Origin of the sequence: Amycolatopsis pigmentata, from assembly GCF_042684065.1 — a bacterium.
Taxonomy (GTDB): Bacteria; Actinomycetota; Actinomycetes; order Mycobacteriales; family Pseudonocardiaceae; genus Amycolatopsis_E; species Amycolatopsis_E pigmentata.
In genome coordinates this window covers 114,151-162,603 of record NZ_JBHUKR010000013.1, presented here as the reverse complement: position 1 = coordinate 162,603, position 48,453 = coordinate 114,151, and the positions used below count along the sequence as shown (strand labels likewise).

Sequence of the window (48,453 nt, the reverse complement as noted above, 5' to 3'; positions counted from 1 at the left end):
TTTCTCCGCCCAGCCCGGCTGGGTCCTCAACGCCGACGAATACCCCACCCCCACCGAGTGAACCCGTCAACAATTTTCTACCCCCGACCTTCAGCGCCGAAGGGATAGTCATGTCCTCCAACATCGAATCCGCCGAACCGGGATCCGTGGCGAGCACGGAATCCGGTTCCGGCGCACCCACCCGAACGTACGAGCAGCGTCGTCGCCGGGCCATCGCCAGCGCCTGGGCCGGTTTCGGCGTCGACTCCTTTTCCATTTATGTGGTGTCGACCGCGCTGCTCCCGGCCATGGGGTACTTCCAGGCCAACCTCTCGCCCGACCAGTTGTCCATCTTCGTCGGCATGACCCTGGCGGCGACTCTGGTGGGCAGGCCGCTGGGTGCGCTGATCTTCGGTCACTTCGCCGACACCATCGGCAGGCGGCGGATCGGGTCCATCACCATCTACGGGTTCGGCGCGATTTCGTTGCTCATGGCATGTCTTCCCGGCGCGGAAGCCATCGGGGGCACGCTGGCCACCGCGCTCCTGATCGGCCTCCGGTTCGTGGAAGGCATCTTCCTCGGCGGTGAGTACACCGCGGCCACCCCGCTGGCACTGGAATACGCGCCGCCCGGCCGACGCGGCTTCATCGCGGGGTGCATCCAGTGTTCGGCCAGCGTGGGGCCGTTCGTGGTGGCGATCCTCGTGACGATCGTCCTGCTGTTCGCGCCGAACGCGGGCCTGCACTCGCCGTATGTCCAATGGGGATGGCGGATCCCGTTCGTCATCGGCGCCATTCTCGCCTTCATCGTCGCCTTCTACCTCCGTCGGCAGGTGGAGGACTCGGAGATCTTCAAGCAGACCGAGCCGGCCAAGGCGCCGCTGGCCAAGATGCTCAAGGGCAAGTCGGGCCGTGCCTTCATCCAGGCCTACCTGATCATGACCGGCGTGTTCATCGCGTCGAACATGAACATCAGCGTGCTGCCGCAGCTTCTGTTGAAGAACAAGGGTTTCACCGCGTCCGACCTGGCACACACCCAGCTGATCGTGGCGGCGCCCAGCGTCGCCGCCTACATCGTGTTCGCGTGGCTGGGTGACAAGATCGGCCGGAAACGGTCCCTCTACATCGCCGGTGCGCTCACCATCTTCGTCGCTCCGGTCACCCTGACGCTGGTCGCCAAGGGAGCCGTGCACGGCTGGGGCACCCTCACCCTCCTCGCCTGCATCACCGGTTTCTCCATCATCGGGCCGTTCGGTGTCGTCCCGGCGTACATCAACGAGCGGTTCACCACCGCGGTCCGGTCCTCGGGTTGGGGTGTCGCCTACAGCACCGCCGTGGTCGTCCCGTCGTTCTTCGCCTACTACCAGATCTGGTTGTCCCACCTCGTGCCCGCCGTCTACACGGCGGGTATCCTGGCCGCGCTGGGTGGTGTGATCATCCTGATCGCCACCCGGTCCGGTCCGGAGACGCGAGGCATCGACCTGCACGCTCTGGAAAAGCAGGCCGCGGCCATCTGAGTACCCTCCAGAACGACAAGCCTCGCCCGTGGAACTACGGTTTCCGCGGGCGGGGCTGTTTCATTCCGGAGCTGCCAGCTGATCGTGTCCTCACCGGCCTCTTCCGCCTGGTGGTGCGCGGCGAGGAGGTTGGCCCGTTCCGTTTCACACCAGGAGATCGCTTCCTCCACCGAGCGAAACGCACCGGCGCGGGCGGTGCCGGTGAGCGCGAGGCCGGCACGGCGGCGAGAGGGCACCAGCGCGGCACCGGCGGCGTCGGCCGTGGCCAGGTACCACTCCAGCATCCGGTGGACCGCCGCCGCGCGGACCGCTTCGCTTTCGTCGGCGGCGGCACGTTCGGCCGCGTACAACCGGATCAGGTCGTGCAGGTGAACCCAACAGAGACGATGTCGACGATGAGATCGAGTGCAATTTCGGCGCTGGTCCATCCGTGGGCTTCTTCCGGGAAACCACCCCATGGCCATCGCGTTTCGTCGTATTGTCCGGCAAGTGGGGATCGACGAGGAAACCAAGCGCTGGCTGGTGCGTCTTCGTACCCCGGACGGTCTCCTCGGCGCGGGCACCATGCTCGATTCCGAACACGTCCTCACCTGCGCGCACGTGCCCGGCGACGAAGCCGCGCTGGTGGAAATGATCGGGCTGCCCGGCGTTCCGGCCCGGAAGGCGGCCAGGCTGCCCGGATTCTGGGTGCCGGCGTTGGAGGACAGGCGGGGCGACGTGGCCGTGCTGAAGCTGGAGCGCCCCCAGGCCGAGGCACGGCCCGCGCCACTGCGCCGCATGCCGCTCAAGCGCGAGCAGAAGGTGTGGACCTTCGGCTTCTCGGATCTCGTCTCCGACGGCGCGTGGTGCCAGGCGGAACTTCTCGGCGCGGGTGGTCCCGGGGGCGAATGGGTGCAGTTGCATCACGTCAAGGGAGAGCCGATCGGCCCTGGTTTCAGCGGCGCGGCCGTCTTCGACGACGCCACGAACGAAATGGTGGGCATCCTGGTCAGCGCGCTGCTCGGCGTGACCGACCGCAGATCCTCGTGGATGATCCCGCTGGAGACCATCCTCGGCCACCTGCCCGGCCTCGCCCGGTGGGTCCGCGGCGAGCCCGCGGTGGACGAAAGTTTCACCCGGCGCGTCGATTCCGATCGCTGGAATCCGCGGCTCGGCCGGGAAATGACCGGCTGGCTCTCCCATGAACCGTCGGTGCGCGTGGTCACCACCGACGAGGCCGGTTCCCTGACCCTTCCGGTGGTTCTCGCCGACCGCGAGCGCCCGCGCACCACCGATTCCTTGCTGGCCGAGACCCCGCGCGACGCCGTCCCGCCGCCGGGCAGCATCGATCTCGCCATCGACGCGACCGGCAAGACGGCCGAACAGGTACGGACACGGATCAACGGCAGGCTGGGCGAGGAGTTCGCCGCTCCGACAACGCTGGTCGTGGACGCGATCGACGACGCCGCCGAACCCGGCGCGCTGGTCGGTGAAGTCGTCCTGCCCCTCATCCGCCGGGCGAACGAGTTACGGCTCCGGCTGTTCCTCGCCTTCCGCCGGAAATCCTCCCCGCACCTCGAGACCGTCCTGGGCGCGGTCCTGGACCGGCTGACCGCCCGGCTGGACGACCTCGCCACGCTCGAGGCGGGAAACATCGAGCAACAAAGCCATGTGGCGCAACGGTTCGTGGACATCAAGGAGGTGGAGGTCCGGGAGCCCCTGCTTCGCGGAACACTGCGGCTCCTGCGCGCGGCCGAATCCGACGGTGATTTCGAGTGGGTCGCCCGCCACGTCAACCAGTGCGAGCGCTCAGTGGCGGACGCGATCGCCGAAGCGACGGCCGTTCGCCGTGACTACGACGGGAAACTGGCCAGACGAGCCGAACTCCGCGCGCGCCTGAGCGCCTACGACCAGATGGCCCGCGACCTCGGCGTCGGGGAAAACGCGGAACTGGAAAGGCTTTTCGTCCTCGCGCGCCGCGCGCTCTGGGAAGGACCGTGCGACCTCGGCACCGCGGCGGCGCAAGTGCACGAGTTCGAGGCCGCGGTGCGGAGAAAGAGAAGAAAGTGACTGCGTGCCCCCGAGAAGACTGCGCCGGGACCATCGGTCCCACCGGGTTCTGCGATCGCTGCGGCCTTCGTCCCGGCGATCGTCCGGCCTCTGGTGGCGGCCGGGCCGTGGCCAGGCGCGGGCCGTCTCGTCCGGTCCCCGGGAGCATCACCAGCGCGACGACCGCGAGGCCACTGCCGACCACCGGCCACGGTTCGGGCTCGGAGGAGACCGCGCTCCCGGTGGTCCACCTGCCGCCGCCGGTGAGCCGGATCCAGGCCGAGGTGGACCTCCGGGAAGCGCACGCCCCCAAGCTCGCCAAGGGTGATCTCGTCGCCGGGCAGTACCGGGTCGAAGGCTGCATCACCCACGGCGGCTTCGGCTGGATCTACCTCGCCGTGGACCGCAACCTCGACAACCGCTACGTGGTGCTCAAGGGTTTGATCGACAGCGAGAACGAGGCCGCGGCCCGGCTCGCCGTCGCCGAAAGCCGGGTACTCGCGGCGTCCGAGCACCTGAACATCGTGCGGATCTACAACGTGGTCACCCATCCGGATCCGCACAAGGCCGATAGCCGGAACCGCTACATCGTGATGGATTTCGTCGGCGGGGTCTCGCTTTTCGAAATGATGACCGACCACGCCGGCGAACTGCGTGCCGAGCACGTGGCCAACTACGGCCGGGAGATCCTGGCCGCTCTCGGCTACCTGCACGATCAGGGCCTGCTCTACTGCGACATGTCACCCCAGAACGTGATCCAGGGGGAACATCGGGTCAAGGTGATCGACCTGGGCGCGATCCGGGAGATCGGTGACAAGGACAGCCCGATCGTGGGCACCCCGGACTACCGCGTCAGCGCGGCCGAGATCGCCGAGCACGGGCTGACCGTCCGGTCTGACATCTACTCGGTCGGCGCCACGCTGAAGGCCCTGCTCGAAGTCAGCGTGGACGGGATCAACCCGCCCCGGGAAATCAAGTCCGGCGTGCGCTCCCTGCGTCACGTGCTCGCCCGCGCGACGGCCGGATTCCACCAGCGCTACGCCAGTACCGCCGGCATGGCCGCGCAACTGGACGGAGTGCTGGCCGAACTCCACTCGCTCCGCGACGGCAGGCCGCGGCCCGCGGTGTCCAGTCTCTTCAGCGATACGGTGGCGTTGCTGGACGACGGACTCGGTCAGCCGCCGCCGCTGGACCGATGGCTGGAACTCGAACTCCCCGGTTTCACCGACGGACGCCCGTCCCCCGCCTCCGCCGTCTCGGCGCTTCCGGTACCCACGCCGGAGGAGAACGCGGAAGTGGAAACCCAGTTCCGCCTCGGCCGGGTAAGGCTGGCACGGGCCGACCCCGAGGGCGCGGAGGAATGCTTCCTCCTGGCCCGGGCCGGACTCGGGGACCGCGCGCACCAGAACTGGCGGATGATCTGGCACATGGCCCTGTTGATGTTGGCGAACGAGGATTTCGGTTCGGCCGGCGAGCTTTTCGGTGAGGTCTACTGGAATCTTCCCGGCGAACAGGCACCGAAGATCGCGCTGGGCTACTGCGCGGAATCCGGAACGGAGATCCAGACCGCCGAACAGTATTACCACGCGGTCTGGACCCGGGACCGTTCCCAGGTGAGTGCCGCTTTCGGGCTGGCAAGGATTCACCTGTCCCGTGGCAGCCGGGACAAGGCCGTGGACGTGCTCGGCGAAGTCCCCGAGGCGTCGAGGCATCACGACGCGGCGGCGATCGCCGCGATCCGGGTCCTGGCGGCGACGCTGCCCAACGGTGGCCCACCGGATCCGGAAGATCTCCAGGCCGCGAGGAAACGGCTGGAAGGACTGGATCTGGACAGCGAGGAAGCGCTCGACCGGCTGGCCACGATCGTGCGGGAGACGGAACTGGAACTCGCCGGGCCACGGCGGAAGAAGGAGGCCCGCATCGCGCTGGCGGGCGCCTACCGGAAGCTCGCGCGGCAGGCCCGCAACCGGAACGAGCACGGCGTCCTCGTCGACCGCGCCAACGAAGTCCGTCCCAGAACGAAATTCGAGCACGAATAGGCGGAAAAGCAGACCGGCATGGAATTCGATCTCCAGGTACACCAGAACAAGTTCCTCAGTGAGGGCGACACCACGATGACCGCCGTGGTGACGCTCGCGGCGAAGACCGGGCAGGCGCCGGAGGCGGAGGTCGAGGCCGCCGAGGTGTTGCTGGTCGACTGTTCCACGTCGATGCGATGGCCCGTGGCCAAGATCGTCGCCGCCCGCCAGGCGGCGGCCGCCGCGATCGACGTGCTGCGCGACGGGGTGTTCTTCGCGGTGGTGGCCGGAACCACGCGGGCCAGGCAGGTCTACCCCGAGCGGGGCATGGCGCGAGCCGACCGGTGGAGTAGGACCGAGGCGAAAACCCAGGTGTGGACGCTGGCCGCGGACGGCGGAACGGCGATCGGCACCTGGCTGACCATGGCGGGGAACCTCCTCGCCGAGCATCCCGGCGCGGTACGCCACGCCATCCTGCTCACCGACGGTCAGAACCAGGCGGAGTCCTCCGAGCAGCTCGGCCGTGTGCTGGACGCCTGCGAAGGCCGGTTCACCTGCGACGCGCGGGGCATCGGCGAAGACTGGGATCCGGCCGAACTGACCCGGATCGTCACGGTCCTGCGCGGCACCGCCGACTCGGTGGTCGACGAGAAGGACCTCGCCGAGGACTTCCGGCGCCTGACCGAGCACGCGATGCTCAAGACGGTGCCGGACGTCCGGTTACGGCTCGCGGCCATGCCGTTCAGCCGGCTCGACTTCGTCAAACAGGTCCATCCCATGGAGTACGACCTGACCGGACGGCTGCAGCGGACCGAGGCGAATCTGATGGAACTCTCGACGGGGGCGTGGTCGGAGGGCGAGGAGCGGGAATACCTGGTCGGCTTCGAGTTCTCGCCGGGTGAGGTCACCTACGGCCAGGACACGCAACTGGGCTGGCTGCAGGTGGCTTCCGGACCCGGCGATCCGGTGCCGGTCATCGGCAACCGGACGCGCGACCCCGTCGAGGCCACCCGGATCGACCCGAAGGTGCAGAAATACACCGTGCAGGGCGAACTCGCGCAGGCCATGGACGAGGGTTTCGCGGCATACCAGGCCAAAGACCTGGAAAAGGCACAGCGAGCCTGGGGACGCGCCGTCCGACTGACCGTCGAATCGCCCAACGACGAGATGCGCAAGCGGCTGGCACAGCTGGTCGACGTGATCGACGCGGCCAAGGGCGACGTGCGGCTGAAGGAAAACCTGACCCGCAGCCAGATCATGCACGCCGTGCTCGGCTCCCGGATCTCCACCTACGAGGCCGCGGTGGCCGGCGGCGGACCACGGGAACCCAGGGAGATCCCCTGCCCGCACTGCGGTTCCCGTCATCCGGCCGAAGAACGCCTGTGCCCCAAGACATTCAGGAAGATCCGATGACACAACGGGTTTCGCGGGCACGCGAGTTGCTGCTCTGGCTCACGGCCGGGCTCCTGACCGCCACCCTCGCCTTCGTCATCACCTCTTTCACGGTCTGGGACGGGGTGCAGGGCACCGCGGAGACGGTGCGCGACCGCACCGCACCGGCGATCCTGTCCACGATCGGCGCGAAAGTGGAGTTGCTGACGGCCAACGCGGCGGCCGTGCAGAGCTTCGGCTCCGGTGATGTCGTCCGCTCGGGGCCGGGCCGTGACTATCAGGACCAGATCGCGCTCGCGAGCCAGAACCTGGCCCAGTCGGCCGGGCTGAACGAAGCCGGGGACAAGGCGACCAGCGAGCTCCAGGTGATCGAGGCGCTCCTCACCCAGTACAGCGGTGAGATCGAGCAGGCGGACGCGCGATACCGGCAGCCCGGCGAAAGCACGCTCGGTCTCGCCGACCTGTGGGTGGCCTCGCGCATGGTGGACGACCAGCGCGAGGGTGTACGAGTGCTCCTGGACGGTCTGGTGAGCGACCAGGAACAGGCGCTGGCTCAGCAGGTTGCCCCGGCCTGGGCGAATCCGGTGCTGTGGCTGGTTCCGGCGGGGGTCCTGCTGGTGCTCCTCGTCTGGACACAGTGGACGTTCTCCCGGCGGTTCCGCCGCATCTTCAACCCGCAGCTGATCGCGGCGACCGCGCTGCTCGCCACCGCCATCGGCATCGGCGTCTGGTGGACGGCGGGCGTGAACGCGCATCTCCGGGAGACCCGCGTCGCGGTCCAAACGGTGGTCGACAGCCGGAACGACCAGGCGAGCCAGGCCGACGCGGCCCGCGTCGCGAAGTTGCGGCAGTTCCTCGACGACCGCTGTGGTCCGGGCCGGTGCGGAACGGCGGTCGCCGATCTCGCACCCGGTCCGGCCACGGTTCCCACCGCCCTGACCGACCACGACGTTTCCGCGCAGACGGAGGACGTCGGTCTCGCGACGGAGGGGGCTTCGAGCGGCGGATGGCTGCGGTGGGTGCTGCCGGGCACCGGCATCGTCATCGGCGTGCTCACCGGCTGGGGTTTGTGGCGGCGACTCGACGAATACAGGTACCAGGCATGAAGAAGGCATTGTTGTTCATCGTCGTGCTGCTCGCGGCCGGGCTGACCTCGTGCACGAGCGCGATGGCGCACACCGTGTCGATCCTCGCGATCTGGACGGCCGAGGAGGCGGCCCCGTTCAAGCACACCTTGGACGAACTGGGCGTCAAATACACCTACGTCGGCACCCGCGCGGCCTCCCAGGTGCTGGCCTCGGACATCCAGAAGGGCACCCCACCGGACATCGCGATCCTGCCCAGCCCGAACGATCTCGCGCGGTATCTCCCCAAGGAGCCGGCGAAGATCCGCTCCGGCGAACTCCATCCGGTCGGTGACGTGGCGGCCGCGGACCAGCAGCCGTGGCTGCTGTCGAATTCGGCGCACCGGTTGTCCACCGTCACCGTGCAGATGGGGGACAAGAGCTTCTTGTGGTACCGGCCACCAGCACCATCGGAGCCACCGGGTCTGACCTGGGAGAAGCTGACCGCGCTCAAGCCGGTCTGTCTCGGCCTGGAGTCGCTGTCCACGACGGGGTGGCCCGCCACCGACTGGATCGAGGACATCCTGCTGCACCAGTCCGGTTTCGACTTCTACCAGCAGTGGGCCCAGGGCAAGCTGCCCTGGACCGCGCAGCAGGTCCGGGACGCCTGGCAGACGTGGGGAGCGATGAACGACGACGGGGTCGCTCCGGTCCTGACGGACTTCCACAGTCCGATACCGACGGGTTCGGACTGCCGGGTGCTGCACCAGACGAGCGATCCGGCCAAAAATGACTTCGTCCGCACCGGCTTTCCCACCAAGCCGGGGGTGAAATCGGCGATGGAGGTCGCCGCGGACTCCGCGGGCCTGTTCACCGACAGTCCCGAAGCCGCGAAACTCGTCGGTGAACTGGCGGCCAAGAACGCCAAGGATGCCGCACCCCTGCTCTCCCCCACGTCGGGCACGCGCTGTTTCGACGCCTCGGACCTGATGCCCGCACCGATGACCGACGCGTTCTATCGCGCCGCGCTGGCCTATCAGATCGATCACGGCCGGCTCGGCGCGCTCCTGGACGATCTGGAGAAGACCAGGGTGGAAACGGCCCCGGGCAAGTGGTTCGGCAACGATGTCTGCCGGGAAGGACAGGAATGAGCGAGTTGGTGCGGTTCCCGCTGGAGGGTGACGGTTCCGTGCTGGTGGAGGTGGCGGAGCCACCCGGCGTGACCAGGGTCGCCCGGCCCGGTGACCTGCCGAAAACCGCGAAGGAGACCTTCGAGAAGGCCCTGCTCCAGGTTCGCGACGTGGCGAACGCGGCGTTCGGGCAGCTGCGGTCGATGAGCAGGCAACCGGACGAAATCGAGATCAAGTTCGGGGTCAAGCTGGACGCCCAGGCCGGTGCGGTGATCGCCAGGACGGGCGTCCAGGGGCATCTCGAAGTGAAGCTGAAGTGGCAGCGCAGCGCCGTTCCCGCTCCGGAAGGGGAAGAGACGGTATAGCGCTTCGGACGCGGCGGGCCGCCTTCCGGTTTCCTGGAAGGCGGTCTTTTTCGCGCTGCCCGAGGGGACTTGACACGGGGTGGACAATAAAAAATCGGCGTGTCCTCCAAAAGTTAATGGAGAACCCGCCGAACCTAATGTCAGTTTAGCCGCTGCGAGGGGCATGTGTCAACTCAGGGGTACGAAGAAGAATTGCGGTCCGAGCAAGGCCACGTGGCCGGGCTTTACGCACGGCTCGACGCCGAGCGCGTGCGGGCGAAGGGGGCCTACGACGAGGCGTCGCGGGGAAAGGGCAGGACACCCATGGAACGGGATGTCGCGATCCGGGCGCTGGCAAAGGAGATGAGGCGGCTGGACGTGGCGGACAACGGGCTGTGTTTCGGCCGGTTGGACTCGCGTTCGGGGGACCATTCCTACATCGGCCGTATCGGCCTTTTCGACGAAGAGAACTCTTACGAGCCGGTATTGCTCGATTGGCGTGCGCCTGCGTCACGCGCCTTCTACGTCGCCACGGCCGCGACGCCGGAGAACATGCGCCGGCGCCGTCAGTTCCACACCCGCGGACGTCGGGTCGTCGATTTCACCGACGACGTGTTCGGCCGTCCCGACGCGGGCCAGCGCGGAGATCGGGGAGACGCGGCCCTGCTCGCGGCCGTCAACGCGCCGCGCGGGGACGGGATGCGCGACATCGTGGCGACCATCCAGGCCGAGCAGGACGAGATCATCCGGATCGACCACCCGGGGGTGCTGGTGATCGAGGGTGGCCCGGGCACCGGGAAGACCGTGGTGGCGCTGCATCGGGTCGCCTACCTGCTCTACACCCACCGGGAGCGGATGGAACGCCACGGTGTGCTCGTGGTCGGGCCGAACCCGGCTTTCCTGCACCACATCGGGCGCGTCCTGCCGTCGTTGGGCGAATCGGACGTGGTGTTCATGACCATCGGTGACCTCGTGCCGGGTCTTCACGTCACCGCGGAGGACCCCCCGGAAGCCGCGCGGCTCAAGGGTTCGCTGAAGATCCTCGACGTACTCGCCGCGGCGATCGCCGACCGGCAGGCGCTTCCAGCGCATCCGGTTCCGATCGAACTGGGTGACGTCACGGTGCGGATCGACGCCGAGACCGCGGAGTGGGCGCGAGACGAAGCACGGGCGAGCGGACTGCCGCACAACGAGGCCCGCGCGGTGTTCACGGAGATCGTCACGTATGTGCTGACCGAACGGGCCATCGGCAGGATCGGCCGAGGCTGGCTGACCCGGTCGGATCGCGAAGCCTGGGAGCAGCTGCGGGCGGATCTGCGCGCCCAGCTCGCGGAGGACGAGAAGTTCGCCGCCGCCCTCGACGAACTTTGGCCGATACTGACGCCTCAGGCAGTGCTGGCTTCGCTGTACGCCTCCCCCGAACGGCTGCGAGCCGCGGGCGCCGGCCAAGCGCTGTTCCGTGCCGACGGTGAGGCATGGACGGTGTCGGACATGCCGCTGCTCGACGAACTGGTCGACCTGCTGGGCAGCGACAAGAGCGCGGAGAAGGCGGCAGACCGGGCCGCCGAACGCGAGCGGAAGGCCGAGGCCGAGTACGCCGCCGGCGTGCTCGACTTGATGAAGCTGGACCGCGAGGAGATGGACGAGGATATCCAGCTGGTCGCCGAGAACCTGGTCTACGCCGAGGACTTGGCGGACCGCTTCGGCGAACGCGACACCCGCGACCTGGCCGAACGCGCCGCCGCGGACCGGGACTGGACCTACCGGCACGTCGTGGTGGACGAGGCCCAGGAACTGTCCGAAATGGACTGGCGGGCACTGATGCGGCGCTGCCCCGGCCGGTCGTTCACGGTGGTCGGCGATCTCGCCCAGCGCCGCTCGGCGGCCGGAGCGACCTCCTGGGAGGAGATGCTGGAACCCTACGTGCCCGGCCGCTGGGTCTACCGGACGCTGTCGGTGAACTACCGCACCCCGGCGGAGATCATGGCCGTCGCCGCCGCGCTGCTCGCCGAGTTCGCGCCCGGCGTCCGGCCACCGGAGTCGGTCCGCGCAAGCGGCGTCCAGCCCTGGTCCAGGCGGGTCACCGAGGACGAAATGCCCGCCGCCATCGAGGAATTCGTCCGGGACGAAGCCGGTCGCGAGGGCACCAGCGTCGTGATCGGACCACCCGGCGTCCCCGGCGCGGTGCCGCCGTCGGAGACGAAAGGCCTGGAGTTCGACGCCGTCCTGGTCGTGCACCCGGAACGGATCCTCGCCGACGGCCCGCGCGGCGCGGCCGAACTCTATGTCGCCCTCACCCGCGCCACCCAGCGCCTCGGCGTCCTCCACCACGGCCCCTTGCCGCAGCCCTTGGCCGGACTCACCGAAACCCCGGTGCCCGCCGTGGTTCAGCGGTAGACGTTTCTCTTCGGCCCACGCAGGGTGCCGTGCACCCGCGGATGACTGACGATGACGAGGTGGTGGTAGCGACACCCGATCAGACGCGGTGAACGCGAGGCATTGGTTTGGGAAGGAAGGTGGAACTGCCAAGGGCGATGCTGCCGAGGGTGGTGCTGCCGATCGGCGGCCGGACGGAAGGCCGCGTCCGGCCGGAAGGCGCGTCCGGCCGGAGGCAGACGACGGGCTTACGACGGCGCGGTTGGTGCTGTGGTCGGCCAGAGCTATTGTCAATACCTGTGGATGAAGATCGTTAGGCGACGGTCGGTGGCAGGTCCACGCGTCCGTCGCTGAGGCGTTCAACCAGGTTCCCGTTGACGAAGGTCGCGTTGGCGCGGACGAGTGCGACCAGGTGAGGCGCGTTGACCGCCCGCCAGCGGGTCTGAGGGCTTCGATCAGCTTGAATGCCATCGCCAGTCCGGCCACGCGGGAGCCTGGTCCTTGGGTGACCTTGGTCCGATGGCGTACCGTCGCGAACGTCGACTCGATCGGGTTGGTGGTGCGCAGGTGGATCCAGTGCGGGGCCCGGGTAGTCGTAGAAGGCGAGGAGTTCGCCGGCATCGTCGGTGATCTTGGCGACGGCTTTGGGAATTCGCTCCATAGGCGGTGAAGTGTCGCGGGCAGACGCTTGTGGAACGCGGCGATCAACAACAAGCGCCCAGTGCGGGTTCACCGCCTCGGAGAATCGGGTCTGGCGGATCTGCTCGATGCAACAGAATTTTTATTGCACGCCAAGAAGAAGGGCTTCTCGTGTAAGACAGGGCCGGTCCATGCGATCAAGGACTGCTACTCCGACAAGATGTGCACCTTTGACAGGGCTCAGAAAGGTGGGTGTTCTCCGTCGTCGATAGGTTTGTCTTCTGGCGGGTTGTCGTCGGCGGAATTGGCGTGGGGGCGCCTGCTATCGGGCGGGTTGATGTCGGGGACATCGGAGCTGTCGTCGTGGAGGGGGTTGGTGCGGGGTAGGTGGAGGGGTTCGGGGTTGCTGGTGTAGTGGTCGTTGGTCGGCGTCGTTACCGTGAAGGTCCCGGTGTGTTTGTCGAGGTGGTAGGACCAGCCGGGAAGATCCTTGGTGTGGTGGTCTCGGGTACACAAGGCGGTGAGATTGTCGTCGGCGGTGTCTCCGTGGAGTGCGTACCAGTCGTCGACGTGATCGGTTTCGCAGTGCTGGGCCGGACGATGGCACGTGGGAAGGCGACACTCCCGGTCCCGGGCCGAGACCAGGCGTGAAAGCGCGGCTGGTGGGCGGTAGCGGTCGCGGCCGACGGAGAGGATTTGCCCGGTGTCGGGATCGGTGATGATACGCCGGAGTGTGGTGTTCCCGCCTGCGGCGATGCGGCGGGCCAGCCAGGCGGGGATCACTCCGCCTCCGGCCATTTCGGCGGGGTGGTTGTTCAAGCCCAGCCAGGTATAGAGGTCCATGTAGATGAACACTTCGGCGCGGGGCGGGGCCGTGCTGGCGCCGTGGTCGGCGAGCAGGAGTTCAGTGTGGAAATCGGCGCGATGCTGGTCCAGTGTTTTCGACCGGTCGCGCTTGCGGCGCCGCTTGGCCTCGGTATCAATCCTGGTGTAGGCCGCCACCCCCTCCTCGACGGGAAGATGGGACGACAGGTTCACCATGCCGTCCTCCATCGGGATCAACTCCACCCGCCGTTGCGCGCGACGCTGCGCGCAGCGTTCCGCGTGACCGTCAGGATCCACCCTGGCGACGGCGAGGTTGGTCGAGCGACGCAGCCCACTGGGGTCCTTCCCCGCGATCCGCGCAGCCATGATCGCATCCACCTCGCGGGCCTTCTCATCAGAGAGCACCACGGTCGGTTCATAGATGCGGGAGGCCTTCCAACTGTCGATCTCACCCCGCCGCATCGCCTCCAACGTCTGCGGCAACCGCGTCGTCAACGCGCGAGCCAACCCGATCTGATACTGCGCGGTGTGCTTACTCACCACCAGCCCAAGCGAAAGCTCCAGAGACACATGGGACGGCTGATCCGCGGTGCGATCGAACTCGGCCACCGCCTCGGCCTGCATCGCCTGTGCCTGATTGACAATCGCCTGCAACCGCTGAAGAGCCCGCAACAACCCACCACGCGACATCCCCGCCGTCGAGAACCTCCGCAGCGCGGCACGCACAGAGGCCTCCAGGTCGGCAAGGGTGTCGGTGTCGTCCCCGGTTTCCAGCCACGGCAAGGCTTTCCCCGGTGTGGACCGGGACTGTTCGGGAAGGTCGGGGTGGTGGTGCTGATCGGACATGACTCCAGAATATCGAACAGGCGGACGAGCAGTAAGGGATCAGATCACCACGATAGAGTGATGACTGCGAAGGTCGGCTCAAATGATCAGCGCACCGGGTCGGACTGCTGAGAGCTTGTCTCAGGCCGACTCCAGTACTGACGCAGGAGACCGCCGGCGTTCTCGTCACTGTCGGACCGCCGCTGAAGCCGACCCCGGCGCAACCCTTCCCGCACCTCCGACCGCAACCGGCGGGCGATCTGCTGCGGCGACCATCTCTTACCCCACACGTGCGGCAGCTTCCAGATCGTCACCGGATGCCCAGCATAATCCACAATGGACAGTCCACATCGATGCCCGGCCGAATCTCACGGTGCGCACAGGCCCGAAATACCGATCAGCCAGGTAACCGGAACGCGACAGGATCGGGCTTTCCCGAGCAAGTCCGGAAAGCTCGTCACCACAGGGTCTCACCGCGGGCGACCGAGGCCTGACCCGGAGCCGCGACGCAAGCGATCCCCGGGTAGTTCGCCTAGGCTGGAAACCGGCGGCACCTCCCGCGCTCCGCGGGAGGTGCTCTCCACCCGGACCAGGCACGTTAGCCCCCGGACCAGGCACGTGAGCACCCGGACCAGGCATGTAAGGGAGCAAGCAAGGCGATGAGCGGTGTTGCGTCCACCGGACGGGAAAACGAACGGCGCCGAGCACGCCCCGACGGGAATGGTTGGCGAAGTGTTCTCGGCCGATGACGAAATCGGCCGGGATCTCTCGCGGGTGGATTGGGGCGCGACCTCGCTCGGGCCGCCCGTCGCCTGGCCGCAAAGCCTGCGGACGGCGGTGAGCATCCTGCTGTCCTCACGGTTCCCGATGTGGATGGCATGGGGCCCCGGGCTCACGTTCTTCTGCAATGCCGCCTACCGGCGGGACACGCTGGGCCGCAAGTACCCGTGGGCGCTGGGCCGTCCGGCGAGTGAGGTGTGGGCGGAAATCTGGCAGGACATCGGCCCCCGGATCGACACGGTGCTGAGCACCGGAGAGGCGACCTGGGACGAAGGCCTCCTGCTGTTCCTGGAACGGGCCGGTTACCCCGAGGAGACCTACCACACGTTTTCCTACAGTCCGTTGCGAGGCGATGACGGTGCGGTGGCCGGCATGCTGTGCGTGGTCAGTGAGGACACCGAGCGTGTGATCGGTGAGCGCAGGATGGCGACGCTGCGGGACCTCGGCTCCGACCCCAGCGTGGTGCGCACGGAGCGGGAGGTGCTGGCCTTCGCCAGCAGGCAACTGGGCCGCAATCCCTATGACGTGCCGTTCGCGCTGACCTATCTGTTCTCCGGTGACGGCGAAGCGGTGCTGGCGGACGTGACCGGAATCCCCGCCGGGCACCCGGCCGCCCCGGAGAAACTCCCGGTCTCCGACGAGGCGGCGGTGTGGCCCGCGGGAGCGCTGGCGCGCGGCGAGACACGGATCGTGCCGCTCCTGGCCGGCCCGTTCGCCGGGCTGCCCTCCGGCGCCTGGCCGGAACCGCCCGCGGAGGCGCTGGTGGTGCCGCTGTTGCAGCAGGGCAGCGCGCCGTACGGATTCCTGGTGGCCGCGTTGAACCGCTACCGGCGCCTGGACGAGAACTACCGCGGGTTCGTCGAACTGGTCGCCGGGCACCTCGCCGCCGGAATCGGCAGCGCGCGCAGCTACCAGGCCCAGCAACGGCGCGCGGAGGAACTGGCCGAACTGGACCGCGCGAAGACCACGTTCTTCTCCAACATCAGCCACGAGTTCCGCACCCCGCTCACCCTGATCATGGGGCCGGTGGAGGAACTGCGCGCCACCCTCACCTCCGCCGACGCCCGTACCCGCGAGGAACTGGATGTCATCCGTAGCAACGGGTTACGGCTGGGCAAGCTGGTGAACACGTTGCTGGACTTCTCCCGCCTCGAGGCCGGCCGGATGCAAGCCCGGTACGAACCGATCGACCTGGCGGCGATGACCGCCGAACTGGCCAGTCTGTTCCGCTCCGCGATCGACAGGGCCGGTCTGGCCTTCGACGTGGAGTGTCACCCCCTGCCGGAGCCGGTGTACCTCGACCGCGGCATGTGGGAGAAGGTGATCCTCAATCTGCTCAGCAACGCGCTGAAGTTCACCTTCGACGGTTCCATCCGGGTGGCCGTGTACGCGGAGAGCGAGCACGCCGTGGTCACCGTCGCGGACACCGGCGTCGGTGTGCCCGAACGCGAGATGTCCCGGCTGTTCGAGCGGTTTTACCGCATCCACAACACCCGTGCCCGGTCCAACGAAGGCAGCGGCATCGGCCTCGCGCTGGTCAAGGAGCTCGTCGGCCTGCACGGCGGCACCATCTCCGCCGACAGCCGTGAGGGCGAGGGCACGACCTTCACCATCCGGCTGCCGTTCGGCCATGCCCATCTGCCGGACGACGCCCTCGTTCCCGGCGGTGTCCCGGCGGCGGGAACCGCCGCCGAACCCTTCATCTCCGAAGCCGTGCGATGGCTTCCCGTGACGCCGGGAAACGGGGATGGCGAGGTGACCGAGCGCGCGGAGGTTTCCGTCGCGGGCTGCGCCGCGCGGGTGCTCGTCGCCGACGACAACGCGGACATGCGCGGCTACCTGATCCGCCTGCTGCAAACCGCCGGGCACGAGGTCCATGCCGTCGCCGACGGGAAGGCCGCGCTGGAAGCGATCCGGGCACAACCGCCCGATCTGGTCGTCAGCGACGTGATGATGCCTCGCCTCGACGGACTGGAACTCGTGGCCGCGCTGCGTGGCGACGCGCGCACGGCGAGCATCCCGGTCCTGTTGCTGTCGGCCCGTGCCGACCAGGAAGCCTCCATCGAAGGGCTGGACGCCGGCGCGGACGACTACCTGGTCAAGCCGTTCTCCGCGCCCGAGTTGCTGGCCCGGGTCCGGGCGAACGTGGAACTGGCGAGGCTGCGCACGCACCACGCCCGCTGGCGCGCCGCGATGGTGGACTCCTTGCAGGAGGCGTTCTTCGTCTGTGACGACGAGGGCACGGTGATCGAGATGAACGCGGCCTTCTCCGACATGCTCGGCTATGGCACCGAAGGCCTGCCCTACCTGCCCGATCACCCGTGGTGGCCCGACGCCGACAGCGATCCGGAAGCCCGTCTGCTCGTCGAGGAGGCGTTCAGCGCCCTGGTCGGGCGTGGTCGCGGAAGCTACACCGTCCCGTTGATCCACCGGGACGGGCAGCGGCTCTGGGCGACCGCCACGTTCAACCAGGTCCAGGACCCGCACACCGGAAAACGCCTGGTAGTCGGCACCTTGCGTGACGTCACCGCCGAGCATTACGCCATCCAGCGCGAGTCGGCGATGGCGGCCCTGAGCCTGCACCTGTCCAAGGCCACCAGCCTGGACCAGGCGCTGACCGGGGCGCTGGCCGAACTCCAGTCCCTGTGGCGGGCGCATCGAGCGCTGGCCGTGGTGTTCGGCGCCGGCGCGCCGGCCGTGACCGCCGCCGGAAGCGGTGCGGCGTGGGAAGAGTTGAGCGATCAGGAACGAGGAGTGCTGATGGCGCTGCGCGCGGGCCCGTCCCTGGCCGCCGCCATGAGCGACGGCGGTACCGGCATCGGCATCCGGCTCGAACATCCGCTGGGTCCGATGGTCTTGTGGCTCGATCAGGGCGGTCACCGGCCCTTCACCGAGCAGGACGGCACACTGCTGTCCGTGCTGGCCGGTCACCTCACGCAGGGCCTGGCCCGCGCGCACCAGATCGATCAGCAGCGCGAGACCGCCATCGCCCTGCAGCGCGCCATCCTCGGCCCTTCGGACCTCCCGGCAGGCTTCGCCGTGCGCTACGAGCCGGCCGCCCGCCCCCTGGAAGTCGGCGGCGACTGGTACGACATCGTGCCGTTGCCCGAAGGCCGCACGGGCATCGTGGTCGGAGACTGTGTCGGCAGAGGTCTGAAGGCGGCCAGCGTCATGGGTCAGCTGCGCAGCGCCTGCCGGGCTCTGCTGCTGCAGGACGCCCGGCCCGACCAGGTGCTGATGGCCCTGGACCGGTTCGCCGACGGCATCACCGGCGCCATGTGCACGACGGTGTTCTGTGGCGTCCTCGACGCGGGCACCGGCAAACTGACCTACTCCAGCGCCGGTCACCCTTCGGGCATCCTCGTCGACACCGATGGGACCACGCGTTTCCTCGACGGCGGACGGTCGCTTCCGCTCGCGGTCCGCACGGGCCGGTCGCGCCCGTACGGCGAACACATACTGCCCCCTCGCTCCACGCTGCTGCTCTACACCGACGGCCTCGTGGAGCGCCGCCGGCGGCCGTTGACCGACGGCATCGAGGAGGCGGCCGCGGTCCTGCGGGACGGACGGCACAGCGGCGTGGAAGACCTGGCCACCCAGGTCATGAGCCGGCTCGCCCCGCCCGACGGTTACGAAGACGACGTGGCTCTCCTGCTGTACCGGTTCCCCGCCCCGCTGCGGATCGCCTTCGCGGCCGAACCCACCCAGCTCCCGCCCGTGCGGCAGACCCTGCGGGACTGGCTGGAAAAATGCGAGGTTCCGCCGGAGGTCATCCAGGACATCCTGGTCGCCTGTGGTGAAGCGTGCGCCAATTCCGTCGAGCACGGCCACCGGGACGCTCCGGGCGGCACGATTCGCCTGACCGCCGAAGTCCTGGCGGACCACCTGAGGCTGACCATCGCCGACACCGGCCGCTGGAAGATGCCCGACGATCGGTCCACCACGAACCGCGGCCGGGGACTGATGTTGATGCGCGCCCTGATGAACCACGTGACCGTGACGCCCACCGCCGGCGGCACCACCGTCGACATGCACACCAGGATCACCTCATGAAAGCTTCCCTCACCCTCACTTCGAGCAGAAAGCCCGACGGCACGGTTGTTCTGACCGCCGAAGGCGAAATCGACATGACCAACAGCGCCGACTTCGCCACCGCCATCGAGGAGGCGCTCCCCGATGCCACCGGCTCCCTCGTCGTCGATCTGACCGAGGTCGACTACCTCGACAGCGCGGGCCTCACCGTTCTGCTCAACACCGCCGACCGCGTCGAAATCATCGCCACGCCGCTACTCGCCCCGGTGCTGACCATCTGCGGGCTGACCGAGCTGACCAAGGTCCACGGCATCGAACAGGCCGAGCGCACGTCCTGACCCCGGCCGGACGGTGCGTGGTCACGACCCGATCGTGATCCGCTCACCCGGCCGCGCCAGCCGGATCGGACCGTCGAAGGCGCTCGCCGCGTCCTGATGCAGCGCCCGCGTCCAGGAGGGTTCGACGCAGGCGAAGTGCGTGAGCATCAACTCGCGGGCTCCCGCGCGCGCCGCCAGCCGTCCGGCGTCGCCGCCGGACAGGTGGCCGTGGCCGGTCTGGTCGGGCTCGGTGAGAGTGGCCTCGGCCAGCAGCAGATCCACGTCGGCGGCGAGTTTGACGGCCGCGTCGGTGACCCCGGTGTCGCCGGTGTAGGCCAGGGTCGCGGCGTCCGTCTCCACACGAATACCGCAGTTGGGCAGGACGTGCCGCAACTCGTGGAGCCCCACCGTGGTGTCGCCGACATCGAACCGGTCCCCCGGCCGGTACTCGCGCACCTCGAAAGCGCGCTCGAAGGCCTTGTCCAGCAAGGGCATCGAGGTGACCGGGAACAGCGCCGCCCACCGCGTGAACAACTCCCTCGCGCCTTCGGGCACGAACAGCGGCACCGGCCGCAACTCCGCCTGCCGTGCCGCCGGGCCACCCGGGAAGGCCAGCACCGTCGACAGCAGAGACTTGCCGACCGGCAGCAGGTCGTAGCAGTGATCGGCGTGCAGGTGACTGATGACGACGGCATCCAGCGCGGACGGCTCGACCACCGCGGACAACGCGGTGGCGACGCCGGGCCCGCAGTCCAGGAGCAGACGGGTGCGTCCGGTTTCGACGAGATAGCCGGAACTCGCTTGGCCGTCGGCCGGCATTCCGGACCGGCAACCGAGGACGGTGAGCTGCATAGAAGCCTTCCGATCGTGCGGTGGGACGGTGCGCGATCGAAGCCCGCGCCGGCTTCCTGGCAGCATGGCTGGTACAGACCAGAAACGCAGCACCTCGCGGCCAAGAGCGAACGACCGATCGAAGGCGCCTATCGCTGCCTCTCAGATGTCCAGCACCAGGCGGGGCGACCGGGCGCGCGAAACGCACACCATCATCGTCTTCCCGTCGGCACGCTCCTCTTCGGACAGTATCGAGTCGCGATGGTCGGGTTCACCTTCCAGCACCGCGGTTTCGCAGGTGCCGCAGGTGCCCTCCCGGCACGACGAGGGCATCGTCACGCCGGCCGCATCCAGAACGTCCAAAATAGACTCCTCGGCGCCGACCCGCACGGTCTTCCCCGACGCCGAGGCGATGACCTCGAACGCCTGCCCGGGGCCGTATTCGGCGTCCCGGGGATGGAACCGCTCGACCCGCAACCGACCGGGCGGGCACAGTTGTTCGGCCGCCGCCAGCAACGGCTCGGGGCCGCAGCAGTAAACGGGCGCGTCCGACGCCGCGAAGATCTCCGCCAACGGCAGCAAGCCGTGCTCGTCCTCCGGAAGCACCCGGACACGATCCCCGTGAACGGAAAGTTCGTCGAGGAAGGCCATGCGGTCGCGACGGCGGCCACCGTAGTACAGGGTCCAGTCCGCGCCTTCGGCCTCGGCGCGGCGCAGCATCGGCAGCAGCGGCGTGATGCCGATGCCACCGGCCACGAACACGTACGCCGTCGCCGGAACGAGCGGGAAGTTGTTCCGTGGCTCGCTCACGCGGAGCGACCCGCCCGCGGACACCGCGTCGTGCAGATGACGCGAACCGCCACGGCCAGGGTCCTCTCTCAGCACCGCGATGCGCCACCGATCGCGCTCACCGGGGTCCCCGCACAGCGAGTACTGCCGCACCATGCCGGGCCGCACCTCGACGTCCACGTGCGCGCCCGGTTGCCAGGGCGGCAGCCCGTCCCCGGCGAGCACGAACGACACGACGTCGCGCGCCTCGGTGGTCTTCGCCGCCACCCGTACCGTCCGCACAAGTCCTCCTGCCCTCTCGGCCGGTTTCCAGCGTCACGAACCCGGGCATCGCGCCGTGGGGCCGCGCCGGTATTCGATTCGGCCGATTGGATTTCACAATGACCCGCGCGAGGGCGGAGCACCGCCGGTGAGACTGGCCTCATGCTCACGCGCGAAATCGCCGAACGCACGCGCAGGTTCGTCGCCGGACAGATCTTTCCCATCGAACGAGAAATCGTCGCCGACGGCCGCCCGATGGACGACGCGCTCCGGATGGAGCTGCAGAAGGCGGCCAAGGAGGCGGGCGTGTTCGGCCCGCTCTCCCCCATCGAGTACGGCGGCCTGGGCCTGAGCACGCTGGACCAGGCCGAGGTCCTGGAGGCCGCGGGCACCAGCCTCATCGGCCCGCTGGCGCTCAACTGCTGGGCGCCCGACGACGGCAACATCCATCTCCTCGCGCACGTCGCGACACCGGAGCAGGCGCGGCGTTACCTCGCCCCGCTGGCCTCCGGTGAGGTGCGCTCGGCGATCGCGATGACCGAGCCCGCTCCCGGCGCGGGCTCGGACCCGACCATGCTGCGGACCGTGGCCGAGGAGGTCTCGGACGGCTGGATCATCAACGGCGCCAAGCATTTCACCACCGGCGCGGCCGGTGCGGCGTTCGTCATCTGCATCGCCCGCACCGACGACGGGCCCACGATGTTCCTCGTCGACGCGGACAACCCCGGGTTCAAGGTGGGGCGCCGGATGCCGACCCTCGACCGGGCCAGCGCGCCGGGCGGGCACTGCGAGGTCACCTTCGAAGACTGCTTCGTGCCGGACGAAGCCGTGCTCGGCGAAGTCGGCCAGGGCATGGAACACGCCCAGGCGCGGCTCGCGCCGTCACGGCTGACGTTCTGCATGAACTGGCTCGGCCTCGCCACCCGGGCCCAGGAACTGGCCGCCCGGCACATCTCGGAGCGGCACGCGTTCGGCTCCCGCGTCGCCGACCACGGCATGGCACAAGGACATCTGGCCGACAACGAGATCGACATCGAAGCCTCCCGTGCCCTGATCCGCCGCGCGGCCACGGTGATCGACGAGCAGGGGCCCGCGAGTTCGGCGAGCCGCCATCTGGCGTCGGTGGCGAAGACCTTCGTGTCCGAGGCGGTGTGGCGGGTGCTGGACCGCTCGGTGCAGTTGCACGGCGGACTGGGCGTCACCGAGGACCACCTGGTGGCCCGGTTCCTGGTCGAGGCCCGGGCTTTCCGTATCTACGAGGGCCCTTCCGAGGTGCTGCGGTGGTCCATCGCGCGCCGGGTCCTGCGCGCCTACCGTTAAAGGAGCAACTTCATGCCCGAGAGCATCCGCTTCGCCGCCGCCTACGCCGGACTGGCCGACGGCACGCCCGACTACGAAAAGCTCCGCGAGATCTCGGCCACGCTCGTGCCCTTCGGCAACCACGCCGGGATCGAGATCACCGAGATCGGCCCCGAGTACGCCGTCACCGAGATCCCGGACGAGCCCCACCTGACCAACCACCTCGGCACCGTGCACGCGGGCGCCCAGTTCCTCGCCGCGGACATCGCCGGGGCGGCCGCGTTCGTCGGTGCGGTGGCACCGAAGCTGTCGCGGGTCGAACTCCTGGTGCTGCGCACCGCCACGTCGGCCTTCCGCAAGCCGGCCACCGGTCGCATCCGCGCCACGGCGACCGTCGACGAGCGGGAGATGCGCCGGCTCCTCGCCTCCGAGGGCAAGCAGCGCTTCGACCTCGACGGCAAGGCGCTCCTGCACGACAGCGCCGGAGTCCTGGTCGCGAAGTTCACCTTCGAGTACGTCTGCACGTTGGACTGAGCCATGCCGGACTTCTCGGAACTCGAATCGTTGATCGTCACCACCGGTGACGGGACGTCGTTCGTCGTGCGCTTGCTGCCCGATGCCGATCCGAAGGCGCCGGTGGTCCTGCTGCTTCCGGCGATGGCGCTCAAGGCGAAGTTCTATTTCCCGCTCGCGCGGGCATTGCGCGCGGCCGGGCTTTCCGTGGCCACCTGTGACCTGCGGGGGCAGGGCGAGAGCAAACCCGCGCTCCGGGAAGGTCCGGACTTCGGTTACCGCGAACTGATCGAGGTGGATCTGCCCGCGGTGGTGCGCGCCCTGCGCGAGCGCTTCCCCGGGGCGGCGTTGCACCTGTTCGGGCACAGCCTCGGCGGTCAGGTCGCGCTGCTGTACTCGGCCGCGAACCCGGACGAGGTCGCGAGTGTGACCACCATCGGCACCGGCACGGTGTTCTGGCGGGCGTTCGGCCCGCGCCGCTGGATCGAGGCGCTGTGGAAGATCCAGTGGATCGGCCTCACCGCCAAGGTCAAGGGTTACTGGCCCGGCGGGGTGTTGATCCCGGGCGCGATGGCGGGCGGGGTCATGATCGACTGGGCCCGGCATTCCCGCACCAGCCGTTACTCACCACGCGGCAGCCAGCGGGACTACAACCGGCTTCTGCGGGAACTGCGGTTGCCGGTGCTGCTCATCTCGCTGGACGAGGACACCCTCGGCCCGAAGTCCAATGTGGACTTCCTGGCGAGGAGGCTGCCCTCGGCCCGCTTGAAATCCTGGCACATCCAGGAGGACTCCGGTGTGGCCCATCGTGATCACTTCGCGTGGGTACAGGACAGCGCGGTCATCGCCCCCGCGGTCGCGGCGTGGCTGACCGGTGGACAGTGGCCGGCTCGGACCACGCCGTGATTCACTGGTAACCGGAACATCCTGTCCGGAACCGGAGGCGAGTCAGGTGCGCACCGACGCGAGCCGGAACCGCGCACGCATCGTGGCCGCCGCGCGGGAGTTGTACGCGGAAAAGGGGCCCGAAGTCACCATGCGGGCCATCGCGCGGCGTGCCGGGCTCGGTATGGCCACTCTCTACCGGCACTTCCCGGCCAGGGAGGCGCTCGTCGTCGCGGCCTTCGAACACGAACTCGCGGACTGTGACCGGCTGAGCGAGGAGGCTCTCGCCGACCCCGATCCGTGGCGGGCACTGAGTGGCGTGGTGGAGCACGTCGTGCGCACCCAGGCCGGTAACCGGGCCATCACAGCGTTCGGTGCGGCGTTTCGGGACGCGGCGGACGAAGTGCGGGAACGGGCGATGGGCAACATCAGCGAACTGGTGCGCCGGGCACAGGAGCGCGGTGACCTGCGAGCCGACTTCTCGCTCAGCGACCTCGCCCTGCTCGTCCAGGCCAGCGACAGCCTCACGGCGACCTCCCCGGCCGCGGCGCGCCGTCTGGTCGCCTACCTCCTGCAGTCGTTCTCCGCCCGCACCGCGCCACTGCCCGCCCCCGAGCCGGTCTCCCTGCTGGGCGCCGACTTCGCCTGAACGCCGATTCGAGAACCTTTCGCGCGGACGTTTCTCGCTTCTCCCGGACCAGGCGAATTCCCTCTCTTGAGCCATTAGCGTTTCTCTCGGGACCGGGGTCCGAACTCGGACGGCGCCGGTCACCTGAATCGAAAGCGCAGGGAAACGGGAAATGAAGATGACTACTCTCGAGCAAGAAAACCTGGTCAAAGAACGCGCGGACGTCCTTGCGCGTGTCCGTGCGCGGCAGGCCGAAATGAGCGAGAACGGCGTACGCGTCGACGCCGGGGGAACGGATGTCGCGGAGAACATGCGGTTACTCGGTGAGGCGGGCGTGAACCGGCTCAGCGTGCCCGCCGAGTACGGCGGTTTGTGGGCCGGGGGAATGTGGAGCGGCTGGCGCGACACGACCGAGGTGCTGGTGGAGATCTCCGCCGCCGACAGTTCGACCGGCATGTGCTGGACCAACAACGGGATCCATCCCCGCCGCCTGTTCACCGCCGATCTGCCTCGCGAAACCAAGGAGCAACTGGCCGACGAGCTGATCAACGACGGCAGGCGGCTGGTCTCCTCCAATTCCGAGGCCGGCGCCAAGGGGCCGGTGACCGGCAGGCGGGTCCCGGGCGGAGTCGTGGTCAGCGGCACCAAGACGTTCAACACCAACAGCGGCGGCGGGGGCCGTGACCTCCTCATCGTCGGGTTCGCGCTGCTCGGGCCCGACGCGGACGCCGAGACCGCGACGAGGCACGAGGCACTGGTCCGGCTGGACGCGCCGGGTGTGCGGCAGGCGCACGACTGGGACAACATGGGACAGCGCGGCACCCACAGCCAGACCATCACCTACGAAGACGTGTTCGTCCCCGACGGGTGGCATTTCGCCTCCACACTGACGGACCCGAACATGTTCGGCGCGGGCATGCTGTTCCACGCGGCGCTGATGCAGGGCATCGGAGAGGGCGCTTTCGCGTCCGCGATCGGATACCTCCGGACCCTGAACCGGGGGAGCATGCCGAAGTTCCCCACCGCGCTGGAAGACCCCCTGATGCACCGCCAGCTCGGGGAGATGTCGAGCGAACTGGCCGCCGCCAGGGCCTACCTGCTGAGCGTGGCCGGATGGCTGGAGGAGCCAGGTGCCGACCCGCGGACGATCACGATTCACGGGTTCCGCTCGAAGGTCGCGAGCACCAGGGCGAGCCTGGAGGTCTCCGGGCGGATCCACGATCTGACCGGCGCCCGCAGCACCGCCAACCGATACCGGTTCGACCGGTTCTGGCGCAACGCCAGGACCTTCGCCACACACGACTCGATCGACGCGAAGAACGCGCTCGTCGGAGCGTACGAACTCTCGGGCGAGCTCCCGAACGTCCTGGACTACTTCAGGCTCTGAAGGTGGAGGAGGCGTCAGCCGTTGATCCGCTGGGCGGTGGCCCGGTCGGTCGAGTGCGACCGGCTGGGCCGCTGGACGAGCACCGCCACCACGCCCAGCAGCGCGCCCGCGGCCGCGACCACGAACGTCATCCTCGGCGAAGGCAGCAACCCCGCCAGCGCGACGCCGAACACCGCGCCGAACTGGCGGAACGTGTTCATCGTGCCCGACGCCGTGCCGCCCAGTTCCGGCGGTACCGCGCCCATCATCGCCTGGATCGCGACCACCCCGCCGGAGAGCGGAATCCCGGCGCCGAGCAGCACGAACGCAAAGCCGTAGCTCGCGTACCCGGCTCCGTTCTCCAGCAGTGTCAGGCCACCGAGGCCGGCCGTCACGCAGGACAGACCGAGCACCATGGTGGTCCGCGTGCCCAGCCGCGCGACCACCGCCGACGCGCGGATCGCCGCGATCCCGAGACAACCGAACAAGGCCAGGAACCTCAGGCCGGTGTCCATCGCCGAAAGCCCGAGCACGTTCTGCAGGTAGACCGTCACCAGATACAGCGCCGCGTAGAGCCCGAACAGGCCCAGGAAGTTGACCGCGCACGCCACCGTCACCGCCGGGATCCGCAGCAGAGACGGCGGTAGCATCGGCGTCGCGGTCCGCGGTTCCCACCACCCGAACAGCACCAGCGCGGCGACCCCGCCCACCGCCGAGGCCACGATCGTCACCGATCCCCAGCCGTACGCGCGCCCTTCGATGAGCACGAAGGTCACCGCCGCGCCACCGGCCACGAACAGTGCCTGCCCGGTCAGGTCCACCCGCCCGGCACCACCCGTCGTGCGCGGCATCGTCCACAGTAGACCGACGACGGCGACGAGCCCGATCGGCAGGTTGATCCAGAACATGCCACGCCATCCGGTGGTCTGCACCAACGCCCCGCCCAGCAACGGGCCGAGTGCCAGTGCCACTCCGCTCGTGCCGCCCCACACCCCGATCGCGCTTCCGCGCGCCCGCGCACCGGAAAACAGGCCCGAGGTCACGGCCAGCGAGAGCGGGACCACCGCCGCCGCGCACACGCCCTGGGCCGCGCGGCCGGCGATGAGGAGGTCCATGTTCGGCGCGAGTGCGCACAAGACCGAAGCCGCGGTGAACCCCGCGGTGCCCGTGACAAGCACGGTTTTGCGGCCCAGCCGGTCACCGAGCGAGCCCGCGGTCAGCAGGAGGCAGGCGAAGGCGAGCGTGTAGGCGTCGAGCAGCCACTGCCCGCCCGTCGCGCCACCGCCGAGGTCGGCCCCGATCGCGGGGAGCGCCACCGGCGTGATGCTGGTGTCGAGATAGACCAGGAAGGTCGCCACGCAGACGAGGGCCAGTACGAGGCGGGGACGCACGGTCACCGATTCACGGTAACGGCAGGAAATCCGTCGGTTCGCTACCACGGTGGTTCCTTTTCGATTGATCGGTAATTCCGATCGCCGGTGACCGTCGCCGCCTTATCGCATCGGGTGTGATTTCGATCGTGCCTGTTCAAAGCCCTGAACTGGGGTTTTGAGGACACCTGGCGCCGAGGGGCCGTTCACCTGCGATACATCCCGTGATGGTGGGATCCACCGGAAGCGAAAACGAACACACGGGAGGAATTCGGTGAGCCGGATTCAGGTCGAAGGGGCGGTCAAGCGGTTCGGCCCGGTCGCCGCCGTGGACGGGATCAACCTCGACATCGCCGACGGCGAGTTCCTCGTCCTGCTGGGGCCCAGCGGCTGCGGCAAGTCGACCCTGCTCCGGTCGATCGCCGGGCTCGCTCCCCTCACCGAGGGCCGCATCCTGCTCGACGGCACCGACATCACGCACACCCCGGCGCGAGACCGCGACCTCGCGATGGTGTTCCAGAGCTACGCGCTCTACCCGCATCTGCCGGTCGCCCGCAACATCGGCTTCCCGTTGCGGGCCCGCCGGTGGCCGAAAGCTCGCGTCCGCGCGAGGGTCGCCGAGGTGGCGCGCATCCTGGACCTGGAGGAGCTGCTGGACCGCCGCCCCCGCGAACTGTCCGGCGGGCAGCGGCAGCGGGTCGCCCTGGGCCGCGCGCTGGTACGGTCCCCCGGCGCGTTCCTCATGGACGAACCACTGTCCAATCTGGACGCCAAGCTGCGCACCGCGACCCGGTCGGAGATCACGCAACTCCACCAGCGGCTGGGCTCCACCTTCGTCTACGTCACCCACGACCAGGTGGAGGCGATGACCATGGCCGGCCGCATCGCGCTGCTCGACAACGGGCATCTCGAACAGGTCGGCACCCCCTCGCAGGTCTACGACGAGCCCGCCTCGACGTTCGTCGCCGGGTTCCTCGGCGCGCCCGCGATGAACCTGCTGCCCACCCGGATCGTCAGCCGCGACGGCACGCTCTACGCGACGGCCCGCGATGTCGAAGTCGCGCTGGGCATCGCCGCCGACGTGCCACCGGCCGACATCGTGCTCGGTATCCGTCCCGAGCATCTGCGTGTCCACAGTGGACCTGGACCGCTGCGCGGAACGGTGCGGCTGGTGGAGAACCTCGGCAACGAAGAGGTCGCCCAGTGCGTCGTCGGCGACGCCCGCGTCTGCGTTCGCGGCCCGCGCCCGCTCGGCCTCGCCGCCGGAGACACCGTCAACCTGTCCACCACTCCCGACCACGTGCACCTGTTTTCCCGTGCCACCGGACGGCGCCTGCTCTGGGCGCCCGCTCCCGAACCACTCCCTGTGAAAACGCTCTGAACCGATGAGGAGAACCATGCGGAAGATCCGTTCCCGCGCCGCGATCGTGCTCGCGCTCGCGACCGCGCTGACGACCGCGGCCTGCGGCCTGGGCGGTACCACGTCGTCCCAGCAGCCGAGCGCGGCCGCGTTCGCGCCCGAACTCAAGCCCGGCCAGGACGTGTCGATCGTCTTCGAGAGCTACAACTTCGGGCAGGCCGGCGCCTGGACCGACACGTTCAACGAGCTGATCGGCAAATTCGGCCAGGCGCACCCGAACATCCACGTCAAGGCGCAGAAGCCGCAGGGCAACAGCCCCAACCCGGCCACCGACACGATCCCGAGCATCCAGGCCCAGATCGCCGCGGGCAACCCGCCGGACGTCGCGCAGCTCGGTTTCAGCGACCTCGACTTCACCGTGCACAGCCTCGGCGCGAAGCCGCTCGACGACCTGTTCGGCAAGGACGCGGTGCAAGGCAACTTCGCCGGAGCGAAGCACCCTTACGCGCCCACCGCGCGCACACTCGCCGACTGGGACGGCAAGACCTACGGCGTCCCGTTCGTGTTCTCCACCCCGGTGCTGTACTACAACGCCACGCTGTTCAGCCAGGCCGGTCTCGACCCGGCGAAGCCGCCCACGACCTGGGCCGAGGTGCAGCAGGACGCGCAGGCGATCAAGAACGTCGCGCATGCCGACGGCGTCTACCTCGACTGCCTGACCAAGGAGGCCAAGGACTGGTGTTACCAGAGCCTGGTGCGGTCCGACGGCGGACGCGTCATCTCCACCGACCGTAAGTCGCTCACCTTCGACGCCCCGGCCAACGTCGAGGTCGTGAAGATGGCGCAGAACATGGTGAACACCGGCAGCACGCCGAAGCTGACCCAGAAGCAGGGCTACGAGGAGTTCGCGCGCGGTGGCATGGGGATGCTGCTCGAGACCAGCGCGATCCAGGCGACCTTCGAAAAGGGCGCGAAAGACAAATGGGACCTGCGGGCGGCGCCGATGCCGAGCTTCGACGGCAAGCCGACCGTGCCGACCAACTCCGGCGCGTCGCTGTTCGTCCTGGCCAACGACCCGGCGAAGCAGCGCGCGGGCTGGGAGCTGATCAAGTTCCTCACCAATGAGCAGGCCTACACCACAATCTCCAGCAAGATCGGCTACCTCCCGCTGCGCACCGGGCTGTTGAACGACCCGTCCGGCCTGCAGGCGTGGGCGGCGAAGAACCCCCTGATCCAGCCGAACGTCGCGCAGCTCGACCGGATGGAGCCCTGGGTTTCCTTCCCCGGCAACAGCTACCTGCAGATCCGCGACGGCATGATGGCCGCCGTCGAGAAGTCCGTCTATCAGGGCGCCGACCCGCAGGCGACGCTCTCGGCCGCCCAGAAGGACGCGAGCGCCCTGATGCCGGGCGGAAACAAGTGACGACGCTGATCCAGATCAGCGACACCCACCTGCTCCCCGGCGGCGAACTGCTGCACGGGCGAGTGGACACCGCCGCCGCGCTGGAGGGCGCGCTCGAGCAGGTCCTGGCCGGCGGCGGCCGGGTGGACGCGCTGCTGCTCACCGGTGACCTGACCGACGGCGGCGCGCCCGAGGCGTACCGGAAGCTGCGGACGCTGGTCGAACCCGCGGCGGACAAGCTCGGCGCGAGTCCGGTGTACGCCATGGGCAACCACGACGAGCGCCGTGCCTTCGGCACCGAGCTATTGTCCACTTCGGACGACCACGCCCGGGATGCGGTGCACCGGATCGGCGAACTGCGGGTGATCGTGCTCGACAGCACGACGCCGGGACGGCACGAGGGCCGCCTCGAACCGGAGCAACTCGGATGGCTGCGAGCGGAGCTGGCGACCCCGGCTCCGCTCGGCACCGTCCTGGTGGTGCACCATCCTCCGCTGCCTTCGCCCGTGCCGGGCGTGCATTTGTTGCGGTTGCGCGACGCACAGGCACTGGCCGGCGTCCTCGACGGCACGGATGTCGGGATCATCGTGACCGGGCACGCGCATCACACCGGTTGTGGCGTCCTGGCGGGGATCCCGGTGTGGATCTCGCCAGCGCTGGCCTACCGGGTCGACGCGCTGCCGCCGCAAGGGCGGCAGCGCGGCCTCGCCGGGAGCGGTATCAGCCGCATCGACCTCATCGACGGATCCTTCGTGGCGACCGCGATCGGCATCGACCCCGCGCCGGTGATCTACGACGAGGACGACGAAACCATGCTGCGCCGTATCCAGGCCGTGATGGGGTAACCACGATGTTCGTCGAGATTCCCGCCCCCACCGCCGTCGTGGTGCCGAAGGCCGCGAGGCCTCCGGTGCCGCGACGGCTGCTCCGCGCCGCTGTCCCCTACCTCTACCTGGCCCCGGCACTGGCGCTGCTGGTGATCTGGACGTATCGGCCGTTGGTACAGACCGTGCAACTGTCGTTCTACTCGTGGAACCTGCTGCCCACGCAGCCGATGGTGCCGGTGGGACTGGACAACTACGAGCGGCTGCTGAAACTTCCGCGGCTGGGCCAATCGGTGACACGGACGTTGTTCGTGATCGGCGGGCTACTGCCGTTCACCGTCGCTGTGCCGGTCTTGGCGGGGCTGGCCGCCCGCCGGATCCGTGGCCGGGCACGCGGCTTCTACCAGGCGCTGGTGTTCGCGCCGATGCTCGTCGCGCCGGTCGCCAGTGCCGCGGTGTGGCAGTGGCTCCTCGACCCGGGAGCGGGTGCGGTCAACCGCGCGCTCGGCACGAAGACCAACTGGCTCCACGAGATCGCGACCGCGCAGCCGGCGATCGTGCTGATCACGGGCTGGCATCTGGTCGGGTTCGCCGTGCTGGTCGTGTCGGCGGGCCTGGCGAACATCAACGGCGACTACGCCGAAGCGGCGCAACTCGACGGTGCGTCGCGGGGGCAGGTGACGCGCTGGATCACGTTGCCGTTGCTGTCGCCGACGCTGGTGTTCCTGACCCTGATGACCGTGCTGCTGTCGGCCCAGTGGACGTTCCCGCTGATCGACACGCTCACCCAGGGCGGTCCCGTGGATGCCACCACGAACGTCTACTACCTGTTGTGGGACTACAGCTTCCACAGTTACGACGCGGGTCTGGGTGCGGCCGCCGGGATGCTGCTGTTCGTGGGCTTCGGTGTGGTCGCGGCCGCCCTGGTGTGGCTCTCGGAACGCCTGACCTTCCACGACAACTGAAGCGCCGCGGCGACTTCTCCGACCTAGGAGCATCGATGAACTGGCGGACGGTCCGGGGCCACCTCGTGCTGGGGACGCTCGGGCTGCTGTGCGTGTTCCCGATCTACTGGCTGTACGCGACGTCACTGCGACGGCCGGGCGACATCCTGTCGCTGCGGCCGCTGCCGTGGCCGCTGTCGGTGGCGAACTACACCGACGCCGCCGCGAAGGTCGACGTGCCGGGCCTGCTGGGCAACACGGTGCTCGTGGCCCTGCTCACCGCCGTCGGCCAGCTGCTCACGGGCCTGCTCGCCGCCTACGCCTTCGCCGCGTGGCGGTTTCCGTTGCAGCGCTTGTTGTTCCTGGCCTTCGTCGGCACGTGGCTCGTGCCGTTCCAGGTCACCATGCTGCCGAACTACGTGCTGTTGTTCCAGCTCGGCCTGCTCAACACCCTGGCCGGGGTGATCATTCCGAACCTGTGTTCCGCCCTGGGCGTGCTGATGCTCCGCCAGCATCTCGACGGCTTCCCGAAGGAACTGCTCGAAGCGTCCAAAATGGACGGGCGATCCTCGTGGACGACGCTGTGGACCGTGGTGGTACCGAACCTGCGGCCCGCCCTCGCCGCCCTGACGATCCTGCTGTTCGTCAACGCGTGGAACGAGTACTTCTGGCCCGCGATGGTCCTGCAGCGCACCAACGCGGTGGTCCAGCTCGGCCTGCGCTCCTTCATGGGCTCCGAAGGCAACGACTGGGGCCCGCTGATGGCCGTCGCCGGCCTCGCCTGTCTGCCGGTCTTCGCGCTGTACCTGGTGCTGCAACGGCACATCGTGAACGCCTTCGTCCGATCCGGCCTGAAGTGAGTCCCGACGTGGCCGAGCGCCATAGTGGAGCCGGGTACGGAAGCCGGCCACAATTCACGGAATCGTGTGCCGGCGCGCGTCAAGCCAGCCGCGCATCGCACCGGTCACCCTGGCCGGCGCTTCCCAGGTCGCGAAATGGCCGACGCCCTCCAGCCGATCGATCGTCAGGTCGGGAACGAGGGAGTCCAGTCCCTCCAACTGCACGGGCAGCATCGACTTGTCGTCCATCCCCCAGATGACCAGCGTCGGCATTTTCACCGGCGGGAACGGGCGGTTCAGGAACGCCGGGCGCTCGGGCGTGGCGTCCATCGCGGGCACTCGCAGCGGGGTCGCCCGGTACCAGTTGAGCATCGCGGTCACCGCGCCGGGCCTGCCCCATTGGTCGAGATAGATCGTTTTGTCACCGCGAACCTTCTCGAAGTCCGCATAACGCGTGAAGTGTTCGTCGAAGAATTCGGACAGACCGAGCCGGTCGACCTGTTTCTCGAAACCGGGATCGCGCCAGTCGGTGATGTACTGGCTCGCCCTGCGCTGGGCCATGTCGTCGAACAAGGTCTTCTGGAAAATGAACGGGTGCGGTGCGTTGACGATGATCAGTCGCGCGACACGGCCGGGATGGTTGAGGGCCGCCATCCACGCGATCGCGCCGCCCCAATCGTGTCCGGCCAGCGTGAAGCGGTCGATACCGTAGCGATCCGCCAGCGCGATCAGGTCGGCGAGCGGCTTGTCCGGCGTGTAGTTCTCGACACCCCACGGCTTGGAGGATTTCGCGAACCCGCGCTGGTCGGGGGCGAGGACGAAATGATCCTTGGCGAAATCACCGATCTGGTGACGCCAGGTCCAATGCGATTCGGGAAATCCATGAAGAAGGATGATCGGCGGATTGGCGGGCCGGCCCGCCACCGCGACGTCAAGCTCGACCCCGGTGGGCAGCGCCACTCGTGTCAGATCGAATTCCGGCATACCGCGCTCCTGAGTGCTTCAGCGACACTTGTGGTGATTGACGAGACGACGCCACCTGACTCCCCCTCAGATCGTCCGGTCGGCGCCTGACCAGTACGGCTCGCGCAGGCGACGCTTGAAGATCTTTCCGGAATCCTCGCGCGGCAACTCGGCGGCGAACTCGACCACCTTCGGAAGTTTGTATCTCGACAGCCTTGTCGCCAATTCTTCACACACGTTTTCCTTCGTCAACGTCACACCCTCATCCGGTTCTATCCAAGCGCATACCGATTCGCCGAACTCGTCGTCGGGCACGCCGAACACGGCGCAATCGCGTACGCCGGCGATCGCCAGCAACGCGGCCTCGATCTCCGCGGGATAGATATTGACGCCTCCGGAAATAATCATGTCACGGCGCCGGTCACACAGGAAGAGGTATCCGTCCTCGTCGAGCCAGCCGATATCGCCGACGGTCATGAACCCGCCGCGCTCCATGGCGGCACGCTCGTCCTCCCGGCCGTGATAGGTGAAGTCCGGCACCGCGATCGATCGTACGTAGACATCACCGACACCACCGGGCGGCAACGGCTGACCTTCCTCCCCCAGCACGCGCACGGTCACCCCGGGCAGTGCGCGCCCGACGGTCCCTGGCCGGGCCAGGGCGGTTGCCGAATCATGCACGGTCACCAGTCCGGTCTCGGTGGAACCGTAATATTCGTGGATCACCGGACCCCACCAGCCGATCATCCTCCGCTTCACATCCACCGGGCACGGCGCGGCTCCGTGCACGACGAAGCGAAGCGACGAGAGGTCGTATCGTGCTCTGACCTCCTCCGGCAGCTTGAGCAACCGGACGAACATGGTCGGGACCATGTGCATGTGCGTGACGCGATGCCGTTCGACCAGTTCGAGTAATCGCTCCGCGTCGAAACGCGGCTGCAACACGATCTTCTCCGCCGAACCGGCCGCGGTGAGGCCATAGGAATTCGGCGCCGAATGATACATCGGCCCGGTCATCATTACGACCATCGGCTGGTCCGCGGACAAACCGTAAGCGGCTTCGAAAATTGCTTGCTGCGCGAAGTCGTTTTCTGGCGTCAACGGCGCGCGTCGCACCCCCTTGGGCCGTCCGGTCGTGCCCGAGGTGTAGATCATGGCGGACAGCCCGAAAGGCCATGCCGTAGGCGGATCTCCCTGCGCCCCGGCCAGCCAGTCGTCCCAGTGCGTGCCGTTGGGAAAGGTGCCACCCGGCGTGAGCCCGTAGGCGGCGGCGATGTCTCGAGGAACACTGACCTCGATTACCGGAGGGAGTCCGGTCAGCGACGTCAGCGGCGACAGGAGATCGGTATGTCCGATCAGGATCTTCGCGCCGCTGTCGCGGAGGACATAGGATATTTCGTCCGGCGTCGAATGCCAGTTCACCGGAGTCGCGTAAGCGCCCAGCCATCTTGCCGCGAGGCTTGCGACGAAGAAGGGAAAGTCGTTACGCAGCAAGAGGCCGACCGTGTCTCCTGCTTCGATCCCGGCGCTCGCCATGGCGATGGCAGCGCGCCGCACCTGTTCATCGAGTTCCGCTGGAGCCAGTGAACGCTCACCCGCGACCAATCGCGCCGTCATGCCGGGGCACCGGCGGGCCGGGTCCGAGGCCGGGATCGGGCGGGACGGATCGGGTGCGGATCGCGACCGGCGACGACGGTGTTGCGAATCGTGCCGATCCCCTCGACGGTCATCTCGACGACGTCGCCGGGCTTGAGCGGTGGGAGGTCGTCGCGGCCGCGGCCCCACAGTTCGGCAAGGCAGCCGCCGTTGCCGCAGGTGCCGGAGCCCAGGACGTCTCCAGGACGGACCGTGGTGCCGCGACTGGCGTACGCGACGAGATCCTCGAACGGCCAGGACATGTTCGAGAGCAGGTCGCTGCCGATCTCGGCGCCGTTGACCGACACGGTCATGCCGAGGCTCAGGAAGCCGTTGTCGTCGCGGTACGGTTCGAGTTCGTCCGCGGTGACGAGGACGGGCCCGAGCGTGGTCGCGAAGTCCTTGCCCTTGCAGGGGCCGAGCCGTACCGCCATCTCGCGGAACTGGAGGTCACGCGCGGACCAGTCGTTGAGGATCGTATAGCCGGCGATGTGGTCACGGGCCTGTTCCGGGCTCAGCTCCGAACCGGCGGTCCCGATGACGGCGGCCACCTCGAGTTCGAAGTCCAGACGGGCGCACCCGGGGGGCACCGCGACGTCGTCGTTCGCGCCGACCAGCGCGTACGGATTGGTGAAATAGAAGGTGGGTGCCGCGTACCAGGCCTCGTCGATGGCGCCGGCGATGCCTTCGACGTGCTCCTCGAACGCGATGAAGTCGCGCACGCTCGGCGCCTCGACGGGTGGCAGCAACCGCCGGCCCTCCAACGGGACGGGATCGTTGGCGTCGGCCTGCGCCGCCGACAGCGTGCCGGTCCGCAACAGGTCCAGCACGGTCGTCCCGGCGGGCAGGCGCCACAGCGTCTCGCCGTCGACGACGCCGCACCGGATCGTGCCGTCCGGTTCCTCCACAGTCGCTACGCGCATCAGATTCCCTCGATCCCGAAACCGGTCCACATGGTCGCGGTCATCGCGCGGCGACCCGCGGGAAGAGCAGTTCGGCGCGTCCACGCATGACGTCGTGGTACATGCCGGACAGGTGCTCGGTGGTGCTCAACTGCTCCGCGAAAGAGATCACCGCTTCGCCGGGGGTGAACGTCATGTCCGAGCCGTAGAGGACGCGCTCGCCGCCGACCCAGGACAGCAGCGCGGGAAGCTGGGCCGGCAACGCCGTGCCGGCGAGGTCGTAGTACAGCTTGGCGAACTCCGCGTGCACGTCGTCACCCGCGACGTCGCCCCCGATCAAGCCCGTCGTCCAGGCCACGCGCTCGGCGAGGAGGGGAAGGGCGGCGCCGCCGTGCGAGACGATCCACCGGAGACGGGGAAACCGGCGGGTGCTTCCACCCAGCACCAGATCGATGAACGCCCTGGTGGTCTCGAACGGGAACTCCACCATCGGGATCATCCGGCCGAACGAGACGGCTTCGGCATGCGGCGGCGCGCACGGGTGCACGAGGACGACGGCCGCGCGGCGGTCGAGTTCCTCCAGCACGGGACGGAACAGCGGGTCGCCGATGTAGTGGCCCGCGTAGTTGGTCATCATGGTGATCCCGTCAGCGCCGAGTTCGTCGTACGCGCGTTCGAGCTCGCGCAGCGACTCCTCGACGTGCGGCAGCGGCAACGACGCCAGGTGGCCGAACCTGTCGGGCCGGTCGCGCACGGTCTCGGCGCCCGCGTCGTTCACCGACCGCGCCAGCGCCACCGTGGCCTCTCGGCCGGGCAGGAGCACCCCCGGCGAGGAGACCGACAGGATCGCGGTGGCGATGCCGAGCGTGTCCATGCCCGCGATCTGCTCGGAGGCGCTCCAGGTGGGCAGGCGCGGGATGTTGTCCGGCAGCGCGGCCAGCCCCTCCAACGCCCGTCGGTACGCGGTCGGCAGGAAGTGGGTGTGGACGTCGATCGCACCCTCGGCGACACCGAGGACACCCCCGGTGCGGGACTTGGCTGTACTGCTGGTCATCGAGCCTCCATGGGGGTGGCAACGGGTGAGTTCCGGCCGGTGAGGAGCTGGTCGCGGAGGTCGGCCAGGAGCGCGGGTGTGTCCGCGGCCGTGGACGCACGGCCGAATACGTAGAAGTCGGGGCGGACGAGGACGGCCTCGGATCCCGTCTCGTCGAGCCAGGCCGTCAGCCGGCCGTCGAGATCGGTGTAACCGTCCGGGTGGTCCGGGTCCAGGCAGAGCATGCGGATCCCGAGTTCGCCGACGGCGCCCAGATCGGCACCGTGCCGGGTGATCAGGCAGAACCCGTCTCCGACGACCGCGTCGGCGAGCCCGTGCCTGCCGTCGCCGCCGATCAGCCCCTGCACGGCGAGCGATCCGGCCAGTGGGTCGGAGTCCGTGCCGGCCGGCCGGTGGCGAATCCCTCCCCGGAGCCCCGGCATCGGCTCCGGCGGCGGTGTGCGGCCGGTCCGGAACGCCTCGTCCCGTTCACGCGCGGCCGCGGGGTCGAGCGTGCAGCTCACCTGGCCCATCCGCATGGAAACCTCGATGGTGCGCAGGTTCTGCTCGTACCGCTCTTCGGTCAGCGTGTCGAGCAGCGAGTCGTCGCTGATCCCGCGGAGGACGAGATCGAGCTTCCAGGAAAGGTTGGCCGCGTCGCGCAGACCCGAACACAGCCCCTGCCCCATGAACGGGGGCATGACATGGGCGGCGTCGCCGACCAGCAGCATGCGGCCCATGCGCATCTGTTTGGCGAGCGAGGAGCTGAACCGGTAGACGACGTGGCGTTCCAGCACCGCGTCGGCGGGCCCGGCCCAGGGCTCCAGCATGCGCCACACCGCGTCGTCCGTGGCGAACTCCGCCGGGTCCTCACCGGGCAGGAGCATGAACTCCCAGCGCCGGCGGAACCGGCCGACGCGCACCGACATGTGCGGACGACGCGGATCGCACCACTGGCAGGAGTCACCGAGCTGAGTGAAGAGCCGCTCGGCCAGGCCGGGGTCGGGGAAACCGACGTCGACGACGAGCCAGTGCTCGGAGAAGCCCAGGTCGTCTTCGCCGATGCCGGACAGCGCCCGGACCCGCGAGTTCGCGCCGTCGGCGCCCACCACGAACCGGCCCCGGAGCTCGGTGCGCTCTCCCGTGAGTTCGAGTTCACCCGTCCCGAGGGGACGGGTCCGCTCGGCGGTGACGGTCACCATCTCGTCGCTCTCCGCAACCGAGATCGTTTCCCAACCGCGCAGGAGGTCCACCGACGGCGCGCGCAGCGCCCGCTCGTGCAGTGCCCGTTCGAGGCTGGGCTGGTAGAAGAGGTGGCTGAACACGTGACCGCTGGCGGCGAGCGTGCCGACATCAAGGTCGAGGATCAGTTCACCGTCCGCGCCCCGCCATTCGTAGCTACGCATCCCGACCACGTCCTCGCCCAGTTCGGCGACGACACCCAGCCGGTCGAGGGTGCGGTGGATCTCATGGTCGAAATGGGCCGCCCGGGGCCGCGGATAGAGCTCCGGCCGGCGCTCGATCACCGCCACCCGGTGGCCGTCGCGCGCCAGGAGGTTGGTGAGGACCTGCCCGACCGGCCCGTAACCGACCACGATGACGTCGTAAAGAGGCGTCGCTTCATTGAAACGCATGGGTCCCTTCCTCGTGTTCAGTCAGGCACAGGACAACCGGCCGCGAATCCGGCGTTCATGCGCCCTCGACCGGCGGAAGCTTCGCCGCCCAGGCCGTCAGGACCTCGGCATAACGGGCCGGGTCGCCGGCGTGCATCACGTGCGGCATGTCGGGGAACGATTCGTAGTCGACCCGGACGCCCGCGCCGCGAATGATCGCCTGGACCTTCTCGGCCTGGAGGTCGGAGAACGAACCCAGCATCTCGCCGGTGTCCGGGTCGGTCATGCGCACGTGGTGGGTGATCAGCACGGGCGTCTTCACCTGGGACAGCATCCGCTCATGCGGGCAGTGCAGGGCGACCGTGCCCTCGACGAAAGCACGCGCCCATTCGGGGTCGTACTCCTTGAGGTTTTGTGGCGGTTCCCCGGACGTCCCGAAGAAGCGCACGACCTTGGACGAGGACACCTTGGCGGCTGCGATGAACCCGGCCCAGTCGCCCACTGACCACTGATCGCCGAGATGCTTGCACAGCAATTCGAACGCCGGACCGGCGCCCTGGCGGATCGAATGCCCGTAGGCCGGGGCAAGTTCCGAAGAGAAGAGGGGTGCGTCCTCGCAGAATGCGCCGCGGATCTGGCCGGGCATCGCGTAGGCGGAGAGCCAGGCCGCGAGCACCCCACCCGAAGAGCAGCCCGCCACGATGACGGGCCTCCGGATGACCAGCGCGATGAAGCGCACCAGATCGTTGCCGAAATTGTCGAGGCTGTACCGCTTGGGCGTCCACGTGCTGCGTCCCTGGCCCCGAAGGTCGACGGCGAACACGTGGAAGTCCCCGGCGAGACGAGCCATGGCTTGCTCGTAACTCCACCACGACCCCGTCTGCTCGGGGATGAGGAGCAGCGCGGGCTTGCCGGGTGTGCCGGTCTCGGCGTAGTTGAGGACGACCTCGCCCAGGTCGACCTGCTTCTCGGCGAACGCGTGCGGGACGAAGACGTTCCGCGCCCTTGGCGTCACCTGCTCGGTCATCAGGTCTCCCTACTGTTGTGTGGCCCTCCGTCGGGCCGGAAAGTCGGAGCGCTTGGACGCCTCACGCGGAGTGTGATCCGGTCATGAGCGCGGCCAGGTCTTCGGGCGCGAGAAATGAGGGCGGTGGCGGCGGGCCCCACTGGTACAGCGCCCGCATCCCTTCCCAGACGCCCGGCTTCCACAGGGCGTCGTCAACGATGCAGTCGATGTCGGAGTAGTACTCGGAGAAGTTGCCGGCCGGGTCTTTGAGGTACCAGAAGAAGTTGGACCCGATCGTATGCCGTCCGAGTCCCCACACGTGCCGCTCCGGGTCCTGCTCGAGCATCGCCGCCGCGCCACGGCCTACCTCGTCGACATCGTCGACCTGCCACGACGTGTGGTGCAGCAGGTTGATCGGCGCCTTCTGCACGAGGAGGTTGTGGTGGTCGGTCGAGCACCGCAGGAACGCGGCCGCGTCCTTGACCAGGTCGCTCACCTTGAAGCCGATGCCTTCGGTGAAGAACCGTTGCGACGCCTCCTGGTCGGTCGAGCCCAGGACGACGTGGCCGAGTTTGCGCGGCCGGACTCGGCCTTCCCGTACCACCGCCTCGGCTCGCGCGTTCTCGCGCGCGATCGCGCCCGGCGCGTTGTAGACCGGAGCGGGCACCGGCTCGGATTCCAGGTGCGGCGCGAGTTCCACTCGCACCCGGACCTGCGTACCGGAGTCGAAGGCTTCCACCGACGTAGGAGAGCGCACCGTTTCGATGCCCAGCCGCTCCATCGCTCGCGCCACACGGTCGAGGTCGTCCGGATCGTCGACTCCGACACCGAGGTCGAGCAGCCGGCGACGGGGCGCGTAGGCGATCGTCAACTGCTCGCCGCCGTCGACGGTGCCGAACCGCGCGACGTCCGGCGCATGGGGGGATGGGGCGGCGGGTGTCAGGCCGAAGTCCGTGTAGTAGGCGGCGGTGGCCGGAACGTCCGGCACACCCAGGGTGATGCTGGTCAGTCTGTGCAGCGGCACGAGAGGTCCCTTCCGGTCGGGTGGTCAGTGAGGGTCGACGCAGACCTGGCGCAGGGCACCGATGCGTTCGATGGTCGTCTCGACCACGTCGCCCGCCTTGAGGAACCGAGGGGGCTTGCGGGTGCCGCCGACACCGGCGGGTGTGCCAGTGAAGATCACATCGCCCGGGGTCAGCGGCAGGACCGACGACAGCTGCTCCACCAGGCTCGGCACCGAGAAGATCAGTCGATCGGTCGCGCTCTTCTGCATGGTCTCGCCGTTGATCCGGCACTCGATCACGAGGTTGTCCGGGTCACCGAACTCGTCCGGGGTGACCAGCCACGGGCCCTGTGGCGCGAACCCGGGGTAAGACTTGCCCAGCGAGAACTGCGGGGCGGGGCCGGAAAGCTGCAGCGCGCGCTCGGAGTAGTCCTGCCCGACGGTCAGTCCGGCGATGTACGACCAGGCGTCGGCCGCCGCGACACGCTCGGCACGCCGCCCGATGACGACGACGAGTTCGGCCTCCCAGTCGACGGTCGCCGCGGGGAGCACGAGTTCGCCCCCCGGACCCGCGAAGCTTCCGGTCCACTTGGTGAAGACCGTTGGCGAGTCCGGATATCCCAGACCCGATTCGTCGGCATGGTCGCGGTAGTTGAGACCGATCGCGAAGACCTGTCGCGGGTCGGGCGATGGCGGACCGAGCTCATCCAGCACGACCGGCACGCCGTCGGCGGCGAAATCGATCGAGGCGTCCGCGGCCCAGCCGGCGAACTCGTCCCACGCGTCGTACACCTCACGCGGGTCCGGGCTGAACCGCCCCTGGCTGGCTTCGGTGACGTCGACCAGGGACGCGGTGTCGGGAGAGATCAGGACCGTCCGACCGGACCGGGTTGCGATGCGCACTCGCTTGCCTTCCTGTGACGAGGCCGCCAGGGCGACGGCCGGAGCCGTGGTGCTCCTCACAAGATTCCATCGCAATACAGAAAAGTCAACATCATTTCGAAATTATGCACCGGTCCATCGTGGCCGATCAACTTCCGCAACTTTGGTAGAATGCCGACATGGTACGCCGTAGCCGGTCCTCCAGCCCCACCCGCGCGGACGTCGTCCTCGGCTTGATCCGGGCCGAGATCCTCAACGGGCGGCTTCCCCCGGGATCCAGGCTCGGGTTCACCGACCTTGGCCGTCGCTACGCGGTAAGTACCGGCGTGCTGCGCGAAGTCTTCCCCCGCCTCGTCGAGCAAGGGCTGGCCACGACCGAGGCGCAGCTCGGGTTCCGGGTCATCGATGTCTCGGTCGAACGCCTGTCACAGCTCACCGAAGCCCGTGTCGCCATCGACACGTTGATCACACGGCAGGCGGTCGCCCGCGGCGACATCGCCTGGGAGGCCGAAGTGGTCGCCAAACACCACGCGCTGGCCCGCATCGGCGATGAAGCCGCATCGAGCGAGGACGTCTCCGAAGAGTGGTTGGCCGCACACGAAGCCTTCCACATCGCCATCCTGAACGGCTGCGGCAACGCGTACCTCGTCGAGACCGCGGCCCGGCTCCGCTCGATCGCCGAGGTGTACCGCTGCTGGTCGTGGCCGGAACAAAACCGCACCCACCGCGACATCGCCGGTGAACACCGCGACATCATGGAGGCGGCCATCGCCCGCGACGCCGACCTGGCCGCGAAGCTCACCGAGACGCATATCCGCCGCACCACCGAGTTGCTGATCTCGGCCCGCACCGCGGCCGACCAGCCGGCCCCGTAGTCAACGGCGCGGGTGCCGGTGTCGCAAGCATTACTAGGCTCGGACGATGTTCGACACGTCTGACTTCGATCTGCGGCCGTATGCGGACTTCGACATGCCGCGGCACGTGCGGCGTACCTATTGCAGTTGGGGTGACGGAGACTGGCGGTCGCTGCTCGTGCAGTGCTTCGACCACGCGCCCGAGGCCGACGAACTGCGGTTGCCCGGGGTGGCCGATCTGCATCTGGTGCTCTGCGTGGCCGGAGACGTCGTCATGCGGACGCGCGCGGACGGGAAACCGGTGCACCGGCGCTGGGTGCCCGGCGAACTGGAGCTCATGGTGCCCGGCCAGGCGAGCCTGCGCCAATACCGGGCGACGACCGCGATGCGGACCATCCAGGTGCACATTCCGGCGGCGACGGTCGCCCGGGTCGCGGCTGGAGTGGGTGGTCCGGAACCGGACTTCGAAGCACTGTCGGCCGCCGTGGGCACAGGTGATCCGATCCTCGAACACCTTGTCCGCGCGTTGCCCGTCGCCGACGGTGCGAACGATCTCTACGCCGAGTCCGCCGCGGCGTTCCTGACGACGCACCTGTTGACCCAGGGCCGGCACCAACGCCTGCCGGGGCCCGAGCACGCGGCCGTCCGCGCGGGTATCGCCGTCATGCGCGACCGGCTGGCCGAACCGTTGAGGCTGGCCGACATCGCCGCCGAGGTCCACCTGAGTGTGTACCACTTCATCCGCGTCTTCCGGGCGGCGACCGGCGAGACGCCGCACCGGTTTCTCACCCGGCTGCGGATCGAACGAGCGCGAAGGCTGCTGTCCGAGGGCACCCTCACGCTCGACCGGATCGCCGCGCAGTGCGGTTTCGGCAGCCCGGGAGCGCTGTCGGCGGCGTTTCTCGATCAGGTCGGCGTGCGGCCGTCGGAGTACCGCAAGATCTGATCGCAGGTGAGCAATCCGGCGCATGGCCCCGGCCGTTCGCGTCGCCTAGTTTCTGGCCGTGTCAAGCATATTGAGCTACGACGTGACCGCGATTTCGGCAGCACCGCCGAATGTCGTGTGGCGCTTACTCGTCGACGCACGCACCTGGCCCCTCTGGTCGCCGGTCGACGCACTGGTGACCGAACGTTCCAGCGGGCTCGATCCCGATGGCCGCGATCCCGTGGGCGCGGTCCGCGCGTTCCGCACCGGGCCGGTGGTGACCGGCGAGCGGTTGACCGGGCTCATCGAGGAGAAACAGTTGACCTACGAGGACGCCTTCAACTGGGCCATCCGCGACTACCGTGCCACCGTCGATCTCCGGCCCACGGGCAACGGTGGCACGGTCATTCACTGGCACGGCACCTATACCGCCCGCTGGGGACTGCGCCCGCTGATGAACCGCGTGATGCGGCAAGTCATGCAGCGCGAGGCCGACGGCCTCGCGCTCTACGCGGGAGAGCAGTCAGGTCTCAGCAGCTAGCCGATCCTCTCGCGACGGGCGACGAGTCTCATTCGGGGGTCGCGGGCACCTCGGCCATGGGCATCGCGGACGACGCCCGCCGGAATTGGCTCGGGGCGACACCGTACTCGCGACGGAATGCGCTGGAGAAGGCGAATTCGGTCGAGTATCCGACCTGGCGTGCGATGGTGGCCAGCGACGCGTCGGTCTCCCGGAGCAGGAGGGCGCCGCGGCCGAGCCGCCAGTTGATCAGGTAACTCATCGGCGGCTGGCCGACGAGCGTGGTGAACCGCCTGGTGAACGCGGTGCGCGGCAGTCCGGCGACGTCGCTGAGCCTGCCGACGGTCCACTGACGATGCGGGTGGTCGTGGATCTGCCGCAGCGCGGCGGCGACGGCGGGGTCGTCGGTGCCGGGCATGGTGCCGTGCTGTTCGTGCCACTGCCGCAGTACCTGGACCAGGATCAGATCCAGCAGGGACCGCAAGGTCGCGGCGCTGCCCGGACGTGCTTGGCCCGCCTCCGCCTTGAGCAGTTCGGCCAACGTCCGCATTCCGGGGTACCGGTCATAGTCCGGCGACACCGCGATGAGGGCCGGCAACGCGCGGAGGTACTGGGGTGCACGACCGTGTTCCAACCAGTAGGCACCGCACAGGAACTCGAAGTCGCACGGCCCCGGCGCGGGCGGGATCGGTCCCATCGCCGAGGGCGGCAGGTCGGCCAGCGCCCGGGGGGTCCGGGCGAGCCCGTGCTGGGCGCCCGCCGAGGCGAGCACGATGTCACCCGGCCGCAACGGGACAGGTCGCTGGTCTTCGGTGATCAACCAGCAGGTGCCCGCCAGCACGATGTGGAACCCACTGCCCGCGAAGGCCGGGAACCTGACTCCCCGCGGGTCGGAATGCCTGATCAGGCGACTGCTCACGCGGCCGACCCGGACCATGCGGATGACCTCGCTCATCAGGTCCATACCAGAGATCTTAGCCAGCGCCGCCGCGCACAAGGGCGTATGCACCGGTGCCGCTCGCGTATGGCCCGCCCTGCCCGGTAAATGGTTGGGTTCACATCGTGATCGATGACGCAACACGGGAAGAGACCTGCGAGGTCCTGCGGGCCAATGCCGAGAAGACCGAGCAGGGCGGCAGGCCGGCCGCGGAGAGCCTGGAAGCGCTGCGAGGCGGCGGCTTCCTCGCGCTACGGACGCCGGAGAAGTACGGCGGTGCGTGGGCGGGCACGGCAAAAGTCGCCCGGTACCTGACCGGTCTCGGCCGAGCCTGTCCGTCCACCGCGTGGGTCGCCGGGACATGCTTGACGGCCAAGAACATCGCCGTCCGGTGCGGCACGGAGCCGGAAGTCCTCTTCTCGGACCCTGACGCGCTGTGCTGTGGATCGGGCAAGCCGGATGGCCGGGGTGAACGAGGCGCGGGCGGGGTGCGGATCAGCGGGCGCTGGGCGAACGTGTCGGGCTGTGAGGACGCCGCGTGGGCGGTCCTCGGCCTGCTCGTGGACGGCGTGTTCTCCTTCGCCGCCGTCCCCATGGCCGATCTCGCCATCGAGCGAACCTGGCACATGGCCGGCATGCGCGGCACGGGCAGCCAGACCGTGGTCGCCGACGACGTCCTCGTGCCGGCCGAGCGGGTCGCGACCGTGTCACCCTTCACGACCGCGGATCTGATGCTGTACTCGATAACGGTGCTGGGCCCGGTCGTGGGCGCGGCACTGGGCGCGCTGGACGCGATCGGCGCGATGTTCGCCTCGGACCGGAAACCGTTCATGACCACCTACCAGCGGATGGGTGAGTCCGCGGGTGCCCGGCAGTGGCTGGCGGAGGCGACCCATCTCGTGGACCGGGCCGAGCGCACCATGCTCGCGATCGCCCACGAGGCCGACACGACCGAGGTTTCCGAAAAGGACAGTCCTCGCCTGCACATGGATCTCGCCGACGCCGCCCGCGACTGCCGGTCCGCCGTGGAACGCATGCTCGACCTGCACGGCGCGAGCGGCTTCGACACGGCCAACGTGCTACAGCGATACTGGCGGGACATCGCCGTCGGGAGTCGGCATCCCCACCTGAATCCCTACCTCGCGGTCGAGGGATACGGTACGGCCCTGACCGGCTGAACGAGCGCTCGGGCGTCCGCCGACAGTGCGCTGCCTAGGAGATCTCGGCGCTTCCCTCGCGGTAGATCTTCGCCGAAGCGATGAGGCCGTCGCGCAGTCGATAGAACCCCGCTATGGGGAAGCTCTGCTCCTGACCCGCCACCGTCAGCGTCTCGGTCATCTGACAGGCGGCCCGGTCGCCGACGGCAAGCAGGTCGTGGATCACCAAGGTCGGCGGCAACCCGGTCATCGCACCCTCGAAGAGCTCGGCCAACTCGTCACGGCCTCGCGCCACGGAGGTGCCGGTGATCCACCGGGAATCGTCGGTGAAACCCGCCATCAACGCATCGAGATCTCGCTCGTTGAAGGCTTCCACGTGCCGACGCACAACCGCTTCGGCATTCATTTCGGTCACCATCGCAGCCTTGCGGACCCGGCCCGGCTCCGCCACCGGATTCAGATCGACGGTGTGAGCCGATCAGACCGTGCTCACGGTGCGCCTCCTGGGAGCGGGCTCGGCACGTAACTGGCGCAGCCCGCCGGGAGGCGCACCCCGGCCAGGCGGAGCTGACCGATCCGGCCGGTGAAGGCGGCTCCGCGCAGGATCTGCGCGGCGAGGTCGGCGACATGCCGGTTCGCGGGGGCGGCGAGATAGGTGCCGGTGACCCACGTGTTGAACGCGCCCATCGCGGGCCCGCACCAGATCTGGTAGTCGCTCGCGCGCTCGGCCGTTCCGGCGATGCTCCAGCCCGACGAAAGCCCGAGGTACCACCGGAAGATCAACGCCATCCGCCGCTTCGGGCTGCCCTCGGCGCGTTCGATCTGAGCGGGGTCGCGCTCGGTGAAGAACCGGACGCACTCGGCCCAGACCTCCTCCAGCGGCCGCTGGAAGATCCGCTGCTCCAACTCCGCGCGCAGTGCCGGTGGCAACGACTCGATCCCGTCGTGGAGGCGGTACGTCTCGTACAGGCGCTTGGCCCGGCCGGCGAACATCGTGCCGCGCTTGAGCACCTGCACCTCGACGCCCATCTCGAACATGTCGGCCGACGGCGCCATTTCCACGTCCGCGACCCCGGCCGCCGCGAGCAGCCTTTTCGCGGCCTCGGACTGGTCGGCCTCGACCGACGCCTGGTTGATCGAGCCGGTGACCACATAGGACGCGCCGAGGGCGAACGCGGCGGCCGCGGCGGCCGGTGTCCCGATTCCGCCTGCCGCACCGATCCGGACGACCTGGTCGTAACCGGCCTCGCGCCGGATCTCCTCGCGCAGCGCCAGGAACTCGGGCACGAGCACGACCAGCGGCCGCCGGTCGGTGTGCCCACCGGAGTCGGCCTCGGCGGTGATGTCGTCGGCCATGGGCACCTGCCGGGCCAGTTCGGCCTGTTCGGGGGTGATCTCGCCCCGCTCCAGCAACAGCCGGACGATCCGGTCCGGCGCCGGGCGCAGGAAATGCTCGGCGACCTCCGCGCGGGAGACCTTCGCGATCACCCTGTTCGCCGGACCGCCCGGGGTGAGCCCGGCGACGCGGTAACGCACCACTTCCGGGGTGAGGTCGAGAAACGCCGACGCCTCGACGCATCGGACCTCGTGCCGCAGGCAGGCGTCCACAATAGCCCGTTCGAGCGCGGGTTCGCTCGGGCTGTGGATGAGATTGCACGCGAAAGGCCTGCCCGGCGCGTCCCGGCGGATTCGCGACAGTGCTTCGTCGATCTTCGCCGGTACCACCCCCGCCGCCCCGAAGGACGCGAGGTACCCGGCACGGGCCAGCGCGGCGACCATGGCCGCCGAAGCGATACCATTGGCCATCGCGCCGGCGTGGTAGGCGTAGGCGACGCCGTGCGCGCGACGAAACTCCGCTTCGCCCAAGGATTCCGGCGGCAGCGGTGGCACCGCCGCCAGCACCCGCGCACCGCGCGCGGCCCGCTCACCGGTCGTCACGGCGACGCCCTGACCGTCCCGCACCACGAACACCGGACAATCCAAAGTGGACAGTTCCCGGTAGATGCTCGCCTCGTCACGCGCGAGACCCGTCTCGATCGTCGTCACCACGGCTGCGCACCCTGCTCCCGGATCTCCACGGCCACATCGGTCAGCTCATAGATCCGCAGACCCGGTTTCCACAGGCTCGCGTCCGCGGTGACGCGCACCCGGCCGGGCCCACGACGGATCTCCTTCAAGTGCACCTCGAGCGTGCAGGCACCATCCGACGGCAGGAACTGACCGCGGTACTTCCAGGTGAACGGGCTTCCCTCCGGCACGATGAAGCCGGGATCGCGCAGGCCATCGGCGAGTCCGGCGTCAAGGAGCCACTCCTGCATCGCGTGGATGACCGACTCGACACCGAGTGAGCCCGGAATCACCGGGTCCAGGTGAAAGTGGCGGGCGAAGAACCAGTCGTCCGGCGCGATGCGGCGAACCGAGTGCAGATAGCCCTCGCCGTAGTGAC

At 68.7% G+C, this 48,453-nt stretch carries 40 protein-coding genes and 1 pseudogene (1 of these 41 only partly in view); 24 read left to right on the top strand and 17 right to left on the bottom strand.

Annotated elements, in window-relative coordinates; all coding sequences use genetic code 11:
* The first annotated feature begins 110 nt into the window (after positions 1-110).
* The 8 genes from ACFSXZ_RS25775 (at position 111) to helR (ending at position 11,869) form a co-directional block, all read left to right on the top strand.
* Entirely contained in the window at positions 111-1,496 is a 1,386-nt protein-coding gene (locus ACFSXZ_RS25775) for an MFS transporter (protein ID WP_378267773.1), read from the top strand.
* Positions 1,497-1,985: 489 nt separating this feature from the next.
* Positions 1,986-3,545: a trypsin-like peptidase domain-containing protein gene (locus ACFSXZ_RS25770; protein WP_378267772.1), complete on the top strand. Its 1,560-nt coding sequence runs from the start codon at positions 1,986-1,988 to the stop codon at positions 3,543-3,545.
* A 107-nt stretch (positions 3,546-3,652) separates the two neighbouring features.
* A complete protein-coding gene (locus tag ACFSXZ_RS25765; protein ID WP_378267771.1) occupies positions 3,653-5,563 on the top strand; it encodes a serine/threonine protein kinase in 1,911 nt (636 codons plus the stop codon).
* An 18-nt stretch (positions 5,564-5,581) separates the two neighbouring features.
* A complete protein-coding gene (locus tag ACFSXZ_RS25760) occupies positions 5,582-6,955 on the top strand; it encodes a VWA domain-containing protein (RefSeq protein ID WP_378267770.1) in 1,374 nt (457 codons plus the stop codon).
* On the top strand, positions 6,952-8,040 hold the full coding sequence (locus tag ACFSXZ_RS25755) for a hypothetical protein (RefSeq protein ID WP_378267769.1): 1,089 nt from the start codon (positions 6,952-6,954) through the stop codon (positions 8,038-8,040). The genes ACFSXZ_RS25760 and ACFSXZ_RS25755 overlap by 4 nt, the downstream gene beginning before the upstream one ends.
* Positions 8,037-9,149: an extracellular solute-binding protein gene (locus ACFSXZ_RS25750; protein WP_378267768.1), complete on the top strand. Its 1,113-nt coding sequence runs from the start codon at positions 8,037-8,039 to the stop codon at positions 9,147-9,149. Before ACFSXZ_RS25755 ends, ACFSXZ_RS25750 begins: the two co-directional genes overlap by 4 nt.
* A complete protein-coding gene (locus ACFSXZ_RS25745; RefSeq protein ID WP_378267767.1) occupies positions 9,146-9,493 on the top strand; it encodes a CU044_2847 family protein in 348 nt (115 codons plus the stop codon). Before ACFSXZ_RS25750 ends, ACFSXZ_RS25745 begins: the two co-directional genes overlap by 4 nt.
* A gap of 165 nt (positions 9,494-9,658) precedes the next feature.
* Complete coding sequence (helR, locus tag ACFSXZ_RS25740; protein WP_378267766.1) at positions 9,659-11,869, top strand: RNA polymerase recycling motor ATPase HelR; 2,211 nt, start codon at positions 9,659-9,661, stop codon at positions 11,867-11,869.
* Between the two features lie 292 nt (positions 11,870-12,161).
* On the opposite strand, the pseudogene ACFSXZ_RS25735 reads toward helR, so the two are convergent.
* Positions 12,162-12,503 (bottom strand): annotated as a pseudogene (locus ACFSXZ_RS25735) (transposase); the annotation flags it as partial.
* 224 nt (positions 12,504-12,727) lie between these two features.
* On the bottom strand, positions 12,728-14,158 hold the full coding sequence (locus ACFSXZ_RS25730) for an HNH endonuclease signature motif containing protein (RefSeq protein ID WP_378267765.1): 1,431 nt from the start codon (positions 14,156-14,158) through the stop codon (positions 12,728-12,730).
* A 711-nt stretch (positions 14,159-14,869) separates the two neighbouring features.
* Between ACFSXZ_RS25730 and ACFSXZ_RS25725 the strand changes: the two genes are divergently transcribed.
* Together ACFSXZ_RS25725 and ACFSXZ_RS25720 are read left to right on the top strand one after the other, a co-directional pair.
* Positions 14,870-18,970 (top strand): SpoIIE family protein phosphatase, encoded by a 4,101-nt coding sequence (locus ACFSXZ_RS25725; RefSeq protein ID WP_378267764.1) that lies wholly within the window; start codon positions 14,870-14,872, stop codon positions 18,968-18,970.
* Entirely contained in the window at positions 18,967-19,287 is a 321-nt protein-coding gene (locus ACFSXZ_RS25720) for an STAS domain-containing protein (protein ID WP_378267763.1), read from the top strand. Before ACFSXZ_RS25725 ends, ACFSXZ_RS25720 begins: the two co-directional genes overlap by 4 nt.
* 21 nt (positions 19,288-19,308) lie before the next feature.
* On the opposite strand, the gene ACFSXZ_RS25715 is transcribed toward ACFSXZ_RS25720, so the two are convergent.
* Together ACFSXZ_RS25715 and ACFSXZ_RS25710 are read right to left on the bottom strand one after the other, a co-directional pair.
* On the bottom strand, positions 19,309-20,118 hold the full coding sequence (locus ACFSXZ_RS25715; RefSeq protein ID WP_378267762.1) for an MBL fold metallo-hydrolase: 810 nt from the start codon (positions 20,116-20,118) through the stop codon (positions 19,309-19,311).
* Positions 20,119-20,259: 141 nt separating this feature from the next.
* Positions 20,260-21,168: a PDR/VanB family oxidoreductase gene (locus ACFSXZ_RS25710; RefSeq protein WP_378267761.1), complete on the bottom strand. Its 909-nt coding sequence runs from the start codon at positions 21,166-21,168 to the stop codon at positions 20,260-20,262.
* 141 nt (positions 21,169-21,309) lie between these two features.
* On the opposite strand from ACFSXZ_RS25710, the gene ACFSXZ_RS25705 reads away from it, so the two are divergent.
* From ACFSXZ_RS25705 to ACFSXZ_RS25685, 5 genes are all read left to right on the top strand, one after another.
* Complete coding sequence (locus ACFSXZ_RS25705; protein ID WP_378267760.1) at positions 21,310-22,467, top strand: acyl-CoA dehydrogenase family protein; 1,158 nt, start codon at positions 21,310-21,312, stop codon at positions 22,465-22,467.
* A 12-nt stretch (positions 22,468-22,479) separates the two neighbouring features.
* Positions 22,480-22,980, top strand: coding sequence for a YiiD C-terminal domain-containing protein (locus ACFSXZ_RS25700; protein ID WP_378267759.1), 501 nt, complete (start codon positions 22,480-22,482; stop codon positions 22,978-22,980).
* Positions 22,981-22,983: 3 nt separating this feature from the next.
* Positions 22,984-23,865, top strand: a complete 882-nt coding sequence (locus ACFSXZ_RS25695; RefSeq protein WP_378267758.1) for an alpha/beta hydrolase family protein — start codon at positions 22,984-22,986, stop codon at positions 23,863-23,865.
* Positions 23,866-23,911: 46 nt separating this feature from the next.
* Positions 23,912-24,493: a TetR/AcrR family transcriptional regulator gene (locus ACFSXZ_RS25690; protein ID WP_378267757.1), complete on the top strand. Its 582-nt coding sequence runs from the start codon at positions 23,912-23,914 to the stop codon at positions 24,491-24,493.
* Between the two features lie 157 nt (positions 24,494-24,650).
* Positions 24,651-25,859, top strand: a complete 1,209-nt coding sequence (locus tag ACFSXZ_RS25685) for an acyl-CoA dehydrogenase family protein (RefSeq protein WP_378267755.1) — start codon at positions 24,651-24,653, stop codon at positions 25,857-25,859.
* A gap of 14 nt (positions 25,860-25,873) precedes the next feature.
* Here ACFSXZ_RS25685 and ACFSXZ_RS25680 read toward each other — a convergent pair whose 3' ends face one another.
* Positions 25,874-27,235 (bottom strand): MFS transporter, encoded by a 1,362-nt coding sequence (locus ACFSXZ_RS25680; RefSeq protein WP_378267754.1) that lies wholly within the window; start codon positions 27,233-27,235, stop codon positions 25,874-25,876.
* A gap of 247 nt (positions 27,236-27,482) precedes the next feature.
* Here ACFSXZ_RS25680 and ACFSXZ_RS25675 point away from each other — a divergent pair, with 247 nt between their 5' ends.
* The 5 genes from ACFSXZ_RS25675 to ACFSXZ_RS25655 are packed head-to-tail and all read left to right on the top strand — an operon-like array spanning position 27,483 to position 32,598.
* On the top strand, positions 27,483-28,589 hold the full coding sequence (locus ACFSXZ_RS25675; protein ID WP_378267753.1) for an ABC transporter ATP-binding protein: 1,107 nt from the start codon (positions 27,483-27,485) through the stop codon (positions 28,587-28,589).
* Positions 28,590-28,605: 16 nt separating this feature from the next.
* Complete coding sequence (locus tag ACFSXZ_RS25670; protein WP_378267752.1) at positions 28,606-29,991, top strand: ABC transporter substrate-binding protein; 1,386 nt, start codon at positions 28,606-28,608, stop codon at positions 29,989-29,991.
* Entirely contained in the window at positions 29,988-30,815 is an 828-nt protein-coding gene (locus ACFSXZ_RS25665; protein WP_378267751.1) for a metallophosphoesterase, read from the top strand. Before ACFSXZ_RS25670 ends, ACFSXZ_RS25665 begins: the two co-directional genes overlap by 4 nt.
* 5 nt (positions 30,816-30,820) lie before the next feature.
* Positions 30,821-31,759, top strand: coding sequence for a carbohydrate ABC transporter permease (locus ACFSXZ_RS25660; RefSeq protein WP_378267750.1), 939 nt, complete (start codon positions 30,821-30,823; stop codon positions 31,757-31,759).
* Positions 31,760-31,794: 35 nt separating this feature from the next.
* Positions 31,795-32,598, top strand: a complete 804-nt coding sequence (locus tag ACFSXZ_RS25655) for a carbohydrate ABC transporter permease (protein WP_378267749.1) — start codon at positions 31,795-31,797, stop codon at positions 32,596-32,598.
* A 54-nt stretch (positions 32,599-32,652) separates the two neighbouring features.
* Here the strand turns inward: ACFSXZ_RS25655 and ACFSXZ_RS25650 are convergent, their stop codons facing one another.
* The 8 genes from ACFSXZ_RS25650 to ACFSXZ_RS25615 all read right to left on the bottom strand — a co-directional run bounded on the left by ACFSXZ_RS25650 (position 32,653) and on the right by ACFSXZ_RS25615 (position 41,695).
* The gene (locus ACFSXZ_RS25650) at positions 32,653-33,561 is read right to left on the bottom strand and encodes an alpha/beta fold hydrolase (protein ID WP_378267748.1); all 909 of its coding nucleotides are present in this window, start codon (positions 33,559-33,561) and stop codon (positions 32,653-32,655) included.
* Positions 33,562-33,627: 66 nt separating this feature from the next.
* The gene (locus ACFSXZ_RS25645; protein WP_378267747.1) at positions 33,628-35,157 is read right to left on the bottom strand and encodes an acyl-CoA synthetase; all 1,530 of its coding nucleotides are present in this window, start codon (positions 35,155-35,157) and stop codon (positions 33,628-33,630) included.
* A complete protein-coding gene (locus ACFSXZ_RS25640; RefSeq protein WP_378267746.1) occupies positions 35,154-36,098 on the bottom strand; it encodes a fumarylacetoacetate hydrolase family protein in 945 nt (314 codons plus the stop codon). The genes ACFSXZ_RS25645 and ACFSXZ_RS25640 overlap by 4 nt, the downstream gene beginning before the upstream one ends.
* 40 nt (positions 36,099-36,138) lie before the next feature.
* Positions 36,139-37,131 carry an amidohydrolase family protein gene (locus ACFSXZ_RS25635; RefSeq protein WP_378267745.1) on the bottom strand — a complete coding sequence of 331 codons (993 nt, stop codon included), beginning with the start codon at positions 37,129-37,131 and terminating at the stop codon, positions 36,139-36,141.
* Positions 37,128-38,744, bottom strand: a complete 1,617-nt coding sequence (locus tag ACFSXZ_RS25630; protein WP_378267744.1) for a bifunctional 3-(3-hydroxy-phenyl)propionate/3-hydroxycinnamic acid hydroxylase — start codon at positions 38,742-38,744, stop codon at positions 37,128-37,130. The genes ACFSXZ_RS25635 and ACFSXZ_RS25630 overlap by 4 nt, the downstream gene beginning before the upstream one ends.
* A 55-nt stretch (positions 38,745-38,799) precedes the next feature.
* Positions 38,800-39,750 (bottom strand): alpha/beta fold hydrolase, encoded by a 951-nt coding sequence (locus ACFSXZ_RS25625; protein ID WP_378267743.1) that lies wholly within the window; start codon positions 39,748-39,750, stop codon positions 38,800-38,802.
* A gap of 61 nt (positions 39,751-39,811) precedes the next feature.
* Positions 39,812-40,753: a VOC family protein gene (locus ACFSXZ_RS25620; RefSeq protein ID WP_378267742.1), complete on the bottom strand. Its 942-nt coding sequence runs from the start codon at positions 40,751-40,753 to the stop codon at positions 39,812-39,814.
* A 24-nt stretch (positions 40,754-40,777) separates the two neighbouring features.
* Positions 40,778-41,695, bottom strand: a complete 918-nt coding sequence (locus tag ACFSXZ_RS25615; RefSeq protein WP_378267741.1) for a fumarylacetoacetate hydrolase family protein — start codon at positions 41,693-41,695, stop codon at positions 40,778-40,780.
* Between the two features lie 98 nt (positions 41,696-41,793).
* On the opposite strand from ACFSXZ_RS25615, the gene ACFSXZ_RS25610 reads away from it, so the two are divergent.
* Genes ACFSXZ_RS25610 through ACFSXZ_RS25600 form a run of 3 tightly spaced genes read left to right on the top strand, consistent with a single transcriptional unit; the run spans position 41,794 to position 43,934 of the window.
* Positions 41,794-42,489, top strand: a complete 696-nt coding sequence (locus ACFSXZ_RS25610; RefSeq protein WP_378267740.1) for a GntR family transcriptional regulator — start codon at positions 41,794-41,796, stop codon at positions 42,487-42,489.
* 46 nt (positions 42,490-42,535) lie between these two features.
* On the top strand, positions 42,536-43,414 hold the full coding sequence (locus ACFSXZ_RS25605) for an AraC family transcriptional regulator (protein WP_378267739.1): 879 nt from the start codon (positions 42,536-42,538) through the stop codon (positions 43,412-43,414).
* 58 nt (positions 43,415-43,472) lie between these two features.
* The gene (locus tag ACFSXZ_RS25600; protein ID WP_378267738.1) at positions 43,473-43,934 is read left to right on the top strand and encodes an SRPBCC family protein; all 462 of its coding nucleotides are present in this window, start codon (positions 43,473-43,475) and stop codon (positions 43,932-43,934) included.
* Positions 43,935-43,962: 28 nt separating this feature from the next.
* Here the strand turns inward: ACFSXZ_RS25600 and ACFSXZ_RS25595 are convergent, their stop codons facing one another.
* Positions 43,963-44,877 carry an AraC family transcriptional regulator gene (locus ACFSXZ_RS25595; RefSeq protein ID WP_378267737.1) on the bottom strand — a complete coding sequence of 305 codons (915 nt, stop codon included), beginning with the start codon at positions 44,875-44,877 and terminating at the stop codon, positions 43,963-43,965.
* A 98-nt stretch (positions 44,878-44,975) separates the two neighbouring features.
* Here ACFSXZ_RS25595 and ACFSXZ_RS25590 point away from each other — a divergent pair, with 98 nt between their 5' ends.
* The gene (locus ACFSXZ_RS25590; protein ID WP_378267736.1) at positions 44,976-46,028 is read left to right on the top strand and encodes an acyl-CoA dehydrogenase family protein; all 1,053 of its coding nucleotides are present in this window, start codon (positions 44,976-44,978) and stop codon (positions 46,026-46,028) included.
* Between the two features lie 34 nt (positions 46,029-46,062).
* Here the strand turns inward: ACFSXZ_RS25590 and ACFSXZ_RS25585 are convergent, their stop codons facing one another.
* The 3 genes from ACFSXZ_RS25585 to ACFSXZ_RS25575 form a co-directional block, all read right to left on the bottom strand.
* Positions 46,063-46,413, bottom strand: a complete 351-nt coding sequence (locus tag ACFSXZ_RS25585; RefSeq protein ID WP_378267735.1) for a nuclear transport factor 2 family protein — start codon at positions 46,411-46,413, stop codon at positions 46,063-46,065.
* A gap of 83 nt (positions 46,414-46,496) precedes the next feature.
* A complete protein-coding gene (locus ACFSXZ_RS25580) occupies positions 46,497-48,056 on the bottom strand; it encodes a PfaD family polyunsaturated fatty acid/polyketide biosynthesis protein (RefSeq protein ID WP_378267734.1) in 1,560 nt (519 codons plus the stop codon).
* Positions 48,050-48,453, bottom strand: partial view of a beta-ketoacyl synthase gene (locus ACFSXZ_RS25575; protein WP_378267733.1) — the final stretch only. Its footprint extends 1,459 nt past the window's final position; only the last 404 of its 1,863 coding nucleotides appear in the window; the start codon falls outside the window, past its right edge — the gene reads right to left on this strand; the stop codon is at positions 48,050-48,052. Before ACFSXZ_RS25575 ends, ACFSXZ_RS25580 begins: the two co-directional genes overlap by 7 nt.

What these genes read in the sequence shown, in the direction of transcription:
- ACFSXZ_RS25775 (WP_378267773.1), top strand. Translation starts at nt 111, where the DNA reads ATGTCCTCCAACATCGAATCCGCCGAACCGGGATCCGTGGCGAGCACG.
- ACFSXZ_RS25760 (WP_378267770.1), top strand. Translation starts at nt 5,582, where the DNA reads ATGGAATTCGATCTCCAGGTACACCAGAACAAGTTCCTCAGTGAGGGC.
- ACFSXZ_RS25755 (WP_378267769.1), top strand. Translation starts at nt 6,952, where the DNA reads ATGACACAACGGGTTTCGCGGGCACGCGAGTTGCTGCTCTGGCTCACG.
- ACFSXZ_RS25750 (WP_378267768.1), top strand. Translation starts at nt 8,037, where the DNA reads ATGAAGAAGGCATTGTTGTTCATCGTCGTGCTGCTCGCGGCCGGGCTG.
- ACFSXZ_RS25745 (WP_378267767.1), top strand. Translation starts at nt 9,146, where the DNA reads ATGAGCGAGTTGGTGCGGTTCCCGCTGGAGGGTGACGGTTCCGTGCTG.
- ACFSXZ_RS25730 (WP_378267765.1), bottom strand. Translation starts at nt 14,158, where the DNA reads ATGTCCGATCAGCACCACCACCCCGACCTTCCCGAACAGTCCCGGTCC.
- ACFSXZ_RS25720 (WP_378267763.1), top strand. Translation starts at nt 18,967, where the DNA reads ATGAAAGCTTCCCTCACCCTCACTTCGAGCAGAAAGCCCGACGGCACG.
- ACFSXZ_RS25715 (WP_378267762.1), bottom strand. Translation starts at nt 20,118, where the DNA reads ATGCAGCTCACCGTCCTCGGTTGCCGGTCCGGAATGCCGGCCGACGGC.
- ACFSXZ_RS25705 (WP_378267760.1), top strand. Translation starts at nt 21,310, where the DNA reads ATGCTCACGCGCGAAATCGCCGAACGCACGCGCAGGTTCGTCGCCGGA.
- ACFSXZ_RS25700 (WP_378267759.1), top strand. Translation starts at nt 22,480, where the DNA reads ATGCCCGAGAGCATCCGCTTCGCCGCCGCCTACGCCGGACTGGCCGAC.
- ACFSXZ_RS25695 (WP_378267758.1), top strand. Translation starts at nt 22,984, where the DNA reads ATGCCGGACTTCTCGGAACTCGAATCGTTGATCGTCACCACCGGTGAC.
- ACFSXZ_RS25685 (WP_378267755.1), top strand. Translation starts at nt 24,651, where the DNA reads ATGACTACTCTCGAGCAAGAAAACCTGGTCAAAGAACGCGCGGACGTC.
- ACFSXZ_RS25670 (WP_378267752.1), top strand. Translation starts at nt 28,606, where the DNA reads ATGCGGAAGATCCGTTCCCGCGCCGCGATCGTGCTCGCGCTCGCGACC.
- ACFSXZ_RS25660 (WP_378267750.1), top strand. Translation starts at nt 30,821, where the DNA reads ATGTTCGTCGAGATTCCCGCCCCCACCGCCGTCGTGGTGCCGAAGGCC.
- ACFSXZ_RS25655 (WP_378267749.1), top strand. Translation starts at nt 31,795, where the DNA reads ATGAACTGGCGGACGGTCCGGGGCCACCTCGTGCTGGGGACGCTCGGG.
- ACFSXZ_RS25650 (WP_378267748.1), bottom strand. Translation starts at nt 33,561, where the DNA reads ATGCCGGAATTCGATCTGACACGAGTGGCGCTGCCCACCGGGGTCGAG.
- ACFSXZ_RS25645 (WP_378267747.1), bottom strand. Translation starts at nt 35,157, where the DNA reads ATGACGGCGCGATTGGTCGCGGGTGAGCGTTCACTGGCTCCAGCGGAA.
- ACFSXZ_RS25640 (WP_378267746.1), bottom strand. Translation starts at nt 36,098, where the DNA reads ATGCGCGTAGCGACTGTGGAGGAACCGGACGGCACGATCCGGTGCGGC.
- ACFSXZ_RS25635 (WP_378267745.1), bottom strand. Translation starts at nt 37,131, where the DNA reads ATGACCAGCAGTACAGCCAAGTCCCGCACCGGGGGTGTCCTCGGTGTC.
- ACFSXZ_RS25630 (WP_378267744.1), bottom strand. Translation starts at nt 38,744, where the DNA reads ATGCGTTTCAATGAAGCGACGCCTCTTTACGACGTCATCGTGGTCGGT.
- ACFSXZ_RS25625 (WP_378267743.1), bottom strand. Translation starts at nt 39,750, where the DNA reads ATGACCGAGCAGGTGACGCCAAGGGCGCGGAACGTCTTCGTCCCGCAC.
- ACFSXZ_RS25610 (WP_378267740.1), top strand. Translation starts at nt 41,794, where the DNA reads ATGGTACGCCGTAGCCGGTCCTCCAGCCCCACCCGCGCGGACGTCGTC.
- ACFSXZ_RS25605 (WP_378267739.1), top strand. Translation starts at nt 42,536, where the DNA reads ATGTTCGACACGTCTGACTTCGATCTGCGGCCGTATGCGGACTTCGAC.
- ACFSXZ_RS25595 (WP_378267737.1), bottom strand. Translation starts at nt 44,877, where the DNA reads ATGGACCTGATGAGCGAGGTCATCCGCATGGTCCGGGTCGGCCGCGTG.
- ACFSXZ_RS25585 (WP_378267735.1), bottom strand. Translation starts at nt 46,413, where the DNA reads ATGAATGCCGAAGCGGTTGTGCGTCGGCACGTGGAAGCCTTCAACGAG.